The following is a 56,565-nucleotide window of genomic DNA, read 5'->3' on the forward strand; positions in this document are numbered from 1 at the left end:
GTTCGGGGCACAGCAGCTGCCGGCCGCCATCGCGCCCAAATCCTACGGCTTCTACTCCAAGGGCTGCTTTGCCGGCGGCGTCGGCATGGCGGCGGACGGGCCCAACTGGCAAGGCATGCGGCTTTCGCGCAACCGGCACTGGGGGCATCCCGAGCTTGTGCGCACTGTGGAACAGCTTTCGCGCGATGCGGCCCGAGACGGCTGGCGCGGGCTGCTGCTCGGCGACATGTCGCAGCCGCGCGGCGGACCGATGCTCACCGGCCATGCATCGCACCAGATCGGGCTCGACGCCGACATCTGGTTCATGCCGATGCCGGACCGGCGGCTGAGCTACGACGAGCGCGAGCAGATCAGCGCCGTTTCGCTGCTCAGGCGCAATTCGCTTTATGTGGACGACCGCAAATGGACGCCCGCGCATGAAGCTGTGTTGCGGCGCGCCGCAAGCTACGGCAATGTCGAGCGCATTCTTGTCCATCCCGGCATCAAGAAGAAGCTTTGCGATACGGTTCGCGGTGACCGCGGCTGGCTTTCCAAGGTGCGGCCGTTCTGGGGCCACGATTCGCATTTTCACATGCGTATCGGCTGCCCGGCGGGCTCGCCCGGATGCAAGGGGCAATCGGCGCCGCCGCGCGGCGACGGTTGCGACGACTCGCTTGCCTGGTGGTTTACCGAGGAACCCTGGCGACCAGCGACCGGACCGGCCAAACCCAAGGCCCGCGACGTGATGACCCTGGCGAACCTGCCCGCCGAATGCAGGGCCGTCCTTGAAGCTCCGGCGCCGGTATCGGCCGATGCAGTCACGGTGGACAGCAGCGGTGCCATTCCCATCACCACGCCCCCAGTCAGCGCACGCGCATTCGCGCCGCTTCCGGCAGTTGATATCCCGCTACCCAGCGCACGGCCGGGAAACTGACCGACAAACCCCGGCCGGAACAATATCTCCGGCGCTGATGCACCTTGCGAGAGTCTGTGATATGGCGTTCGCGCCCGATGCCGACGCGGACAATCGGGCCCGACGAAAAACGCCTGGCAGCCAGACCCGCCGTCAGCATCATGGGACGATTGCAAGCTGCATATGTTGAGACGCGACGACGAGCTTACCGGACTGGATTTTCCGGTCCTGATCGGCGACATCGGCGGCACCAATGCGCGCTTTGCCATTCTGGTCGACGCGCAGGCCGAGCCGAAGGAATTTTCTAACGTCGAGACCGCCAGCTACGGCAATATCGACGAAGCAATCCAATCTGCAATTCTCGACAAGACTGCGATCCAGCCGCGCTCTGCCGTGCTTGCAGTGGCCGGTCCGGTCAGCGGGGACGAGATCGACCTCACCAACTGCAACTGGGTGGTGCGGCCAAAGGTAATGCTCGAAAAGCTCGGGCTGTCGGATGTGGTCGTTCTCAATGATTTCGAGGCCCAGGCACTGGCCACGGTCGCTCTCGGCGAAGACAGCATGGAGCGCATCGTCGACGGCGCGGGCGATGCCTTTGGCAGCCGCGTGATCCTTGGGCCAGGCACCGGCCTCGGCGTTGCGGGCATGGTGCATGCCCGGCACATCTGGATTCCGGTGCCCGGTGAAGGCGGGCACATGGACATGGGCCCGCGCACGGTGCGCGACGCCGAGATCTGGCCGCATCTTGAGCCGATCGAGGGCCGGATTTCTGCCGAGCAGCTTTTGTGCGGCCGCGGACTCGTCAATATCTACCGCGCGGTTGCATCGGCGAATGGCGCCAAGCCAGCGTTTTCGACACCGGCGGAAATCACCAGCTCGGCGCTGGACGAAACAGACGCGAACGCCGTGGAGGCACTCGACCTCTTCGTCACATGTCTGGGCAGGATCGCCGGCGATCTGGCGCTGGTTTTCATGAGCCATGGCGGCGTGTTTCTGACCGGCGGGATCGCACAGAAGATCGTGCCGGCCCTCAAGCGCGGAAACTTTCAAGCCGCGTTCGAGGACAAAGCACCGCACACCGAGCTGCTCAAGGCGATGCCGGTCTTTGTGATTACGCATCCGCGCGGCGCGCTGGCCGGACTGACTGCGTTTGCGCGCACGCCGGTCAGCTTCGGTGTGGAAACCGAAGGCCGCCGCTGGCGGCGCGACTGACCCAACGGACGGAACCGGGGAGCGAAGCAATGTCTGATATGGCACTCGCCGTTGTCGGCGCCAGCGGGCGTATGGGGCAAACGCTGATCCGCGTGATCACGGAGACAGAGGGCGTACGGCTTTCCGGTGCCGTGGAACGCCAGGGCGCGGCGGAGCTTGGCCGCGATGCGGGCGAACTGGCAGGAGTAGGCGCGCTTGGCGTCACCATTTCCGACGATCCGCTGCCGATCTTCGCGCAGGCCGAGGGTGTGCTCGATTTCACCATTCCGGCCGCCAGCGTGACCTATGCCGGATACGCCGCGCAGGCCCGTATCGCGCATATCTGCGGCACCACCGGCATGAGCGCCGAGGACGAAGCAGCTCTGGCCGCGGCCGCGCGCCACACGCCAATCGTGAAATCCGGCAATATGAGCCTTGGCGTCAATCTGCTCGCAGTGCTCGTGGAACAGGCGGCACGGGCACTGCCCGACGACTTCGACATCGAAGTTCTGGAGATGCACCACCGTCACAAGGTGGACGCACCGTCCGGCACCGCGCTTCTGCTTGGCGAGGCTGCCGCTCATGGCCGCGCGGTCGAACTCGATAACAGCTCCGTTCGGGTGCGTGACGGCCATACCGGGCCTCGGCCCAGCGGAGCGATCGGCTTTGCCACGCTGCGCGGCGGCTCGGTTGTCGGCGACCATTCCGTCATACTGGCCGGTCCCGGCGAACGCGTGACCCTTTCTCACAACGCCGAGGACCGCGGCATCTTCGCCCGCGGCGCGGTGCGGGCAGCGCTGTGGGCGCGCGGCGGCAAACCCGGTCTTTATTCCATGCGCGACGTGCTCGGCCTCGCGCAATCCTGATCCAGATCCCAATCGCGAAAGGCAAAACGCATGTCCGGAACCCTCATTCTCGTTCGTCACGGTCAGAGCGAATGGAACCTGAAAAACCTGTTCACCGGTTGGCGCGACCCGGGACTGACCGAAAAGGGCCATGAAGAGGCGAAAGCCGCCGGCCGCAAGCTGCGGGCAAAAGGGCTGAAATTCGATATCGCCTTCACCTCGGTGCTTTCCCGCGCCCAGGTGACGCTCGATCACATTCTGGAAGAGACCGGCCAGACCGGACTTGAGACGATCCGCGACCAGGCGCTGAACGAACGCGACTATGGCGACCTGTCGGGTCTCAACAAGGACGATGCGCGCAAGAAGTGGGGCGAGGAGCAGGTGCATATCTGGCGCCGTTCCTACGACACGCCACCGCCCGGCGGCGAAAGCCTGCGCGACACGGGCGCGCGGGTGTGGCCGTATTACATGGCAGAGATACTGCCACGCGTGCTGCGCGGCGAGACCGTGCTCGTCGCCGCGCATGGCAATTCGCTGCGCTCGCTGGTGATGGCGCTGGACAGGCTTTCCGGCGACGAGATCGTGAAGGTGGAGATCGGCACCGGCGTTCCGATCGTTTACCGGCTCAATGCCGATTCCACCGTGGCATCGAAGGAAATTCTCGAAGGCTGACCCGTTCGGGGCCGCGGTACCATGCCGGCCTCGATGACCGTGCGCGGTGGCGGACGCTATGATTCGCCCGCAAGTCGGCGCAATCCGGCAGATTGGCGTTGACAGGGGGGTGCGGCCCGCTTACATCGGCGGCGCACCTAGCCCAGGTGGCGGAATTGGTAGACGCGCACGGTTCAGGTCCGTGTGCCGCGAGGCGTGGAGGTTCGAGTCCTCTCCTGGGCACCATTCGATCTGCACTGCCAATCAGATCCGCCAGTTAAGCCTTTCCAGAGTGTTGCGCTCATTTCACCGCGCGACGCTCTACCGGCTGGCCCATCCCCTGTTACGCAAGGTACCCGAAATCCTCGGTGCGTGAAGCGCATCCCGTGCGACGCAGGTGCTTGACGCGCAGCAAGGCAGCACCGTGCGCAAAACGGGCAACGGCGCGGTGAAAAATCCGTTCTTGTTTGCTGCAGCACAAAGTCGCGTCCGCGCGGGCATGCTTCCCTTCCACGCTCGGAGGATGTCGTTGTCATGAAACTGCCCGCCATAGACCCGGACATAACCGTGGACGAGATGATGCGCCGCTGGCCGGCGACCATCCGTGTTTTCATTCGTTACAATATGCTGTGCGTCGGCTGCCCGATCGGTGATTTCCATACGCTGCCGGAAGCATGCGAAGCGCATGAACTCGACGAGGAGCTTGTGTCGCAAGCGCTGCTCGCGGCGATGTCGTCGGAGGCTGCCTGACGCCTGCCGGCTATCTTTTGCGGCGGTTTTCCGCGACCAGCATCAGGCCATGTGCATCCGTTACCGTAACCTTCTGGCGGCCCCCGCGCACGAGACCTTCGTCTTCCCACGCGCTGAGCAGGCGGCTGACGGTATGCAGTGTAGTGCCCGTCATCTCGGCAATGTCCTGGCGGGTGATCGGGAAATCGACCTCGATGCCGTCGCCGGTCTTTCTACCGGATTGGGTGACCAGCCTCAGAATCGCATGCGCGATGCGCTGTTCCACCTGCTCGCTCGACATGGCCATGACGCGCTCCTGCGTTTCGTGCAGGCGGGTGCCGATGGTCTGATACGCATTCGCGCCGAACCCCGGCACCCCCGACTGGAGATCGGCCCAGGCGCTATTTGGCCACGATAGCGCCACGCAGTCCACCGCGGCCACCGCCGAAGCCGGGTAGGTGCCGCGGCCCATCGCTACGGCGATGCCGAACAGCTCACCCCGGTTGATGTAACGCGCCACAACCTGATGACCTTCCGAAGAGGTCTGGACGACGCGGATATGGCCGTCGAGCAGCAGGAAAAAATGGCCGGCTTCCTCGCCCTGGGAAAAAATCTCGGCATCTTTTGCGTACCGCGCCGAGTGTGCGCCTGAAAGCACACGGTCGATTTCCTCGCCGGACAGCGAAGCGAATACCGGGATGGCCGCGATCAGCGACCTGTCGAGCGCCTGATGGGGCATGGCCTCATGCTTTCGTGCCGCCTGTTCGGCTCTTTCTATCCGCAGTTTGAGATAGCGCAAATAGCCGGGCGCCGGCGCGCGGTACTGCTCATTCAACGGTTCAGACGGGACCTATCCCGAAAACAGAAGGAAAATGAAGATGAAAACGCTGTTGGCCACCCTCGTGCTCGGCACCGCCGTCGCGTTTGCCGGCGCAGCCGGCGCCGAGGAGTTCGAAGTCAAGATGCTGAACAAGGGCGAGAAGGGCGTGATGGTCTTCGAGCCGGATCTGATCCTTGCCGCACCCGGCGACACCGTCCGCTTCGTGCCGACCGACAAGGGCCACAATGCCGAAACGATCAAAGGCATGCTTCCTGAAGGCGCCGAACACTTCAAAAGCAAGTTCAACGAGGAATTTGTGATGACCCTCGATGCGGAAGGCATCTACGGAATCAAGTGCACGCCGCACTATGCCATGGGAATGGTCGCCCTGATCCGTGTGGGCGAACCGGTCAACTTCGCCGAAGCTGAGGCCGTCAAGCATCCCGGCAAGGCGAAGAAGGTCTATGCGGAGCTGTTCGGCCAAGCCGTCGCCAGCAACTAACCGTAACAACTGCACAAGGCCCGGTTGTCAGACCGGGCCTTATTTGTTTGTGCGCTCAGCTTACCCGGCTGCGAAACAGGACCGGCGCAAAACGAGCTGCGAACAACAGGAATGCTCCGCTCCAGGCCGCTCCGCCGCATACGAGCATCGCCGCGTAGAGCTCACCCGAGAACAACGCTGCGACGCGCAGGGCCGCTCCGACCGTTACAAGCACATATATGGCGACAATCCACCGGTCGGCCACGATCGCTCGGCCGGTGTGTCCGAGGCTCGCCCGCGTCATGACGGCAAGCGTCATCGTGCCTATGGCGCCGGCGGTCAGCGCGTGGACCGCAGCCTGATCGGGTACGGCCCCGCCGGCCGCCGAAAGCCCCATCAGGACTAGCGACGCGGCAAGCCAACCATATCCGAGATGCAGAATGAACAGGATGGGTTCGCGCATCGTTGCCAGACCGCGCCAACGCCAGAGCCGCGCGGCGAGCAACGCTCCGGCGGCACACAACAACATGCCGACGGTCCGCTCACCTGGAAATACGACGGTCCCGCCCATTGCCAGCGCGGTTGTGAGCAACGCTGCGTTGTCGAGAGCGCCGAACGGCGCCGGGAGAGAAGCCGCACCGCGTTTTGCCAGCCAGTTGCGGGTAAAACTCGGAACGATCCGGCCGCCGATCAGGGATATCAGCACCGCCGCGACGGCCAGTGCGAGATCCTGACCAAGATTGCCAGCCAGAACGCCGGCATTCGCGAGATGGTCGAGCGCATTCGCGAGCCCGAACAGCGAGATCATCAGCGCCACGGGCGCGTTTTTCCAGTTCCGACCGGCCGCCACCTCGCGCCATATGGCAAGGCTGAGAAGAACGGGAAAGGCGAGATCGATCATCAGGGTCAGCCAGGGGTTCGGCACGAAAAGGCATGCGACCCTGCCTGCGAGCCAGATCAATACCAGCACCAGCAGCGGGGCGCCGCTCAGCGGTAGCCGGCCCGTCCAGTTCGGCACGGCGGTCAGGGCGAAGCCGGCGATCACAGCAGCCAGGTATCCGAACAGCATCTCATGCGCATGCCAGCGCAAGCCTCCGAACGGGCCGCCGATTTCCCACCCGGAAAAATAGACCCATAACCAGGCCGGTATCGCCAGACCGGCGTGCAGCGCGGCAAGGAAGAAGAACGGTCGAAAACCGTAATGAAGGACAGGCGGGGTCGCCCTGATACGGCCGCGCCAGTCACGGGAGAGATCGCCCGACCTGATTGCCGCGCGGGGAACGGAACGCTCACCCTGCGCCACCCTGGGGCGATGCTGCGTCATGCGTTCGGCCGCCCGGCGGCCTGCATAGCCAGTACGGCGCCACGGGATGCGAAATCGGCGATGTCCTGAAACAGGGCCGATACCTCCGCAAAGGCAGTGCGGTCGGGTTCGTCCGGGGTCAGTTCATCGAGTTCGCCCAGAAGGGCAAGAATGACGACGATCGCATCCCGCATCCCGCGAGCTTCAGCAAGGCTTTTGACCCGCCGCGCCTGTTCATCCTCCGTGCCGACGCGGTCCAGCAGATCGTTTGCAGTCTGCCGGCAGCCACAGTCGAGATTGGCTTCGGCAAGTCCGCGCCGCAAGCGGCCAATGACCGTCTCGCCAGGTACCTCGGCGACCGAGCCGACTTGTGAGCGCCTGTTTCGCACGACGTCATCCTTTGCCGGTACCGGAGAACATTGAGGTCAATCCGCGTTGCAGCGCGGACTTCACTTTCGCAATGAAGGCCGGTTCCTCGCGCACCAGGCGAAAACCGAGATGGTCGGGTGGAGTGCCGACCGCGCAGCCGCCGCTCTTTCCGTCGCGCACGAAGCTCGACATATAGGTTCTATGCTGGCCTTCCATGACGTAGACGCCGCAGTTCTCGATCGCGCCTCGCACGCTTCCGTCAACCGGGTCGAGCGTCACGCGCTCGTAGCACGTCGATGTCCATTCCCAGACATTGCCGCCGAAATCATCCATGCCGAGCGAATTCGATCCAAAGTGACCGCGCCGCTTCGGTTCGGGGTCGGGAGCCCGGTTTGCGGCAACTTCCTCGCGATATTGGCGCAGCCAGCGGATAGCGGGGTTCGAGGGATCGTCGGCAATGGCGGAGTATGAGTCGCCGACAAACCGCTCCGCCGACGCGACGGCGAGCTCAAGCGCCGTCGGAAGCCGCCAGCTTTGGCCGGTCGCCGCGGAATACCAGCGCGCATAGGCATGTGCGTCCAGCCAGTTGACGCCGGTGACGGGAACATCCACCTGCCCAGGCCTCGCGGCGGCTGGCTGACATGCGCCATCGTCAACGCATTCGCCATAGTCGGCAAGACTCACCTGCTGCTTCATGATGCGGAATGCATCGACCGCCCTCACCTCGCTTGGCGCGGCAGCCGGACGCCCGTCAGCCAGAAACTCGCCGGGAAGCTGGTAGTCGATGGCCGCAGCCGGGATCTCGACGGTGACTGCGGCATCTCGCCCGGAGGCCGGCTCGCCGGCGAGGCCGATCAACGCCACCGGTACGGCCAGCGCCGCGGCGGCACCGAGCACCGCCTCCATTACGTGATGATGCATGACCGTTTCTCCGTCGCGGGACCCGGCCCAAGGGCCGGGTCCTCGTAATCGCGACTCAGTTGATGGGGATCGGGCCGGGTGCTTCGACCTGCTTCATCAGATCGTCGTTCCAGTCGCCCTCGACCAGGAAGTGCGCGGTGGCGCCAAGTTCGACAGCCTCGATGAGGTTGTGGTTGACGTAGGCATACACACCCGGCTGCAGGAAGGTGTAGAGCGCAGCGCCGGCCGAACCGCCACGGATGAACCAGGTTTCCAGGTCCTTTGCCGGCGGATTGGCGAACTTGCCTTCTTCCCAAACATAGTCGCCATGACCGCCAATGAGGTGCGGACGGGTGTCCCGGTTGGCCTGGCTGTGAACGATCAGGACCGTTTCACCCACCTTTGCCTTCATGGCGTTCTCGCCGGTCAATGCGCCCTTGGCACCGTTGAAGACAACGTGACTGGGGACCAGGCCCTTCATGACCTCAAGCGTGTCGGCATAGCTTTCGCCGTGGCTATCATAAGACTTGAAGTCACCGTTCTCGTCGCGCGGGATGTAGAAGTCGTTTTCGCCGATGTAGAACACCTTGTCATAGGCGATCGGCTCACCCTTGTCGTTCTTCAGCCCGTCGCGCGGCAACACCATGATGGTGCCGCTCATGCCCGAAACAACATGCCACGGGATCATCGGGCCTTCCGGCGCACAGTGATAGACGAATGTGCCGGTGCGGGTAGCCTTGAACCGCAACTTGACCTGTTCACCCGGGTTGATGAGCGTCAGTGCTCCGCCACCGAGCGCGCCCGTAGCCGCATGGAAGTCGATGTTATGCGGCATCGAGTTGCTGTCGGGGTTGATGAGGGTCAGTTCGACATAGTCCCCTTCATGCACCACCATCATGGGGCCCGGGATCGATCCATCGAAGGTCATTCCCTGCAGGGTTGTGCCTTCATCGTCGATTACAACGGGCTTCTCCACGATCGGCATAATAAATTCGACCACCTTGGGACCGGTGGTCGCCACCTGCTCATGCGCATGAACGAAAGGCGGTGCGACGAGCGTAACCTTTTCGCGCGGCAGTGCCGCGATTTCAGTCTCATTGGCAGCAGCGGACAGAGCCGGCATCGCGGCCAACATGGCGGCAGCCGCCACTCCCATCAGTGCCTGACGACGCGTGAACATCTCGGTTCTCCTTGTGGTCCGTCATTGTTGATGGACCGAACCTAGACCTTTGCCCGCGGACGCTCTTTGCGATGGAACAAATACAACTCATTTGCGTTGCGCATGCGATGCCGCCTGCACCAGGCGCTCACCCAACATTACAGACCGATTCCATCGGTGTTCGCTGTAGGCGTTGTCTGGCCACTTTCCCGCCCCATTGCGGCGACACTCGACAGAACAACCGAATCCCCAAGGCACCTCAAATCATGAATTCACGCTTTCCGCTCGCAGCGGCGACGCTCGCTCTCGTTTTGTCCGCGCCTGTCGCCGCGCACGCTCTGCCGCAATGCGGCTCCGCATCCTGGTACGCACTGCACTCACGGACCGCGTCGGGAGAAATGATGAACCCCGCCGCCATGACAGCCGCGCACCGGACGCTGCCCTTCGGCACCAAGGTTCAGGTCACCAATTCCGGCAACGGCCGTTCTGTCACAGTGCGTATCAACGACCGGGGTCCATTCATCAAAGGGCGCATCATCGACCTGTCGAAGGCCGCGGCCCGTGAACTCGGTTTCCTGCGCGCCGGCCACACCAGGATCTGCCTCGAGCACGGCTGAAGGCGAAGCACTACAGCGCTGCGCGCGGCTCGGCCTTGCCGCGCACTGGAATGCCGGCGAGGAATGTCATGCCGCCATTCGGATCTGCCAGGCGTTCGTCCTCGGTCTGGTTTTCCCGCGCCGACGTGACCACAAGCCGGTCCAGCGCCGGCCCCACGAAGGCGGGACACGAGACCTGCTTCGCCGGCATGTCATATTGAGCGATCCGTTTGCCGGCCGGGTTGTAGACATCCAGACGGGCGCAGCCCCAGCGCGCGTTCCAGATATTGCCGTCGGTATCGCAGACGGATCCGTCGATGCCGCCGCCTTTGCCACGTTCGTCGACCAGCAACGCCGGCTCCGAAGTAGGCAGGCCGGTCGCCGGATCGCATTCGACGCGAAACAGAATGTTCTTCCCGGAATCGGCGTAATAGGCGACGTCGCCTGCGGGTGAGAAACAGATCGAATTGGGAATGCTGACATCCGGGAAAAGACGGCGCGTTTCGCCGGCGCGGTACCAGTAGATCGAGCCAGCGTGCTTTTCGGCTTTCTTGCCCATGGTGCCAACCCACAACGCGCCTGACGGATGCACTCTGGAATCGTTGGAGCGCGTTCCAGGGCTGTCTGCTTCGATCGGCGCGACAAGCTCCAACCGGCCACTTGCGCAGTCGCGGACATGCAGCCCGGTTTCGGTCGCCAGCAACTGGCGCCGCTCGTCCACGATCGCTATCGCCGATGCGAGCAGCGGCAGGTCGTGGGCGACTTCGGAGCGGTCCGCTAAACGATATTCGATGAGTTTGCGGCCGAGAATGTCGAGCCACCACAGTGTGTCTGTCGTGGGATCGTAGCTCGGGCCTTCGCCGAGCTCACATTGCGTGTGAGACAGTACTTCTACTTGTGCGTCCGACATTTTCTCCTCCGCATCAGCGGAGACTAGCGGCAAACGCGGCTCACATCACCCCGCCATCGACGATCAGCGTCTGTGCCGTTACCGCGCCCGATGCCGCCGAGGCCAGGAACAGGCACGGGCCAACCATGTCGGCCGGCGAGAGACGCCTTTTGAGGCATTGGCGGCCCTGAACATGAGCCTCGATATCATCTTCGGTGAGCCACAGAGCCATCTGCCGGTCGGTGACCACCATCCCCGGCGCGATGGCGTTGACACGTATTCCGAAGGGGCCAAGCGCGCCGGCCATGCTCTTGGTCAGGCCGATGACACCGGCTTTCGCGGCGGCGTAGGCGGGGTATTCGCCGCCATTCAGCATGAAGGCGATCGACGAGAAATTGACCACGGTGCCGCGGCCAGCTGCCTTCATGTCCGGCAGCGCTGCCTGGATCGTGAAAAAATGCGGCCTGAGGTTTACCGCGTGGTTCATATCCCAGCGTTCGGGGGTCACATCGGCGATGATGTCGCGGTCGTCGCGGGCCGCGTTGTTGACCAGCACCGATATGGTGCCGTGCGCACGTTGCGCCTGTGCCACTGCTTCGCGCAAGGCGCCGATGTCGGTCAGGTCTGCGTGCAGGAAAAGCGGCCTGATGCCGGTTTTCCGTTCCAGCCTGCCGCACAGCTCCTCGCTTGCGTTACGGTCGATATCCACGAACGCCACACGCGCATTCTGACGGACGAAACCTTCCGTAAGCGCCGCTCCTATGCCCGATCCGCCGCCGGTGATCAGCACCGACGCATTCGCAAGGTCCTGGTGGAGAGGAAGTTCGTTCACGGGTTCGGGCAGCGCCGGCTACGATATATTGGCGGTCTGCGGCGCACGCAGCGTGTTGCGCAGGTAACCCAGCGTCGCCTCGGCGTTGCTTGGCCTGCCGAACAGGAAGCCCTGCCCGCCGGCACAACCGAACTGTTCCAGCCTCGCCGCCTGGCCCTCATCCTCAATGCCTTCGGCGACAACATCCATGTTCAACCCTTCGCACATCGCAAGAATGGCTCGGATGATGTGTTCGGAGGGTTTGTCGTCGAGGATGGATGAGACAAAGGCGCGGTCGATCTTGAGCTTGTCGAAATTGAATTCGCGGAGCCGGCCGAGCGACGACTGGCCGGTGCCGAAATCATCCAGCGAGATGCGGGCGCCGATGCGACGTAGATCGTTGACGATCTTCTCGGCAGAGGCCGGATCGGTCATCAGACCTGTCTCGGTGATCTCCACTTCAAGGCGACGCGGGTCGAAGCCAGTGCGGTTGAGGATCGAAAGAATTTGCAGGCCGGTGTTCTGGTCGACAAGCTGCGACGGCGACAGATTGAACGACAGGAACAGATGTTCAGGCCATGCCCGGGCGGCCTCGGTCGCCTTGCGCAGCACCAGCTGCGACAGCGGCGCGATAATGCCGCGCTCTTCGGCGATGGGAATGAAGGTCGCCGGCGACACAAAACCCAAGTCGCGGTCGGTCCAGCGCGCCAATGTCTCGAACCCGATCGTCTTGCGCGAAACCAGGTCGACGATTGGCTGGAAATGCGGCTCGACTTCGCCGGCCGAGACCGCTCGGCGCAGCGCCTGCTCGATGCGCGTGACGCGCTTTGCCGCCTCTTCCATTTCGCGGGTGTAGACGACCACCCCGCCGCGGCCGGAGCGCTTGGCGTGATAAAGCGCGGTTTCGGCCTTGTTGAGCAAGTGCGCGGTGGTTTCGTCGCCGGAATAGAACAACGAACAGCCAACCGAAGCCGACAGACGCGCCGTGCGTTCACCGATGTCGTAAGGCGCCGACAATATCTCGATCAGCATGCGGGTCTTTTGCGATATGGCATCCTCGGAAAAGACCATGGGATAAAGAAAGGCGAACTCGTCGGCACCGACACGCGCAACGGTTGCGCTGTCGTCCATCGCCGCGTTGAGGCGCAAAGCCACCTGCTGCAGGATAAAATCGCCCGCGGCGCGGCCGAACAGATCGTTGATCGGCTTAAAACCGTCGAGGTCCAGCAGGCCGACGGCAAACGGCGCCGGATCGTCCGCGCGCTCACTGATCAGCCGGTCGATCTTGTCCTGGAGGCGGCGGTGATTGCCCAAACCGGTCAGCGGATCGGTAAACTCCAGATCCGCAGGGTTCGAGGCCATCGCCCTGTTTTGTATTCTATTACTCATCAGACACACAGCCAGACTTCGCAATACAAACTGGTATGATGGATAACCACTTAAGATTTCGTATCAATTTGACGTGTTGTCTGCCTCGGCATTGCTAGCGGCCGCGAACGACGCGAAATAATTCCAGCCCGGATGCTTGATCTCTTCGGATGGGTTCGAGCCAGTCCGGTATCTGCCGGTCGGACAGGGCGGCAAGCAATCCGGCAGGAAACGCCTCTGAAAGCGTCCGTGTTTCGTCGTTGCCGCGGCAATGTGCGACAAAGCCGATCTTGAATTCCCCGATCATGGAACGCGCTGCAGCCGGGTCCGAGGTGAGGGCGCGCAGCGCTGCGAGATTGCCTTCGACGTTGCGGTGATACGGCCCTGCCAGAGCCCGATGGCCGGTATTGGCCAGCACAGCCGCGCCGAGATTGGAGATGACCAGAACGGTCGCCGGCGGGAGCGCGGCAAGAGATGCGTAGTCCGCCGCGGCATTACAGTCGCCGCCGGGCGCGGCAGCTGCAGCCGGCTCGTGCGGCCCGGCGATGCGCGCGACAGCCATGTTCCAGACGATGTTGAATGATGCCAGCCAGGCAAGCGCCAGCAGCAGCGTGTAGACCGGGCCGCCACGAATGGCAGCGACGGCGCGGGCGCGGGCAATCAGCAGGGAAAGCGGAATGGCAGCCAGTGCCACGGAGAAAATGGCGCCACGCACCTGCCACAAAGACACTGCGGCCGCGCAGGCGATCATCGCCCCGAGAATGAGTGCGCTGCGCCGCGAGCCCGGATCCAACATCGCACGCCATGCCAGAAAGGCGAGCGCGAGCACCGGCGTTGCAAAATAGCCCGCAGCCTCGCCGGGTTTGGCGGCAGAAAGACCGAGAACACCCTGCGCCTCAGAAACCCAGTCGAGCCAAAAGCGCTTCAACAGCGGGTCGAGCGAGGCATATGGATCGGCCAGGCACGCCGGAAAGGCCAGGAGCGCGACACCGAGCGTGACCGCGCCAAGGCACGCCAGGGCAAGTGCACGCCGCTGCACAGTCACGCCGAGCGCTGTTACGAGCGCGCAGACCGCAAGGCCGAGGCCAGTGAGTATTGCGGTGCCGGCCTGGGCGCCCGACCAGGCATCGCACGCAACCGAGGCCCATAGGCGCGGCGGAAGGGTGACCACCGTGACGAGCGCGGCGGTGGCTGCAAATCCAATACCGAAACCGGCAGCTGTCTCACGCTCGGAAGCGCCATAGACCAGATAACAAAGCGCAAGTGCGGCTGCCCCCGCCGCAACCAGCGGCGCGGTTTCCATACCCACCGCCAGCGACAGGGCCGCCAGCGTGCCCGCAGCGGCGCCACCGCTCGATCCTGGCCGGGCAAGGAGCGCGGCGACCATGCCAAGCACCAATGCCAGCTGCACGTTGTGATGGTCGAAGGAGCCCGGCGCGAAGATGCCCATGAAATGCAGCGCCGCCAACGCCAGCACCACGGCGGGAAAGGCCGCCTGCGAGCCACCGATACTGCGCGCCGCCCGGGCCGTAAAATAGAGGCAGAGCGCGAGCAGCAGGCCCGGCCAGAGATAGGCTGCGATCGCCTCCGAAACAGGCCCGTTGCCCGTGACCTCCCGCATGGCGGCGATCAATATGGCGATCGGCGCATCGACAAGCCGCGACCAGTGCATTTCGAAGCCCGGTTCCGGCCCCATACGATACTGAACAAGGTCGAACCAGCCCTGCCCCGCGAGAAGGTCGCGCACCTGCACCAGCCGCATGAGACTGTCGGAATCGCCGCCGGACCGGACAAGCTTGCTGGCGTCCTGCAGCCAACTCGCCAACAGCGAACCCGCCGCTCCCGCAAGTGCCATTGCGGCATCGGCACCGCGTGCAGCCGTCCGCGGCTCGTCTCCGCCTGTTCCGCTCGTCGATATCGCCTGCAAAAACCGGCCCCCCGCAGGGTTAAACGTAGCTTTAACCGCTTCAACAAATAGTAAAGCGCGAAGCGCGCCGGCGGCGGCGCAACCGGAGACCGTCATGAGCCTTGCCATCCTGCCCGATGCCCGCATTGCGGTGCTCATCCCCTGCTACAACGAAGAGCACACGATCGGCGAAGTGGTGAGCCGGTTTCGCGAGGCGCTGCCGGGTGCGGCCATCCATGTCTACGACAACAATTCGTCAGACCTGACGGCGCTGAAGGCACGGGCGGCGGGCGCACTTGTCGTGCGCGAGCCGCGCCAGGGCAAAGGCCATGTGGTGCGGCGCATGTTTGCCGATATCGAGGCCGACATCTACGTCATGGCCGACGGCGACGGCACCTATGCGCCGGAAGACGCACCGCAACTCATCAATGCCCTTCTGACGGAGGGGGCGGATATGGCGGTGGGTACGCGCCGCGGCGTCGGCGACGATGCCGGACGCACCGGCCACGCCTTCGGAAACCGGTTTTTCAACGCCGTCTACCGACAGCTTTTCGGCCGCGAATTCACCGACATTCTCTCCGGGTACCGCGCCTTCACACGCCGCTATGTGAAAAGCTTCCCGGCCGTTTCCGGGGGCTTCGAGATCGAAACCGAAATGTCGGTTCACGCATCGATGCTGAAGCTGCCCGTGTGCGAAATCGCACTCGACTACGGCCGCCGGCCGCCCGGTTCGGCCTCGAAGCTTTCGACCTTCGGGGACGGCTTCAAGATATTGTGGATGTTCGCGATGCTGATGAAGGAAACGCAGCCGCTGCGGTTCTTCGGCGCGATTTCGTGCCTTCTGCTGGCGACGAGCGTGGCGTTCATGACGCCCGTGCTGCTTGAGTATTTCACAACCGGGCTGGTGACGCGCCAGCCGACATGGGTGCTGTCGATCGGGCTGCTGCTGCTTGCCACCGTTGCATTCGCTGCCGGGCTGATCCTGGATTCAGTGGCGCGGGGCCGCGCCGAACAGAAACGGATATTCTATCTCAGCCTGGCTAGCGCCCGCGGCGACCGCGAGCGGCAGACGGAACCACGCAAGGCGGCCTGACGGCAAACGGAAAATCATTCCTCGACGCATCCTCCCCAAGGCGCTATCTCGGCTGAAGACTGGCCAGGACGGCCGCTCTCGCCACGCTTTTCCGGGGACCCTGAATGCCGTTGAAAATCGCCGTGCAGATGGATCATGTCGGCACCGTTTCGATTGCCGGCGACACGTCGTTCGCGCTTTCGCTTGAGGCGCAGCGGCGCGGACACGAGCTGTTTCACTACACGCCCGACCGGCTGACCATGGAGAACGGCCAGGTTTTTGCGCGGGTCGAGGAAATGTCGGTACGCGACGAGGCCGGCAATCACTACACGCTTGGCGAACCGGTGCGCACCGATCTGGCGGAAATGGACGTCATCCTGCTTCGGCAGGACCCGCCATTCGACATGAACTACATCACGACGACGCATATTCTGGAGCGCATTCACCCCAAGACCCTGGTGGTGAACGACCCGGCCTGGGTGCGCAACAGTCCGGAAAAGATCTTCGTCACCGAATTTCCGGATTTGATGCCGGAAACGCTGATAACCCGAGACGCGGCCGAGGTGGCGGCGTTCCGCAAGGCTCATGGCGACATTATCGTGAAGCCGCTCTACGGCAATGGCGGCGCCGGCATCTTCCATCTGCGGGAAGACGACCGGAACCTGTCATCGCTGCTCGAAATGTTCACGCAGATGTTCCGCGAGCCTTTCATCGTGCAGCGTTATCTCAAAGACGTTCGCAAAGGCGACAAGCGCATCATCCTTATCGACGGCGAGCCGGTGGGCGCGATCAACCGCGTGCCGGCCGAGCACGATTCGCGCTCCAACATGCATGTCGGCGGGCGCGCGGAAGCGACCGGGCTGACAGAACGAGAGCGCGAAATCTGCGCGCGCATCGGCCCTTCGCTCAGGGAGCGCGGCTTCATTCTAGTCGGTATCGACGTGATCGGCGACTACATGACCGAGATCAACGTCACCTCGCCCACGGGCGTGCGCGAGGTCAAACGCTTCGGCGGCGCAGATATCGCAGCTTTGTTCTGGGATGCCGTGGAAAAGCGGCGCAGCTGACCCGCTGAACCGGAACATCTGTTCCCGCTTTACAATCGGTTGCAACCGTATTGCACCTTAACCGCTAGTTTGTTCTTGTATTGTTCTTGATGCTGTGCTTCTGTGCGTTACAGGGGCTCGCGAAGAACACATCCGTGCACGTGAAAACAGGCACGGTTCGGGAGCTGCCATGGTTTCTCATGTCCGTACCGTCGCGTTTCAGGGCGTCGAGGCCGTTCCGGTCGACGTGCAGGTGATGGTCGCGCCGGGCAAGGTCGGCATGCAGATCGTCGGCTTGCCCGACAAGGCGGTGGCGGAAAGCCGCGAGCGGGTGCAGGCGGCACTGCATGCATCCGGCCTTTCGATGCCGGCGAAGCGGGTGACAGTGAACCTCGCGCCTGCGGATCTACCAAAGGAAGGCAGTCACTACGATCTGCCCATCGCGCTGGGACTGATGGCTGCGCTTGGTGCAATTCCGGGCGATTCGCTCGCCGGCTTTGTGGTTCTTGGCGAACTTTCGCTGGATGGAACGATTGCGCCGGTGGCGGGCGCGCTGCCGGCCGCAATAGGGGCCAATGCGGACGGCCGGGGTCTGATCTGCCCGCATGGATGCGGGTCGGAAGCTGCATGGGCCGGGGCGGATATCGACATTATCGCGCCGCGCAGCCTGATCGCGGTGGCAAATCATTTCCGCGGCACACAGGTATTGTCCCGGCCGGAAGCGGCGATCCGCGAACTGGCGCGCAACCTGCCGGACCTTGCCGATATCAAAGGGCAGGAGAGCGCTCGGCGGGCGCTTGAGGTTGCAGCCGCCGGCGGCCACAACCTTCTCATGGTAGGGCCGCCCGGTTCGGGCAAATCCATGCTGGCGCAACGGCTGCCGTCCATCCTCCCGCCGCTGGGCGCCCCCGAGCTTCTGGAGGTTTCGATGATCGCCTCGATTGCCGGCACACTTGCCGACGGCAAGCTTTCGGACCGGCGGCCGTTTCGTGCGCCGCACCACTCGGCCTCGATGGCGGCCATGGTGGGCGGCGGCCTGCGGGTGAAGCCCGGCGAGGTGTCGCTCGCGCATTGCGGCGTGCTTTTCCTCGACGAGTTTCCCGAGTTCACGCCGCAGGTGCTCGATTCGCTCCGGCAACCGCTGGAAAGCGGCGAATGCATGATTGCGCGCGCCAACCACCGCGTGACCTATCCGGCCCGCTTTCAGCTGGTGGCGGCAATGAACCCCTGCAGGTGCGGCATGGCGGGCGAACCCGGACACCGTTGCGCGCGCGGCGCGCGTTGCCAGGCAGACTATCAGGCGCGCATTTCAGGGCCGCTGATGGACCGCATCGACCTCAGGATCGAGGTGCCTGCGGTTTCGGCAACCGACCTCATTCGCCCGGGGCCGTCCGAAGGCAGCGCAGCCGTGGCCGAGCGCGTGGCAAGGGCACGGCACATCCAGTGCGAGCGGGCTGTCGAACTCGGCCAGGCGGCCGCCGTCACAAACGCCTCGCTATCGAATACGATGGTTGAGAAACTCGCTGCCCCGGATGCCGGTGGCGCCAGCCTGCTTGCGGATGCCAGCGAGAAATTCGGCTTTTCGGCCCGCGCCTATCACCGCATTCTCAAGGTGGCGCGGACGCTGGCCGATCTCGACGGCACAGACACCGTCGGCCGCGTTCATTTGGCGGAGGCGATTTCGTATCGAATGGCGGGAGAGAAACTTGCCCGGCAGGCCGCCTGACATCGAGCGAACGAACCGGCCCGTCAGTCGACAGAGCCGACCAGTGTTTCGTTTTCGTCGTGCAGCGAGACCCAGCGGCCGGTGTGATAGCTCGCCTGGCGTTTCAGGAAACGATAGCCGGTTTCGCGCCAGCCGCGAACATCGTCGCGCAAATTGTCCAGGATGAGGTCGCCGCGGTGCGTGCGCACCGTCAACACGGCGTGGCCTTCGCCATCGGGCTTGCGCACCACCGTGATCAGCAGGTTGGAAAGCGAGATGCCGGCCCGGTTGAGCTCGCGCCGCTTCAAAAGCGCATAGTCTTCGCAATCGCCGGCGCCGATGTCGGGGTAAGCCCAGACCTCGTCACGGCCGTAAATGTCGATATCGTTGAGCGGGCGGACACTGCGGTTGATCTCGACATTGACCGCGGCAATGCGGTCCATGATCGCCTGCGTCAGCCGCAGCGGTCCGCGGTCGCGCGGCCGCACCGCGCACTCGGCCGGGTTGGCCTTACAGAATTCGTAATGGCCGATCGGCTGGGAGGTCTGGCGGCCCGCAACCATCGAACTGAGATCGCCCGCACCTGCCTGGCCGCAACCAAACAAGGCCAATGAAACAAGGCCGACTGCCCGCAACGCCGCGGCGCGATACCCAATACCCATGACCTCGAAACCCCGAGCCACACTCCCCGTTAACAAAAAATTAAGGGTGAGGACCGGCCGGAGTCAATTCGAGAGCCAAGCAAGTTGTGGGAATGGTTACTTCCGCAGCGGCATCAGGCGCGCTTGGTGGCGGGCCGCTTCTTTTGCGCCGGCTGTGTCGACTTCGCATTGGAACGGATGAAGTCCAGTATCCGCGGCGCAATATCGGCCCGGAAGCGCGACCCGTTGAACACGCCATAGTGCCCGACCTTGGGCTGCATATGGTGGGCGCGCATGCGGTCGGGGATGTTCACGCACAGATCGTGGGCCGCCTTTGTCTGGCCGAGGCCGGAAATGTCGTCATTCTCGCCCTCGACAGTCAACAGAGCGACATTGCGCACGGCGGACGGATCGACCAGCTCGCCGCGATGGGTCATCTCGCCCTTAGGCAGTGCGTGGCGCACGAACACCGTCTCCACCGTCTGAAGGTAAAACTCTGCGGTCAGGTCCATTACCGCCAGATATTCGTCGTAGAACTCGCGGTGTTTCTCGGCTGAATCGCCATCGTCCTTCACGAGATGCATGAAGAAATCCTTATGGGCGATCAGATGGCGGTCGAGATTCATGCTCATGAAGCCGGAGAGCTGCAGGAAGCCGGGGTAGACAGGCCGGCCGAAGCCCGGATGCGGCCAGGGAACGGTGGTGATGACACTGTCACGAAACCAGTCCGTGCCCTTTTCTTCCGCCAGCAGGTTCACGGCGGTCGGGTTGCGCCTGGTGTCGATCGGGCCACCCATCAGGGTCATCGTGGCAGGTGCGGCTTCGTCGCCCCGCGCCTCCATGACCGAAACCGCGGAAAGCACCGGCACGGAAGGCTGGCACACGGCAATGACATGCGTGTCCGGCCCCAGCCAGCGCAGCATGTCGATGACGTAGTCGACATAGTCATCGAGATCGAAAGGGCCATCCGCAAGCGGCACCATACGCGCGTCGGTCCAGTCGGTGATGAACACCTCGGCGCTCGGCAGAAACGTCTCCACCGTTCCGCGCAGAAGTGTGGCGTAGTGGCCCGACATCGGAGCAACGATCAGTATTTTGGGATCGGGGCGGCGGTCGGCGGGCAAATTGCGTTCGAAATGGATCAAGTTGCAGAACGGCTTCGACCAGACGGTCTTTTCCTTTACGGGCACACGAACGAAATCGACCCTGGTTTCCGTGATACCGAACTCAGGCTTTGCGTAGCGGCGGGTGGTACGCTCGAAAAGTTCGGCGGCGCCTGCAACCGAGCGTCCGAAACTGGTTTGCGAAGCCGGGTTGAGCGGGTGGCTGTAGAAAAGCTTCACCGCGTCGGCCAGCGCCCGATAGGGTTGCAGCGCGGCATGGTTGAGCTCGTACATCTGGTAGAACATTGCGCTTCTTAACCCCAGTCGCCGTCCGGCATATGCCAAAAATGCGCGGATTCAGCCCGGCATTTGTTATGTGGCAAAGCTATGCGCAGATTTGCTGCGGCGCAACAAGAAACGGCGGAATGGGCAATATCGGGATCAAAACGGCACTTAATCGAACGAAAACTGCATGATAAGCCGCTCATCCGGCTCAATTCCGTGTGGAATTTCCGCCCAAAACGCCTCTGCTAGACAAGGCGGCGCATCGGCCACCGGCAATTCGCGGAATCCCTGCGATTCGTAGAACGGCTGGTTAAACGGCACCGTTCTGAAGGTTGTCAGGCTGACGCCGCGAACGCCGGCTTTCATGCCGTGGGCAAGTACCGCCTGCACGAGCGCACCTCCCAGTCCTTTGCGGCCATGGGCGGGATCGACCGCCAGTTCACGCAGATGAAGGTAGTCCGCCAGTGGTCGCGCCAAGGCGAATCCGACGGGGGACCCGTCCGTATCCGCGGCCACGTAGACGCTGCCGCCATCCAGGACAGCACGCAGCTGCTCCACATTATCGAAACCGTCCTCGGCGATCCGCGGATAGCCGTGGGTTGCGAAAAGCCGCCCGGCTGCATTTTCGACCTCGACGAGGCGCGGATGATCAGCCGGCGTTCCGGCACGAATGAGATATCCCGGTGGGCAATCAAAGCGGCCTCTGGCCGGCAGCGGCGTGGCGCCGCCGCCCGGTGTCACCCTTCGAAACCCTCGACCACCACCATTTCAGCGTCCGCAACTTCCTGCCGGATGGCCTTCGCGGCCTGATACTCAGCCGAGTTGTAGCAGTCGACCGCGGCCTGATGGGACGGGAACTCGATCACGACATTGCGGGCGCGCACTGCTCCTTCCAGAGCGGTGTATTCGCCGCCGCGCGCCAGAAACCGCGCGCCGAAGCGTTCGAAGGCCGGTTTCGCGGTCGACACATAGTCCTTGTAGCGCTCCGGGTCGCGCACATCGACACGTGCAATCCAGTAACCTTTGGGCATGTCTTTCCCCTGCATTCGCGCCGCGCTACGCGGCGGCCATCTCTTCCAGAATTGCGGCAGCGGCAGCCTTGTGATCGGCCGCGGCAACCACCGGCCGCGCGACCACAAGGTGACTTGCGCCGGCGCGCAGCGCATCTGCCGGCGTGGCGATGCGCTTCTGGTCGCCGGCGTCGGCGCCCGTCGGCCTGATGCCGGGCGTTACCACCGCCATTTGCGGACCGACGATAGCGCGCAGCCGTGCGGCTTCGGGCGCGGCACATACGATGCCGCCCATCCCGGCCTCACGGGCCTGCCCGGCGCGGCGCGCGGTCAGCGTCGCTGCGGCTTCGGCATAGCCAGCCTCGGCGAGATCGGAATCGTCCATGGAGGTCAGAACTGTAACGCCAAGCAGGCACAGGCCCGACCCGCTTGCTGCGGCCACAGCGGCGCGCATCGCCTTCGGGTAGGCATGGATGGTGAGCATGTTGACGCCCAGTCGCGCGACGCTTTCGACGCCCTTGGCCACCGTATTGTCGATGTCGAGCAGCTTGAGGTCGAGAAACACCTTCTTGCCGTCCTCGACGAGATCGCGCGCCAGCTCAAAGCCGCCGGCATATGCAAGCTGGTAGCCGATCTTGTAGAAACCGGCCGTTTCGCCGAGCGTTTCGATAACCTGCTCGGCTTCGGCAATGCTTGGCACGTCGAGCCCGACAATCAGCCGGTCGCGCATTTCGTTCTGTATCACCATCATATTTCCACCCTCGTGCTCAGGAGTCGCGCATGTTCAATCAGCGAGCGGCACAGCCGCTGCATGCCCTTGCTCAGCCGCTCGGCAACGAAATTGCCGTCTTCGTCAAATGCTTCGGCCCCGTTAGGCACCGAAACCTGCGGCGCAATCACTTCCATCTGGATATGCGCCAGAACCGCGCGCAGATGGTTGGCGCTGCGGATGCCTGCGAAATGTCCGTCCGAGGACGAGCAAATGCCAACAGCCCGCCCCGAATAGGGCTTCAGCGGCTTGCCGCCATCCTGGCTGATGCGGCTGACCCAATCGATGGTGTTCTTCAGGAGAGGCGGCATCGAGCCGTTATATTCCGGCGTACAGATGAGAACCGCATCATGGGCTGCGAAAAGCCGCGCCAGCTTGTAGGCGTTTTCGGGAATGCCCTTCTCCGCCTCCAGATCCTCGTCCATGATCGGCAAAGGGTAATCCGCAAGCGAAATGCGGGTTACGTCGGCGCCCTGCTTCGCCAGTTCATGCTGTGCGATATCTGCGGTCTTGCCGGAATAGGCGCCGGATCGGATCGACCCTGCGAAAACGAGAATCTTCGGTATCATGTGCAGATATTCACCCTCGCGTGCTTGCGGGCGCAAACCCGGTGAGATCAGTGGCGCGCCGTCGGCAGCACCGGCTCGCCCCTCGAATACAGCCAAAGCGTCGTCGGCGGAATGTTCCGCAAGATGAAGTCGAACCGCGTAACCCGGTAGTTGCCCTTGCCGGGCGGCACCGGAGAAAGCGGGCCATAGGTGAGCTGAACGATGGGCCGGCCGGGGTTCAGGCGATCAAGCAGATGTTCGACGTAGCGAACCCGCTGTTCGACCGGAAAATTCAGCAGGGGCACGCCGGAAACAATCGAATCGAACGTCTGGTTTGCCCTTTCGCCCAAGGTCTTCTCAAGATCGAAGGCGTCGCCCTGGATCACATCGACCTCGGGAAAATGCGTTCTGAGATGCGCCACGAAATCGGGCGAATATTCAATCGCGGTCAGCCGCTCCGGGGCTATGCCGTGTTCCAGAATCGCGCGGGTGATCACGCCTGTGCCGGGCCCGAGTTCAAGCACCGGCAAATCTGAATTCGGGTCGGTCACGCTTGCCATGCGCCGTGCGGTCACGCCACTTGTCGGCACAATTGCGCCAACGGCCTTCGGTCCACCCACCCAACCGCGGAAGAAGCGCAGTTCCTCATCGAAGCGCGCCGCAAACTTCCGCAAACCTGGGTGAAGGGTCATGAACGCTCTCCTCGTGCCGCCGCTGACCGGATTGACATGTACATATGCGCTGCCGCTGGGGAAGCAAGCGATTCCGCCGCTATTCCCCGAACGATTCCAGGAAATCCTTCATCCGCGAGAAGAAGCCGGCCGACTGCGGGCTGTTTTCCTTGGATGAGAGCTGTTCGAATTCCTCGAGCAGCTCACGCTGACGCTTCGACAGATTCTGCGGCGTTTCGACAGATACCTGGATGTAGAGATCGCCAACCTGCGGCTGGCGCAGAATGGGCATGCCCTTGCCCTTGAGGCGGAACTGGCGGCCGTTCTGGGATCCCTCGGGCACTTTCACGCGCGTCTGCGTGCCATCGAGCGTGGTGACTTCGAATGCACCGCCGAGAGCGGCTGTGGTCATCGAGATCGGCACTTTGCAATAAAGATCGGAGCCGTCGCGCTGGAAGAATTCATGCGGTTTGACCGACAGGAAGATATAGAGATCGCCGCTTGGCGCGCCACGCAGGCCGGCTTCCCCCTCGCCTGCGAGGCGAATACGCGTGCCATCCTCGATGCCAGCAGGAATATTGACCGAAAGCGACCGGTCCTCGGTCACCCGGCCCTGGCCGGAACATTTCGGACAGGGGTCGGTGATCGTCTGGCCGCGCCCCTGACATTGCGGGCAGGCGCGTTCGATCGAAAAGAACCCCTGAGCCGCGCGCACGCGGCCGTGGCCCTGACACATGGCGCATGTGGTCGGCGACGTGCCCGGCTTGGCACCCGAGCCGGAACAATCGGTGCACTGGATGGAGCTCGGCACGTGAATTTGCGCCGTCTTGCCGGTGAAGGCCTCTTCGAGCGAGATCTCCATATTGTAGCGAAGGTCGGCGCCACGCTCGCGTCCGCCTGAGGAACGACGACGCCCGCCGCCCATCATGTCGCCGAATATATCCTCGAAAATATCGGCAAATCCGCCGGCACCGCCAAAGCCATGGCCGCCACCGCCGCCCATGCCGCCATTTTCAAACGCGGCATGGCCGAAGCGATCGTAGGCGGCGCGCTTTTGGGGGTCTTTCAGAACCTCATAAGCCTCGCCGACTTCCTTGAACTTGCGCTCGGCCTCGGCATCGTCGGGATTGCGGTCAGGGTGAAAGCGCATCGCCTGCTTGCGGAACGCTGCCTTCAGCTCCTTTTCATCCGCGCCTTTCGCGACGCCCAATGTCTCGTAGAAATCTGCCTTCATCACATCCCAGAACGGTAAGTGCGGCCGATCAGTCTCGCGCCGTGGCGCCGAGCACCCAATCAAGCCAAGGATTTAGTGATCCCGGCGCGCGTATGCCATAGATTGAGCACCAAAGTGTAGGTTTTTTTGTACTGCCCGCGGTTCAGGACGCGCCCGAGACCGCATTGCCGACGGCGGGTTCGCTGTTGGCCGGACGCCGCTGGCCCGAAGCAGGGCTGAAAATGCGGTTTACCCAGCGGGACGCCGGCGTTTCGAACCAATGGAACGAGACCAGCGATACAGCGAAGACCGCAATCACCGCCAGCGGCAGATACAGGTAAAAATTCATCACTCCAGCGGGTTCCACAATCAGGCGCCACACGCCGCCGAAAGCCAGCGCGCCGACCACCGGGTGGATCAGATAGATCGAGAACGACACCCGGCCGAGCGGGTCGAACACTCCGAGGAACCGTGCCCCTTCGGGCGCGTCGCTTTCGGCAACGGCGGCCTGGTAGATCGCCAGGGCCAGCAACAGCAGCACGAGATAGGACGCACCGACGATGCACATAGCCGCCAGCGAACAGCCAAAGGTCAGCCAGGCGCAGCGGTGGCTGGCGGAGACCAAGACGCGCCGCCGCGCCGCCATCGCAACTGCGGCACCGACCGCGAAGTCGGCAAATGCACGAAATGCGCCCCATGTGTCGGCATAGAACCAGCGCTCGAACGGCATCAGGCCAGAGGCGGTGGCGATTTCAAGCAAAAGGCACGAAACGGCGACGAGCCCAAGCAGGCCAGTTATGCCGCCCCAGCGGTAGGCGATGACAATAACCGGCAGCGCGAGGTAGCAGAACCATTCGGCCGACAGCGTCCAGCCGACATAGTTGAATGTCAGGGTTTCGGTGAACCCCCAGCCCTGGATCAGGATCAGATTCGCCGGGAGCGCGGAGAAGGCGTAGCGCTCCGGCGAACGCGTTTCATAAACGCCGAAATGGACTGCCAGCGCCAGAACAACGAAAAAGCCGAGCGTTGCCAGGTAGAGCGGATAGAAACGCGCGACCCGGCGAATGAGAAAGCGGCCATAGCTGCCGCGCTCGGTCAAAAGCCGGTCGGCATATCGCTCCATGATCAGGAAACCCGAGATCATGAAGAACATGTCCATGAGCGGAAGCAGGCTGAGCAGCAGCTCCGTCGCGTGGACGGCGCTTGGCGGACCGTAGTTCAGGAAATGGAACACCATAACCAGAACCGCCGCCGCGATACGCCAGAACTCAAGTATCCGGTATCTGTCCGCCATCCCCGCCCTCGTCTGCAGCGGCCTCCGCGAACCGCTACCCACTACTAACGTTTCCGGCAGGGCATGTGTGGATTGACTTGAGCTGCAGTTAACGCGGCCGCGCGCAGATACAAAAAAGCCCGGCTGAGCCGGGCTTTCTTGTTTGTTCTCAGGTTGTCAGGCCGACTTCTTCTTGTCGTCGTCCTCGTCGATTTCCTCGAAATCGGCGTCGACCACATCGTCCGCCTTTGCGTCGGCGGCGGCATCGCCTTCGGCGGCCTCGGCCTGCGAAGCTTCATACATGGCCTGGCCAAGCTTCATGGAAGCTTCGGCGAGGGTCTGCGTCTTCGCCTTGATATCCTCAAGGTCGTCACCTTCGGTGGCGGTCTTCAGCTCGGCGATGGCCTCTTCGATGGCCTTGCGGTCATCCTCGGAGATCTTCTCGCCATACTCACTCAGCGACTTCTCCGAAGAGTGAATCAGGGCCTCGGCCTGGTTGCGGGCCTCAACGCCCTCACGGCGCTTCTTGTCGGCCTCGGCATTCGCCTCGGCGTCCTTGACCATGTTGTCGATCTCGTCGTCGGAAAGGCCGCCGGATGCCTGGATGCGGATCTGCTGCTCCTTACCCGTGCCCTTGTCCTTGGCCGAGACGTTGACGATGCCGTTGGCGTCGATGTCGAAGGTAACCTCGATCTGCGGCACGCCGCGCGGTGCGGGCGGAATGCCTACCAGGTCGAACTGGCCGAGTATCTTGTTGTCGGCCGCCATTTCACGCTCGCCCTGGAAGACGCGGATCGTCACCGCCGACTGGCTGTCCTCGGCGGTCGAGAACACCTGGCCCTTCTTGGTCGGGATCGTGGTGTTGCGCTCGATCAGGCGGGTAAACACGCCGCCCAGCGTCTCGATGCCCAGCGACAGCGGGGTCACGTCGAGCAACAGCACGTCCTTCACGTCGCCCTGCAGAACGCCGGCCTGGATGGCCGCGCCGATGGCGACGACTTCGTCAGGATTGACGCCCTTGTGCGGCTCCTTGCCAAAGAACTGCTTCACGACTTCCTGAACCTTCGGCATACGGGTCATGCCGCCGACGAGAACGACCTCGTCGATCTCGCCCGCCTTCATGCCGGCGTCCTTGAGGGCCGCCTTGCACGGCGCGATGGTGCGCTGGACCAGGTCGTCGACAAGCTGCTCGAACTTGGCGCGGGTCAGCTTCATCGTCAGGTGCTTGGGACCGGACTGGTCGGCGGTGATGAAGGGCAGGTTGATTTCGGTCTGGGTCGAGGACGAGAGCTCGATCTTGGCCTTTTCCGCAGCTTCCTTGAGGCGCTGCAGGGCAAGCTTGTCATCCTTCAGGTCGATGCCCTGTTCCTTCTTGAACTCGTCAGCGAGATAGTTGACGAGATGCATGTCGAAGTCCTCGCCGCCGAGGAAGGTGTCGCCATTGGTCGACTTCACCTCGAACACGCCGTCGCCGATTTCGAGAACCGAGATATCGAAGGTGCCGCCGCCAAGGTCATAAACCGCGATGGTGCCGGTGGTTTTCTTGTCGAGACCATAGGCGAGCGCGGCCGCCGTCGGCTCGTTGATGATGCGCAGCACTTCAAGGCCGGCGATCTTGCCTGCGTCCTTGGTGGCCTGGCGCTGGGCGTCGTTAAAATAGGCCGGAACGGTGATGACGGCCTTCTCGACCTTCTCGCCGAGATAGCTTTCGGCGGTCTCTTTCATCTTCTGCAGCGTCATCGCGGAAATCTGCGACGGCGAATAGGACTTGCCGTGGGCCTCGACCCAGGCATCGCCATTCTTGCCCTTCACGATCTTGTAGGGGACGAGCTTCTTGTCCTTCTCGGTGACGGGATCGTCGTAACGGCGGCCGATCAGGCGCTTGATCGCGAACAGCGTATTTTCGGGGTTTGTGACAGCCTGCCGCTTGGCCGGCTGGCCGACGAGGCGTTCGTCGCCATCCGAAAATGCGACGATGGAAGGGGTTGTGCGCGCGCCTTCCGAGTTTTCAATCACCTTCGCGTCCTTGCCGTCCATGACGGCGACGCATGAGTTTGTGGTACCAAGGTCGATACCGATAACTTTAGCCATGGCTCATATCTCCGCTAGGCAGGCTTTCAGGACCCCATCAGGCGTTCCAGGCGAAAGCCCCGTTCACACGAAATACCGCTTCAGCGGCCGATTTGCCGGCTGCGCGGTGTTGCGGCGTATATAAGTAGGAGGGTTTTGCCATGCAAGGCGGCAATGGGCTGCTTTGACGCCCGAAAAGAACCCAAAAACGCGGCCAGGCGGGCCATGTACTTCAGGGGCGGCGCGAAGCCACCCCTGAAACCAATCCGATCACCGGCATTGCCGGGCCAAGGTAGAGCGAATCAGCCGATCACGCCGCCGCCCGACTTGGTAACCACCACGACCGAGGGACGCACGGGCATGGCCGCGTCGAAATCGGGCCAGCGGGTCGCCGGGTTTTCATAGGTGGCAAGGCCCTCGTCGCCCGGGTGCTGAACGGCGAGGAACAGCGTGTCGCCCGAGGGGTTGAACAGCGGGCCGCACATTTCGGCACCCACCGGCACACGGTAAAAGAGCCGCGAGGTGCCCCGCGCCGCGCCTTCTGTATCGACTGCCCACAGGCCGTCTGTGCGTCCGGTCTTGGAACCGCTGTTGCCGTCGGTCGAAACCCAGAGGCGGCCGGCGGTGTCGATGGCACAGTTGTCGGGCATGCCGAACCAGCCGTTTTCGGTGGTGGCGGATGAGAAGGTTGCGCCCACCTCGGCGATCGAAGGATCACCACATTTGAGAAGGATATCCCAGGTCGAGCGCGTGGCCGCGAAGTCACCGCCGCTTTCGGCAATTTCGATGATATGGCCGAAAGCGTTGTCGGCGCGCGGATTGGCCGGGTTCTCGTCGCCCTCCTTGCGGCGGGTGTTGTTGGTCAGCATGACATAGACCTTGCCGGTGCGCTGATTTGGCTGCACGTCTTCCGGGCGGTCCATCTTGGTCGCGCCAAGAAGATCAGCGGCGCGGCGGGTTTCGATCACCACATCGGCCTGGCTGTTGAAGCCGTTTGCCGCCGTCAGCGGCCCTTCGCCATGCACCAGCGGCAGCCAGTCGAGCGAGCCATCGGCATTGAACCGCGCGACATAAAGCGTGCCCTCGTCGAGCAGGTCCATATTGGCGGCGCGATCCGACGCGTCGTAGCGGCCCGCAGTGACGAATTTGTAGACATAGTCAAAACGCTCGTCGTCGCCCGAATAGACCACGACACGGCCGTCGCCGTTTACGATGGTTTCGCAGCCCTCGTGCTTCACCCGGCCGATCGCCGTGCGCTTTTTCGGAACCGAATTCGGGTCCTCGACATCCACTTCGACGATCCAGCCGAAACGGTTGGCCTCGTTCGGCTCCTTGGCGATGTCGAAACGGTCGTGAAAATTGCCCCAGTTGTACCAGCCGCCGGGAACGCCGATGCGCTCGTAGTTGGCGGCTTCGGGATGATCGGCCGGCAACTCGCCCTTGAAGTAACCGTGGAAGTTTTCCTCGGCCATCAGATAGGTGCCCCACGGCGTGACGCCGCCGGCGCAGTTGTTGAGCGTTCCAAACACCTTGCGACCACTCGGGTCGGCGTTGGTCTTCAGCCGGTCATGGCCGGCTGCAGGGCCGGTAAGCTCCATCTCGGTGTCCGGCGTGATACGGCGGTTTTTGGTGCCGTCGAACACCGGCGCCCATTTGCCGTCGGTGCGGCGGATTTCGATGATGGTGCCGCCATGGGCCGCCATTTCGATGTCCACGATTTCCTTCGTGAACTCGCCCATCACGACCTTGTCCTTGCCTTCGCTGTCCTTCTCGACCTTGGCCCAGCCGGGGAACATCAGCTCGGCGTTTGTGTATTCGTGATTGACAAGAAGGAGGCCGTGATCGGAGTTGCCGTCGATCGGCACGAAGCCGATATAGTCATTATTGTAGCCGAACTGCCGGGCCTGCTTCTCAGCGGTCTGGGCCGTCGGGTCGAAATCGGGCGAATCGGCGAACACCTTGTCGCCCCAGCGCAGCAATATCTCGGCATCATAACCTTCGGCGACGTGGTGGTTTTCGTCGACGCCGGCCGTCACTTCCGGGAAATCGAAGACCGAGCCGGCCGCGGCATGCGCTTCGCGCGCGCTCAGCAGCGCAAGCGGGCTGACAGTCGCGCCGATCGCGGCGACAGCGAGCGACCCGCCCAGAAAGCCGCGGCGCGAATAGCGCGTGTTGATGACATCGCCCATTGTCGGGTTGCGGGAGGTGTTGCGGCCGACATCCTCCGATTCCTCGCGGATTTCGGTCGGCGTTTTGAAGTCGGGTGAAACGTGCTTGTTCATCGGTTGCATCCTTGGTTGCGTTGCGCCTGGGATGCCCGCTATCAAGCGCAGCCACATTTCAAACCGATGACAAAACCATGACGGCAGGCTGCAATTTTCGCTGCCGTCAGACCTGTTGCCAGCCGCCGCTCCCGGCTGCGCGGTAAATCGCGTCGATGGCTTTCTGGTTCAGGACAGAGTCCTCCAGCGTGAAATAATCGGCTTCCTCGCCAGCCGCGCGGCGTGCAAACGCTTCGACCTGCAGCCGGTACTGTTTCGCAGCTGGAAAGCGGAACTGCTGCGTGGAGGCATGGCCGGCATCGTGCAATTCGACACGGTGATGGTCATAGCTGCCGGCGTTGAACGGCGCGACAACTTCGATGAACCCTTTGTCCCCGTGAAAGACCATGTGCTGGCGCAGGGCCATCTGGGTGGAGCAGTAGAAGGTGAGTTCGAACGCGCCGAAATCGGCCTTCACGCTCGCATAGACGTCGGTGCCGAATTTGGGGTCTCGGTCCACCCTTGCCTGAATGCGGGCCGGCTCGGCCCCGGTGACGAAGCGCGTGGTCACGGTCGGGTAAACCCCGATGTCGGGCAGCGCGCCGCCACCGAGTTCGGGCTGATTGCGCATATTGGCCGGATCGACGTTGAAGTAGCTGAACGCTCCCTGCACATGGCGCAGCCTGCCGATGGCGCCGCCCTGCACCAGTTCGCGGACCTTGAGCCATTGCGGGTGATAGGTGACCATGAAGGCTTCCGACACGACCACATTGTTGCGGTCGCGCGCCGCGATCACCTGAGAGATGTCTTCGGCGTTCAGTGCCAGCGGCTTCTCGACCAGCACATGCTTGCCGGCATCGGCCGCCTTCACTGCCCATTTGACATGCTGCGAGGTGGGAAGCGGAATATAGACGCCGTCGATCGTGTCCGACGCCAGCATCGCCTCGTAGGACCCGAATGCGTGCGGTGCCCCGGCACACTCGGCCAGCGCCCGCGCCTTCGCCTCGTCACGGCTGGCAATCGCCGACAGCACGCCGTTTTCGGCGTCCTGGATCGCCGGAATGAGCTGCTCACGCGCGATCTTGGCGGTGGAGAGAATGCCCCATCGAAACATATTGCGGCCCCGACCCAATTCGCGGCGAACCTAGCGCGGGGTTCTGGAGAAGGCCAGCGGTGGTCGCGCGTCGTCTGCTGCGCGTGTGGTCGAAATCGCCGTCGTTTTGTAGCGGACATCGGCCAGACGCTTGGGACATGCCCAAGGGTCACGGCGGAGCGGTCGTTCGCTACGCGGTGAGCGCCGTCAGCAAGCCAGCGGCAGCACAGCTCCAGATGATGCTGCGCGAGAGCGCGTTGCTAAACTCGTTGCGCGGGTGGCGCTCATAGAGCCAATGCAGGAAGCCGTGCAGCACGCAGAAGCCGCCGAACAGCAGGCTGAAGAGATTGCTCCCGGCATAGGCGCTCGCCACGCCCCAGATCAGCAGGCCGAACAGCGGCATATGAAGCCAGAAGAACCAGAGCATCGCTGTCCGTTCCTCGACTTTTTCGAGGATCGGGAAGATGCGCTATTCGTGGCAGCGCACCGCATCCATTTCGTGGAGAAAAAACAATGCCGCCGCGACAAGCAGCGCCACGAAATGGAATTCGAGGCTCATCCCCTCAGCACACCGCCGGTCTGCTTGGTGACATTGTCGACGATCTTCGCGGCCAGCGCCTCGAAATCCTCGTCGGTCAGCGTCTTTTCGACTGGCTGGATGGCAACCTCGATGGCGAGCGACTTCTTGCCCTCGCCGAGCGATGCGCCCTCAAACAGGTCGAACACGCGCACGCCGGTGATCAGCTTCTTATCGGCACCGGCGGCGGCACGGACGAGCTTCGCAGCCTCCACGCCGGCATCGACGACGAAAGCGAAGTCGCGCTTCACCGCCTGCAGCGGCGAGATGTCGAGCCGCGGCTTGGTGCGGGTCGCCTTGGCCTTCGGCTCGGGGATCGCATCGACATAAACCTCGAAGCCGCAAAGCGGGCCTTCGACATCGAGCGCCTCAAGCGTGCGCGGATGCAGTTCGCCGAACGTGCCGAGCACGTTTTTCGGGCCCAACTTGATCACGCCGGAGCGGCCGGGGTGATACCAGGCGGGACCGCCGGGCTCGATCTGCAGATTGGCGACGGGGGCGCCGCAGGCTTCGAGCGCCGCCAGCGCATCAGCTTTGGCGTCGAACACGCCGACCGGCTGCGCATTGCCTGCCCAGTGCCGGCCCTGCCCGTCCATCTGGGCGGTGCCGCGCCGCACACCGGCGGCTACACGGCGCTGACCTTCGGGCTCGTCACTTTCATAAGTGCCCGACACCTCGAACAGTGCGACATCGGAGAAGCCATGATTGGCATTGCGCTGCGCGGCGGAAATCAGCCCAGGCAGCAGCGAGGGCCGCATGTCCGACATGTCGGCGGCAATCGGGTTCGACAGGCGCAGCCCGTCCTGGCCGCCGCCGAACAGCTCGGCATGCGCATGCGGGATGAACGACCAGGTGACGGCCTCCATCATGCCGCGCGCGGCAAGCGCGCGTTTGGCGTTGCGGGTTCTGACCTGCAGCGTCGTCAGCGTGCGGCCGTTCACAGCGTCGTGGCTGACCATCGGCTGCGGGTCGATCTCGTTGACGCCGTGAATGCGCATCACCTCTTCGACCAGATCGGCCTTGCCTTCCACATCGGGACGCCATGACGGCACGACGAAGCGCACGGTGTCGCCGTCTTCGCTGCCCTTCGGCGTGAAGCCGAGCCGCTTGAGGATTGCGATGCTCTCGTCGCGGCCGATATCGAGGCCGGTCAGGCGCTTTGTCTCGGCCAGTGGGAAATCGACCTCGAGATAATGGTGGCCGGTAGAGCCGACGGTTTCGCCCTCGATCGAGGTCGGGTTGCCGAGCACGATCTCAGCTTCGGTCGGCTCGCCGCCGCAAAGCTCCATGACGAGGCGCGTGCCGAGATCGACGCCCGGCACCATGAATTCAGGATCGACACCGCGCTCGAAGCGGTAGCGCGCATCGGTGATGATGCCGAGATCGCGCCCGGTGCGGGCCGTGGTCAGCGGATCCCAAAGCGCGGACTCCACCAGTACGTCTGTCGTGTTTTCGTCGCAGCCCGAGAGCTCGCCACCCATGATGCCGGCAATCGATTCGACGCCATTGTCGTCGGCGATCACGCATTGGCCTTCAGCCATTTCGTATTCGCGGCCATCGAGCGCCAGCACCTTTTCGCCGGCGCGCGCCGAACGCACGACGAGATTGCCCTTCACCTTCGCCGCGTCGAACACATGCAGCGGGCGGCCGCGATCGAAGGTGGCGTAGTTGGTGATGTCGACCAGCGCGGTGATGGGACGCAGGCCGATTGCGATCAGCCGCTGCTGCAGCCATTTCGGCGACGGCCCGTTCTTCACGCCGCGCACCATGCGCAGGGCGAAACCCGGACACATGTCCGGTTCCTCGATCGTCACCTTGACCGGGCATTCGCCTTTGCCGGTGACAGGCGCTACCGTCCCGTCCTTCAGCGTGCCTAGACCCGCGGCAGCGAGGTCCCGTGCAATGCCGTAGACGCCGGTGGCGTCAGGCCGGTTGGGGGTGAGGCCGATCTCGATTACCGGATCGTCGAGTTTGGCCCAGGCCGCGAAGGAGGTGCCGACCGGCGCGTCCTGATCAATGTCGATGATGCCGTCATGCTCGTCGGAGAGCATCAGCTCGCGCTCGGAACACATCATGCCATGGCTTTCGACACCGCGGATCTTGCCGACGGAAAGCGTGACGTCGATGCCGGGCACGTAAGTGCCGGGAGCAGCGAAGGCGCCAACAAGGCCCGCCCGCGCATTGGGCGCGCCGCAGACGACCTGGATCGGATCGCCGGTGCCGGTATCGACCGAGAGCACGCGCAGGCGGTCGGCGTCCGGATGCTGCTCGGCCGTGAGCACTTTGGCGATCACGAACGGCTTGAGTGCCGCCTTGTCGTCGACGGACTCGACTTCGAGGCCGATCATGGTCAGCTTCTCGACGATTTCGTCCAGCGTGGCGTCGGTCTCAAGGTGATCCTTGAGCCAGGAAAGGGTGAATTTCATCGATATGTTCCTTAGCTGCTCAGACCGCCGAAAAGGGTCGGCATGTCGAGCGGGCGGAAGCCGTAATGCGACAGCCAGCGCACATCGGCGTCGAAGAAGGCGCGCAAATCCGGCATGCCGTATTTCAGCATTGCGATGCGGTCGATGCCCATGCCCCAGGCGAAACCCTGATATTCGTCGGGATCGAGCCCGCCGAAGCGCAGCACGTTGGGGTGGACCATGCCGCAGCCCAGAATCTCCATCCAGTCGTTGCCCTGGCCGAACAGCACCTCGCCCGGCCGCGAGCGGTCGCACTGAATGTCGACTTCCAGCGACGGCTCGGTGAAGGGGAAGAAGCTCGGGCGGAAGCGCATATTGAGCGACGGCACTTCGAAGAACGCCTTGCAGAACTCGGTGAGCACCCACTTCATGTTGGCGACATTGGCCGTTTTGTCGATCACCAGCCCTTCGAGCTGATGGAACATCGGCGAGTGGGTTGCGTCGAAGTCGCAACGATAGGTCTTGCCCGGAATGACGATGCGGATCGGCGGCTCCTGCGCTTCCATGGTGCGGATCTGCACCGGCGAGGTATGCGTGCGCAGAAGGCGCGCCTCGTCGCGCTCGCCCTTCTCCAGGAAGAAGGTGTCATGCATTTCGCGCGCCGGGTGGCCTTCGGGGAAGTTGAGCGCAGTGAAGTTGTAATAGTCGGTTTCGATGTCCGGGCCTTCGGCGATGGCGAAGCCCAGATCGCCGAAGATGGCGGCGATTTCGTCCATCACCTGGGTGATTGGGTGAATGCGCCCGCGCTCGGCCGGCGTCTGGCGAACGGGCAGCGTGACGTCGAGCATCTCGCGCGCCAGCCTGGCGTCGATTGCAGCGTCGCGCAGGGTGGCACGGCGTTCGCTCAGCGCATCGCCGATGCGGTTCTTGAGGCCGTTGATCGCCGGGCCGAAGCTCTGCCGCTCTTCCGGCGTCATGGAACCGAGCGACTTCAGGCGCTCCGATACGGAGCCCTTCTTGCCGAGTGCGGCGACACGCACGGCCTCGATCGCCTGCTCGTCGCCCGCCGCCGCGATTTCGGCCAGCAGCGTCTCTTCGAGCGCTTTCAGATCAGTCATCAATTCGGTCACGGTCTCATTGCCTCGGCTTGGACCCTCATGCGAGGCCCGTTAACAAGCAAAAACCCGCGCCGGCCCAGCCAGCGCGGGTTTCCCAAATCAGATTTTCGAATGCTTGGGAAGGCGCTAGCTTAAGCTACAGCGCTTTCAAAAGCGTTCGGCGTCGTGTCTTTCAGATAGGCGAGCGCGGTTTTGGCCTGCGCAACGACCGCGGCGAATGCCTGCGGCTCGTGGATCGCCATGTCGGAAAGCACCTTGCGGTCGATCTCGATGCCGGCCTTGTTGAGGCCGTCGATCAGGCGGCCATAGGTGAGGCCGTGTTCGCGCGCCGCGGCGTTGATACGCTGGATCCACAGAGCGCGGAAATTGCGCTTGCGGGCCTTGCGGTCGCGGTAGGCGTACTGCATCGACTTTTCGACCGCCTGCTTGGCGGTGCGGATGGTGTTCTTGCGGCGGCCGTAGAAACCCTTGGCCTGACCGAGAACCTTTTTGTGCTTGGCGTGGGCGGTAACGCCTCTTTTTACGCGTGCCATGTCATGATCTCCTTAAAAGCTCGGTTCCGTTGCGGCTCAGAGGCCGCCGCCGTTGGGCAGATAGTTCTTGACGACCTTGCGGGCGTCCGGCTCAGCCAGAACCATCATGCCGCGCGCGTCGCGGATGAACTTGTTGGAACGCTTGATCATGCCGTGGCGCTTGCCCTGTGCAGCAACCTTGACCTTGCCGGTCCCGGTGATCTTGAAACGCTTCTTGGCAGAAGACTTGGTCTTCATCTTGGGCATTTTGCTGACTCCGTTTTAGGCGCTCACGCAAGTCCGCTGTGCGGGCGGCTCCGCGAGGGCGCCGGATCGCCGGCGGCGGCACTCCTAGAGGTCCCTGTCGTGCCTTCCGGCACTCCACGCCTCTTGCTGGCCGCTTCTCGCTTCGCTCGTGGCTTTTGTGAGCTTAAGCATTAAGAACCGCCACGGCATGCCCTGCCGGACGGTTCGGAACGCGGCCTTATATCGATGCGTTGCGAAAAGCGCAACAGGCCGTGACTGTGATTCTGAGCGGCGAAGGGGGCGCTATTTCGGCGCCAGCACCATCATCATCTGGCGGCCTTCGAGCTTCGGCTCGGCTTCCACCTTGGCGATCTCTCCGACTTCCTCGCGCACGCGGTTGAGCAACTGCATGCCGAGTTCCAGATGGGCCATCTCGCGGCCGCGGAAACGCAGCGTGAGCTTGACCTTGTCGCCCTCGTCAAAGAAACGGCGCACCGCCTTCATCTTCACCTCGTAATCATGGGTGTCGATGTTGGGACGCATCTTGATCTCTTTGATGTCGATGGTCTTTTGCTTTTTGCGGGCCTCGGCAGCCTTCTTCTGGCCCTGATATTTCAGCTTGCCCAGATCGGTGATCTTGCACACCGGCGGCTGCGCGTTGGGCGAAATCTCCACCAGGTCGAGCCCGGCGTCTTCGGCCATGTTGAGTGCTTCGTCGATGTCGACGACGCCCTTGTTGTTGCCCTCATCGTCGATGAGCTGAACCCGCGGGACGCGGATGTCGCGGTTGGCGCGCGGTCCTTCCTTGACCGGTGCGGCGGCTTTGAATGGTCTGCGAATGGTCGTTGTCTCCTTCTGCCGTTGACCCTGAATCGCTTGGGCGCCCGGACGATGCCGAACGCAAGGCGCGCAATGTGGTGGCAGCGCCCGGCAAGTCAATAGCATAGTTTGCGCGCGGAATCATTATTTCGGCCCGGGATGCGCCACAAACACGGCTCTTCACCGGCGCAGCCGAACATGCGATAGGCGCTGCCGGAGGCTTTCTGCATGAATCCCGAACAGAGCGAAACCATCGAGGTCGCCGGCAACGCCATCGCAGTCAGGCACCGGCCGGGCAAGGTGCCGGGTCTGGTGTGGCTTGGCGGCTACAAGTCCGACATGGCCGGCACCAAGGCAGATACGCTTGATCAATGGGCCGGCGAGAACGGCCTTGCCTTCACCCGGCATGACTATTCCGGTCACGGCGTGTCGGGCGGCCGCTTCGAGGACGGCACGATTTCGCGCTGGCTCAACGAAAGCCTTGCCGTGTTCGAACGCTTCACCACCGGTCCGCAAATTCTCGTCGGATCCTCGATGGGCGGCTGGATCGCACTGCGCATGGCGCAGGAGCTGGCCAAGGCGGGCAAGAGCGACCGGCTGGCCGGCATGCTGCTTATTGCGCCGGCGCCCGATTTCACGGTGGAGCTGATGGAGCCGGAACTGACCGGGGCGCTGCGGCATGAACTCGAAACGAAGGGCTATCTCGAAGAGGCGTCCGAATATTCCGACGAACCCAACGTCTACACAAAGGCGCTGTTCGAGGACGGGCGAAGGAACCGCGTTCTGACCGGGGTCATCGACACGCATTGCCCGGTGCACATCCTGCAGGGCAAAGCCGACCCCGACGTGCCTTACACGCATGCACAGAAGCTGGTGGAGCACCTTTCCGCCGACGACGTGACGCTGACGCTGGTGCGCGACGGCGACCACCGGCTGTCGCGGCCGCAGGATTTGGAACTTCTGACACGCACCGCTCAAGGCCTGGTTCGACAACTTCCATGACGACGCGGCTATCGATCCCGGCCGCGGCGCTGGTGGCGGCCATCGTCGGTTTCGGCGGCACACTGGCGCTCATCATCGCCGCCGCGGATACGCTTGGCGCCAGCCGCGAACAGACCGCGAGCTGGGTGACGGCGGTCTGTCTCGCGCTGGCAGTGGAGACCGCATATCTGTCATGGCGCACGAGAATGCCTGTGGTAACGGCATGGTCGACGCCCGGCCTGGCGTTGCTTGCGGCAGCCGGCGGCTTCACCATGAACGACGCAGTTGGCGCCTTCATCATGGTTGCTCTGCTTTTGATCGTGACCGGAACGATCCGGCCGCTTTCACGCCTTGTCGGGCGCATTCCGGGCTCGCTGTCATCGGGCATGCTGGCCGGCATTCTCGTTTCCTTCGCCATAGGAGCGGTCAAGGCTGCGGGTTCCGACCCGCTGCTGGTCTTGCCCCTGGCCGCCCTGTTTTTTGTCGTCAGGCTATTCAATCCCGCGCTCTCGGTGCTTTCCGTTCTGGTGGCGGGCGTCGTGCTCGCCTGGGCGCTCGGCCGGGTGGACGCCTTTCCCGAACCGGAGCTTTCGACGCTCGTCTTTACCGAGCCAAGCTTTTCGCTCGCCGGCTTCTTCGGCCTTGCGCTGCCGATCTATCTGGTAACGATGGCGTCGCAGAACCTTGCCGGCATCGCGGTACTCAGGGCGGCCGGCTACGAGCCGCCGTCCGGGCTGCTCGTCTGGTTTACCGGCGCCGTCTCGCTGCTTTCAGCGCCTTTCAATGCCGTGACAACGAACCTGGCAGCGATTTCCGCGGCGATCTGCACCGGACCGGACGCGCATCCCGACCCCGCGGAACGCTGGAAAACAGGACCGTACTATGCGCTTTGGTATCTGATATTCGCATTGTTCGGCGCTTCGCTTGTAGCGCTGTTCGACGCCTTGCCGCCGCAGCTGATCATTCTGGTTGCCGGACTGGGCTTGCTCGCGCCGCTTGCCAACGCACTGACAATGGCGCTCGGCATCGCCGGATTGCGCACCGCGGCGGTGGTCGCCTTTGCCGTCACCGCGTCTGGTGTCACCATTGCCGGAATCGGTTCCGCGTTCTGGGGTCTGATGGCCGGGCTTATTGTGGCGGCATTGGATACAGCCGGAAAACACTTTCTAAAACAATAGCTTGGCGGATTTGTTCGAATCCGTCATTGAAACAGACAGACCCCGTTCCCATCTCGAATTCATGCAGCCACGACCGGCTGCCCAGCACTGACAGGGAACGGGTAACGATGACCAATTCCGCATTGATACGTCCTGCCTGGACGCCAGCCACCATCGCGCTGATGGTGATCGGCTTCATGGTGTTTTGGCCGCTCGGCCTTGCCATGCTCGCCTACATTCTGTGGGGCGACCGCCTCGACGGTTTCAAGCGCGATGTAAACAAGGCCACCGACGGCATGTTCGCAAATTGCCGCCGCGGCCATCACCGCGGGTATCATGCCCGCACCGGCAATGTCGCTTTCGACGACTGGCGCGCGAAGGAACTCGAGCGGATCGAGGAAGAGCGCCGCAAGCTCGACGAGATGCGCGAACAGTTCGACGACTATCTGCGCGAGCTGCGCCGGGCCAAAGATCAGGACGAGTTCGACCGCTTCATGGCCGAGCGCTCCAAATCCACCCCCGCCACGACTTCGAAAAAGAAGAAGGGTGACAAGGGCGAAGGCCTGCTCGACGACTGAACGTCAAACCTCCAGTCAAGGTGAAAGACGGCGCCGCAGGGCGCCGTTTTTCGTTGAAGGCGATTCCCGGCGAATCGCCTAGATTGAACCCATGAGCTTTGCGTTTCTGCGCCAGAAGAAAGATGCGGCCATGCCGCTGACGCGCGACCACGAGGTCGGCGGACGCACTCTGCCGCTCCGGATCGTCGAAAACGACCGCGCCACCCGGCTGACGCTTCGCATCGCCTCGGGCGGAACCGGGCTTCGCGTGACCGTGCCGCCCGGTGTATCCACTCGCGAGGTCGACCGGTTTCTGGAACGCAATCGCGGCTGGCTGGAGCAGCGGCTTGCCAAGCTGCCGGACCAGCCACAGGTGCGGCCGGGCATCAAGATTCCGTTGCGTGGCGTGCCGCACCTTATCGTTCATGAACCCGGCAAGCGCGGCATGGCCGAAACAGGGCACACCGATGACGGGCCTGTGCTCATCGTGCATGGCGACCGCCGTTTCCTGCAACGCCGCGTCGCCGATTTCCTGAAACGCGAAGCCAAACGCGAGATCGAAGCGCTCGTTGCCAGACATACAGCCACCGTTGGCCGACGGGCGAAATCGGTGCGTTTCAAGGATACGAGCTCGCGCTGGGGGTCATGCACCTCCGACGGCGCACTCTCCTTTTCGTGGCGCATCGCGATGGCACCCGGCACGGTGATCGACTATCTGGTCGCGCATGAAGTGGCGCATCTGATCGAGATGAACCACGGACCTAAATTCTGGAAGCTGTGCCGCGAGCTTTGCCCGCGCACCGACGAGGCCAAGGCCTGGCTCAAACGCAACGGCCCGGCGCTTCAGGCAATCGGGTTCGGGTAGGAGCGCAAAAGTGCAGAACTTATTAGCACTTCCCTATGAACTGCAGATAGTGCTGGTCGCTGGCTATTTGGGATACAAGGTTTCTTCAGGTGGAAGGGATAAATCATATAGGGCAGAAGATGTTCTCCTGCAAATACTTACGTTTGGATTGATAGCGCGCTCGGCTTCTTTGATCATTGCTCCCGACCTAGAAAATATCGCCGCCGCCGCCGCAATTTCGATCGGTATCTCAGTTTCTACTGGAGCCTTTTGGCGAGGTGTCATTGCGCAATACGCCGTCAGGACGGTCCAGTTTCTTCGCATTTATCGTGACGACCATGAACCCACTGCCTGGGCATCACTGACCTCCGCGAGAGCGAAGTGGACGTTCATTCAGGTTCACGTGAGAGACGGCCGTGTACTCGAGAGTGTATTCGCAACAATACCTTCTCAAGGCCGCCCAAGTCGGGAAATTACGCTGAACGAGGACGGCGTTGTCCTGTATGTGACGGCAATCTATTCAGCTGCGGGTGAAAGGACGCCGCAGGTGATAAAAGGTAACGACAACGATTTCATCGTTACGTTCATCCCCCGATCAGAGATCCAGCAAATCGAAGTGGGTTGGAAGAAATAGTTCATTTCTTTGGTGGTGGTGGCGGTGCTCCTGAACCTGTTGTTGTAGGTTGAGCAGAACTTTGGCCATGACCACCTCCGGACGGAGAGCGCCCTGTGCTCGAACGGCCTGATCCTTGATTTCCAGTTCTTGGGGGCATCGTCTTTGTTTCCCGAATCGAAACTATGTTATTTTAGCATGTAATTTTCCGTAACGCAGACTTTCGTCGCTGAGTTTCTAGCCCAAGCACAACGGCCCGGCGCTTCAGGCAATCGGGTTCGGCTGACCCGTCAGCGGCCCGCCAAGCCGTTCATGCCCGGCAGGATGTTACGCGCGATCGCGAAGACAATCAGCAGTGCGGGAATGGCGATGAAGCCGCCGATTGGGCCCCACAGCCAGATCCAGAACGCCAGCGCTAAAAGCACCAAAAACGGATTGAGCGTCATGGTGCGGCCGATCACCATCGGCGTCACAAACTGCGCCTCGATCAGATTGACGCCGAGATAGGCGAGCGGCGGCAGGATGCTGTCGGTAATCGTGGAGCCGATCGACAGGCCGACTGCGAACATAATGACCGCCATCACGACCGGGCCAATATAGATGACGAAATTCAGCAGGCCGGCGAGAGCGCCCCAAAGCAGCGGCGAGGGAACCCCGATGAGCCAAAGCACCAGCGCAACGGCGGCCCCTAGCCCGACATTGATCGCAGTGATCGACAGCAGATAGCGCGAAACCAGCGTTTCCACGTCGCGGAAGATGTGGGCCACGCGCCAGCGCAGGCGGCGATTGACGCAGATGCGCAGCAGCGTGAGACGAATGTCGTTGCGGGTGGCAACGAAGAAATAGAGGCTCGCCATGAAAAGCAGCATCTGCGCGACCAGCGCCGGCGCCAGCACAGCGACATCCTCGACGCCCGCGCCTTCCTGCTCGACCTTCAGCGTGGAGGTGGAGCCGCCCATCAGCGAACCCATCTCTTCCTGAAGGTTTTTCAGCGCATTGATCGGCCCGCGCAACTCGGCGAGGTGGATTTGCAGGCGGTTCCAGATGCGCGGCAGCTCACCTGCCCAGAAGGAAAGCGGGCCCATCAGCGCAATCGCAAGCAGGCACACCACCACGACAAACAAAAGCACGACCGCGGCCGAGGACAGCCAGCTCGGCGTACCGCGCCGCTCAAGCCAGGTTGCGACCGGGCCCAGCATCAGGCCGACCGTTACCGCCAGCGCGACCGGCATCAGGATGAATGCTCCCGCATGAAGCGCGAAGATGGCGCCAATCACGCCGAGCAATATGACTGCAGCCGACGATGCGCGACCGAGCAGGACGTCGATGTCGACCCTGAGCGGCACACGAGCGATCGGCGGGAGTTTGGTCTCGGGCTTCTTCATCTGGCAGCTCGATTGAACGCGAATTGGGGCCGGATAACGACCCGCGCCCCAACTTCACATTGCGGACCGTGCCTGTATAAATACCCCGAATAAAGCGGAGGCGTCCCTTTTGAATAAGAAATTCATGTTCTTGACTGCGCTTGGCCTGCTTGTCGCAGCTTGTCAGGCGCCGCAAAGCGTACAGGATTTCTCCAACAAACAAATGGGCCGCTATGCCGTCGGCAAATCCTACGCGCAAGTCGCTTCCACGCCCGACTTCGAGGAAGATTCGCTTGGCCGCGTGAAACTTTACGGCGAGCCGATCGGCTCATTCGTGCTTGCCTCGGGCCAGATCGTGCACCGGCACATCAAGCGCTATGCTGCCGGCGGCGTCAGCACGGATTTCGGCTTTATCCGGCAGAGCGAAAAGCTGCGTTACCAATATCGCCTGGCCTATTTTCTGGTCGGACAGGATGGCGTTGTGAAGGACATGGCGCTCGGCACGGTGCCCGGGGAAACCAACAAATGCGTCGGCTATTTCTTCGGTATCGTCCAGAATTGCGAAGGTGGCGAAACGCCTGCGCAATCGCTGGCGATTTTCGATCAGGTGGTGCGTACGCAGAACGGCCAGCCGATCAGTGCCTGGGGACCGCCGGCGACGGCACCTGCCCCTCCTTCGGCCGCTGCAGCGGGCAGCGGCTGAATCTCGACACCGGCCCAAGGGCATTGTATTTGCTTGTCTCATGGCGCTCGACATCAAAATCTGCGGCCTGAAAACGCCCGAAACCATCGCCGCCGCGCTTGACGGCGGCGCCAGCCATATAGGTTTCATCTTTTTCGCCAAAAGCCCGCGCTATCTGGCTCCCGAACTCGCGGGCGACCTCAGGCTTGCCGCGCGGGGCCAGGCGGATGCGGTGGCCGTCACCGTGGATGCCGACAACGCGTTTCTCGACGAGATCGTGCTCGCCATGTCGCCCGACATGCTGCAGCTCCACGGCCGCGAAACGCCGGAACGGGTGGCAGCGATCCGCGCGCGCTACAGCCTCCCAGTGATGAAGGCGTTCTCCGTTTCGGAAGCCGGCGATCTCGACAGGATCGCCGCATATCGCGACGTGGCCGACCGGTTTCTGCTCGATGCCAAGCCGCCGAAAGGCTCCGAGCTTCCGGGCGGCAACGGTGTCACCTTCGACTGGCGCATACTCACCGCCCTTGACGCGGATATCGACTACATGCTTTCCGGAGGGCTCAACGCCGCCAATATCGGCGAGGCCCTGCAACTGGCGAACCCGCCCGGGATAGACATTTCCTCCGGCGTCGAAAGTGCGCCGGGCGTCAAGGATGTGGGGCTGATCAGAGATTTCTTCGGGGCCGTGCAGGAAGCGCAATCGACAAGCGCAGCCTGACTGGCCCGAACAGCCAGGAGGCCGGGCCATGAATAAGCCGGCATTGCCGAATTCCTTCCGCAACGGACCCGACGAACAGGGAATGTTCGGCATGTTCGGAGGCCGTTTCGTCGCCGAAACGCTGATGCCGCTGATCCTGGATCTCGAAAACCACTGGAACGAGGCCAAGAACGACCCCGCATTCAAGGCCGAGATCGAGCAGCTCAACAAACACTATACGGGCCGGCCCTCGCCGCTCTATTTCGCCGAAAGGCTGACGGAGCATCTCGGCGGCGCAAAGATCTATTTCAAGCGTGACGAGCTGAACCACACAGGCTCGCACAAGATCAACAATTGCCTCGGCCAGATCCTGCTCGCCAGGCGCATGGGCAAGAAGCGCATCATCGCCGAGACGGGTGCCGGGCAGCATGGCGTTGCCTCCGCCACGGTCGCAGCGCGCTTCGGTTATCCCTGCGTGGTCTATATGGGTGCCACCGACGTGGAACGTCAGGCGCCCAACGTGTTCCGCATGAAGCTGCTCGGTGCGGAGGTGCGCCCTGTGACGTCGGGCCACGGCACTCTCAAGGACGCGATGAACGAGGCGCTGCGCGACTGGGTGACCAATGTCGAGGACACCTATTATCTCATCGGCACCGCCGCCGGCCCGCACCCGTATCCGGAGCTCGTGCGCGAGTTCCAATCGGTGATCGGGCGCGAGGTGCGCGAGCAAATGAAGGAAGCCGAAGGACGACTGCCCGATATGCTGGTTGCGGCTGTCGGCGGCGGCTCCAACGCCATTGGTCTTTTCCATCCGTTCCTGGACGATGAGGACGTGCAGATCGTGGGCGTGGAAGCCGGCGGTAAGGGACTTTCGGGCGAGGAGCATTGCGCCTCGCTGACGGCCGGACGGCCGGGCGTGCTGCATGGCAACCGCACCTATCTGCTGCAGAATGAAGACGGCCAGATCAATGAGGGCCACTCGATTTCGGCCGGGCTCGACTATCCCGGCATCGGTCCTGAGCATTCCTGGCTGAAGGATAGCGGCCGGGTGGACTATGTGCCGATCATGGACGACGAGGCGCTGGAGGCGTTCCAGCTGCTCACCCGTCTCGAGGGCATCATCCCGGCGCTGGAGCCGGCCCATGCGCTGGCCGAGGTGGTCAAGCGGGCGCCGAAAATGGCGAAAGACCAGATCATCGTGATGAACCTCTGCGGCCGCGGCGACAAGGATGTGTTCACGGTCGGCAAGATTCTCGGACATGAGCTATAATACGGGCGTTGAGCAAGCAGCCGGGAGGCAAGCCAGCCATGTTCGAGATTTACCGTTCGAAGCAGAACCCGCAGCATTATGTGGCGATACGCGCGGACGATACGCGCGAAAATCCGAAAGGTATCCGCGAAAGCCGCAACCTTGCGCTGATGACGCGGATCGAGGACGACGACGCCAAACGCATCGCCTTCGACGGCGGCGAGGCCATGAGCCGGATCGCCCGCGACGGCTTCTATGCATTCGCCGTGACCATACAGGTGCGCGAGGGCGTGGAATGATCGAGCTTTTCGTGGTCTATGCCAGCCCCGAGGAAGCGCAGGATCAGTCGCGGCAGGTGATCGAGGCCGGTCTCGCCAACTCCGCGATCATGGTCGGTGCACGGGCGCAAAGTCACTGGAGCCACCTGGACGAAGCCGCGACTTTGGCGGTCTACAAGATCTATGACGACGAAACCGCACCGGCGGCAGCCGCCTTCATTGCCGAAATTCACCCGAGCGAGGAACCGGAAATCCTTCGCGGATCCTCGGGTAACGGTTCGGGACGCTAGAGCTCACGGGAAAACCGCATGACCACACGCATTGACCGCCGCTTTGCGGCACTGAAGGCCGAGGGCCGGCCGGGGCTCGTCACCTATTTCATGGGCGGCGATCCCGACTATGAGACCTCGCTGTCGATTATGAAGGCACTGCCCAAAGCGGGTGCCGACGTTATCGAGCTCGGTATGCCCTTTTCGGACCCGATGGCCGACGGACCGGCGATCCAGGCGGCGGGCCTGCGCGCACTCAAGGGCGGGCAGACACTGGCCAAGACGCTGGCGATGGCCGCGGACTTCCGCAAGCACGATGAAGACACGCCGATCGTGATGATGGGCTATTACAATCCGATCTATGTCTACGGCGTCGAGCGGTTCCTGACGGACGCCAAGGCTTCCGGCGTCGACGGGCTGATCGTGGTCGACCTGCCGCCGGAGATGGATGAGGAATTGTGCGTTCCCGCACTCAAGGCCGGGCTCAACTTCATTCGCCTGGCAACGCCGACAACCGACGAAAAGCGCATGCCGGCAGTTCTCAGCAACACATCCGGCTTCGTCTATTATGTGTCGATGACCGGCATCACTGGTTCTGCGCTGCCCGATACCACAAAGGTCGGCGCGGCGGTGGACCGCATCAAGGCCCACACCGACCTGCCGGTCTGCGTGGGCTTCGGCGTCAAGACGTCCGAGCAGGCACGCGCAATCGGGGCATCGGCGGACGGCGTGGTGGTGGGGACCGCCATCGTGAACGCGGTGGCAAACGTGCTCACCGCCGACGGCAGGAAAACGGCCGATCCCGCAGAGGCGGTGGCGACACTGGTCGGAGGCCTCGCACAGGGCGTGCGTCAGGCCCGCCTTGCCGCCGCCCAATAGTTTCTTCATGTATCGCCGCAGCGTATCCGCGAAGGGAGACCGCATATGAACTGGATCACCAACTTCGTCCGGCCGAAGATCAACTCGATCCTCGGGCGGCGGGACATGCCGGAAAATCTCTGGATCAAGGACCCCGAAACCGGGGAGATGGTGTTCCACAAGGACCTGGAGGAAAACCAATTCGTTATTCCTTCCTCCGGCCACCACATGCGCATTTCGGCCATGGAGCGGCTGGAGCATTTTTTCGACAATGGCGCTTTCGAGACGCTCGATATTCCGAAAGTGGTCGCGGACCCGCTGCGGTTCCGTGACGAAAAGCGTTATGTCGACCGCCTGAAAGAGGCGCGCAGCAAGACCGCTCTCGAAGACGCCGTGCTTGCCGCACAAGGTACGATCGAAGAGCTGCCGATTGTCGCGGTGGTTCAGGACTTTGCCTTTATGGGCGGCTCGCTCGGCATGGCAGCGGGCGAAACCATCATCAAGGCGTTCGAGACCGCTCTTGCGGAGAAGCGTCCGCTGGTTCTGTTCGCCGCGTCGGGTGGCGCGCGCATGCAGGAAGGCATCCTTTCGCTCATGCAGCTTCCGCGCACGACCGTTGCCCTCGACCGCCTGAAAGAGGCCGGGCTGCCCTATATTGTCGTTCTGACCAACCCGACCACCGGCGGCGTGACGGCGTCCTACGCCATGCTGGGCGACATACACATCGCCGAACCCGGTGCACTGATCGGCTTTGCCGGCCCCCGTGTGATCGAGCAGACGATCCGGGAAAAGCTGCCGGAAGGCTTTCAGCGCGCGGAATATCTGATGGAACACGGCATGGTCGACATGGTCGTGTCGCGGCTGGAAATGAAGGCAACTGTCGCGCGGCTGCTGCGGATGCTCCTGAAGTCGCCCCTGCCCGAGACGGCAGATGCCGAACCGCAGGAGCCGGAAGCGCCCGCACTGCCGGCGCCCCAAGCCGCGAGCGAGCAACCGGCGGCCCAGTGACCGCGACAATTGCTAATCCAACCCGCCTGCCATCGAGCGAGTATTATTTATGACGACGCTCACCGCCGAGCAGGAAATCGATCGGCTGATGTCGCTGCATCAGAAGGGCATCGACCTTTCGCTCGACCGCATCAGGCGGCTGCTTGAACAACTCGGCCATCCCGAGCGGCGACTGCCTCCGGTAATCCACATCGCCGGCACCAACGGCAAAGGCTCGGCGGTAGCGTTCTCGCGCGCACTTCTGGAGGCAGCCGGCTACACGGTGCATGCGCACACCTCGCCGCATCTCGTGCGCTGGCACGAGCGCTACAGGATCGCGGAAAAGGGCGGCGGACGGCTTGTCTCCGACGCCGTGCTGGCTGACGCCATCCACCGTGCCGCGGACGCCAATGGCGACAACCCGGCCACAGTGTTTGAAATCCTGACCGCCGTCGCTTTTCTGCTGTTTTCCGAACATGAAGCCGATGCCACGATCATGGAGGTCGGACTTGGCGGGCGTTTCGACGCCACCAATGTCATCGACAATCCCGCCGTGTCGGTAATCATGCCCATTTCGCTCGATCACGAGGCTTATCTCGGCGACCGGGTCGAGCTCATTGCCGCGGAGAAGGCGGGCATCATCAAACCCGGTGTTCCCGTGGTGATCGGCGCGCAGCAAAGCGAGACCGCACGGGACGTATTGATCGAGACTGCGGCGCGGGTGGGTGCGCCGGCCATCGTCTACGGCACCGACTTTCTCGCCCATGAAGAAAACGGGCGGCTGATCTATCAGGATGAACACGGGCTGATGGACATCGTACTGCCGCGTCTGCAGGGACGGCATCAGATTGCCAATGCGGCGGCTGCCATCGCGGCGGTTCGGACCGCCGGTTTTGCCATCGATGCCGAAGTCGCCGACCGGGCCATGAGCAGCGTGAGCTGGCCGGGACGGCTGCAGAAGCTGCCTGAGGGGCGGCTTTGGGACAATGCGCCCGAAGGAGCGGAAATCTGGATCGATGGCGGACACAATCCCGGCGCCGGGCTCGTGATCGCCGAGGCACTGGCCGGCGAGGAAGAACGGTTTTCGCGGCCGCTGTTCCTGATTGCCGGCATGTTGAACACCAAGGACCAGAGCGGGTTTTTCCGGGCGTTCGAAGACATGGCGCGCCATGTCTATACCGTGCCGGTCGAATCCAGCGACGCCGGCGTGCAACCGTCGGAGCTCGCCGTTCAGGCCATGGAGGCGGGGCTGTCGGCCGAGCCGGTTGCGTCGGTCGAAAATGCACTGAAGCTGTTGCGCGATACCTGGGACGAGGAAGAAGCTCCGCCGCGCGTCCTGATCTGCGGGTCGCTTTATCTCATCGGCGCGGTGCTGGAAGCCAACGGCACGCTGCCCGCATAAACGGAAAACGCGGCGGGAATTCTCCCGCCGCGCCGGTATTCAGCAAATTTGAAGTCGATCAGCCGACCGCGCCGCCAATCCAGGCCGAGAGAGCCGTCTTGGGAGCGGCGCCGACTTTCATGTCAGCGACTTCACCGCCCTTGAAGAGCATGAGCGTCGGGATGGAGCGCACGCCATACTGCGCTGCGAGCTCGGGATTTTCGTCAATATTGAGCTTGGCGACCTTGATCTTGCCGTTCATCTCGGTGGCGATCTCATCCAGCGAGGGGGCGATCATCTTGCACGGGCCGCACCAATCGGCCCAGAAATCCACGACGACCGGCTCGGCGGCGTCCAACACTTCGCTCTTGAAGCTGTTGTTGTCGACTTTTACGGTGGCCATTGACGGCACTCCTTGCATGTTCCGAAGTTGATCCAGATGTGGGCTTTCAGGCGCGCTCCGTCAAGCGGCAGCAAGTCACGGGGTGGTGAGCGCCGCAAGCGCCGCGTCAAGCGCCTGCGGTTCGAGCGGGATAAAGATCGGGCCCTCCGTAAAAAGGAGCGCGGCGCGCACCGTGCGCCCGGGATAAACCGGCTCGAGCAGGGCGCGGTAGACCGCAAGCTGCCGCACGTGGTTTTCCGGCACTTCCGCCGCATTGCGCGGCACCACGCGCCCGGTCTTGTAGTCGACGATCAACACCTCATTCTCCGAAACCGCGAGCCGGTCGACCTTGCCCGACACCGACCAGCTGCGTCCGCCAACCTCGATCTCGCCCATCAGCGAAACTTCCGCGCGGGAGCCGGGCGCAAACACATCAGCGAAGGCGGGATCCGACAAAATCGCGCCGACCGATTCGGCCAGACGGTCGCGCTCGGCCTGCGGCCAGGCCGACGCAACACTGCTCAGATAGCGGGCAAGCGCAGCCGGCCGTTCCTTCTCCGGCACGGACGGCAGAAGCTGCAAGAGCCGGTGGATCGCGATTCCGCGGGCCTGCGCGAGCGAAGGCTCGCGTACCGGATCGAGCACCGGGGACGCGCCCGTTCCGGCAGGCTCCGCATTCCCGTCTTCGACCATCAGGCCGGTGCCGGAGGGGCGGAGCGGCGGCGGAAGCTTCGGGGCCGCCGGCAAAGGACCGAGGGGATCGGGGGCGGCAGCCACGGCCGGCGGCTCGACGACCGGAATGTTGCCCACCGTGGCATCTGTGCCATCAAAGGGTGTGTACCGGAAGCGCAGAACGGGCGCGTCCGAGCCCTGCCTTTCGCGTGTTTCGGTGTAGTCGGAACCCTTGAGCGCAGCTTCCACCATGCCATGCCAGGAAAGCGCGGGGCGGCCGCGAACGCCGTGATATCCGCATACGATCAGCCGATCCTCGGCGCGCGTCATGCCGACGTAAAGCAGGCGCCGGTATTCTTCTTCGGCGGCGTCACGGATCGCCGTGCCCCGGCCTTTCGCAAAGGGATTTGCGGCACCCGGGCCGGCGCGCCACAGGTAGCCCTCGCCCTTCCAGCGGCCGTTTCGGGAGCGAAACGGCATAAGCACCGGAAGGTGTTGCGTATGAAACGCCTCGCTGCCCGGGTCGACCAGAAAAACGATCGGGGCCTCCAGCCCCTTGGAGGCGTGGACTGTCATGATCCGCACTTCGTCGCGGCTCTGATCCATCTCGCGCTTGATCTCCGGCGCTGATTCGTCGAGTGCGGCCAGCAATGCTTCCAACCCGTCGCCGCCGGTCTGTTCGATCGCCAGGCAGAAGCTCAGAAATTCGTCGATGACGTCGCCTGCCTCGGCGCCGAGGCGCGCCACAAGCTTCGCGCGTACAGCCGGCGTTCCGGGTGCACCGGCCAGCAGACCGGCATAGAATTCGAACACCGGCAGAAAAGCGGCGCTGTCGCGCCAGGTCTCCAACGTCCCGGCAACATTTGCGAGGAGCAAATCGGCCTCTGCGTGGTGGCGCAAAGACGAATAGAGCGACCGGTTGCCCCGATCGTGCGCGAGCGCAAACAGCTCACTGTCGCTTAGGCCGAAGATCGGACTGCGCAGCAGTGCGGCCAGCGATAGATCGTCCTCCGGCTGCTGCACGAAGCGCGCAATCGCCAGCAGATCCTTCACCGCGATATGATCGGTCAGCACCAGCCGGTCGGCCCCAGCCACCGGTACGGCTCGGCTGGCATCCTTCAAGGCGCGGGTCAGCGCATGAACGAAACTTCCGCGCTTGCGCACCAGAACCAGAATATCTCCCGGCGCGACACGGCGCTTCTGGCCTTCCAGAATCTCACCTTCGCGCAGCCAGCCGCTGATGGTGTCTGCAATCGACTCCGCCAGCCGCACCGAAGGTGCCGATGCGTGGTCGACCGGCTGCGTCCAGTCGTCCGGTTCCTCCACGGTTTCCGGGCCAAGCGAAGGCCACGCCTCGACATAGCCGGGCTCGCCCGTGCGGATGCCGTCATGCGCGATCAGGCCGGGGTCGCGCGTCAGCCCCTTGCGCCTGATCTCGTCGGCAAACACCAGATCGACCGCCTGCAGCACATCGTCGGTGGAACGGAACGAACGGGTGAGCCGTACCTGCTCAAAACGGGCTTCCGCCTCCGCCACGCTGCTCGCAAATTGATGGCCGCTTTCGGCAAAGGCGGCCGGTTCCGCGCCCTGGAAGGAGTAAATCGACTGCTTTTCGTCACCGACGGCGAAGATCGTGCGGCGGACGTGGTCGCGCGCACCGCGCCCGGCGAAGAACTCGGCGGCAAGGCTCTTCACTACACGCCACTGTTCGGGGCTGGTGTCTTGCGCCTCGTCGATCAGAATGTGGTCGATGCCCTGATCGAGCTTGTATTGCACCCATGCGCCGGCATCGGCACGGGCAAGAAGCGCCGATGTACGACCGATCAGATCGTTGAAATCGAGAAAACCGCGGGCGCTTTTGATGCGCTCGTACCGTGCGATCAGCCAATCGGCGATGGTAAGCGCCGACCCTGTGGCTTCGACCATGCGGAAAAGCGCCAGCCGGTCGCGTGCCGCGATGATGTGCCTGGCCGTTTCCATATAACGATCGGAAAGGTCGGGCATTTCGATCCGGAGCGCCTTCTTGAACCTTGACGCTGCGTAGGGCTGGCCGTCGGTCGCCTTGAGGAAGCCTTTCACCAGATGGTCGAGCCGCCTTTCAGCCGAGCTTTCGGCGAATGCCGCGGACATTTCAGGCAGCATGTCGTTGACCACAGCGGCGGCACCCGAAAGCTGTGCTTCTTCCGCGAAACGCCGCAAATATGCCGAATCGAACTGCGGCAGCGGCCAGACGGCAGCCGCCACGCTTTCGGCCGTATCGTCCAACGCGAAACCGAACTCGGTGCGCAGAACCGAAAAACCACCGTCTTCGTCGCGCACCTCCGCGATGAAGCGGCGTAATCCGTCGCGATGCCTGACGATTTCACCCATAAGCGCATCCAGGCCGAACTCGCCGGCGGTCGCCAGAATGTCGGGGAAGGCGCGGGCAAGCGCGGGATCATGCCCGGTATCGGCCCCGGCGATCATATCGCGGCGCGCCTCGGCGAGCAGTATATCCTCCTGACGCGAATCCAGCATCTCGAAATGCCCGGCAATGTTGGCCTCGAGCGGAAACTGCTGCAGCACCGCCTCGCAGAAGGCGTGAATGGTCTGGATCTTGAGGCCGCCCGGCGTTTCAAGTGCGCGCGCGAAAAGGCGGCGCGCGGCGGCGAGCTGTTTGGGGCCAGGCGCGTTACCCGTCAGATTGCCGACCACCTGTGCAAGCGGCGCGTCCTCCATCAGCGCCCAGGCGGCGAGATCGCCGAAAACCCGGTTCGCCATGTTCGCGGCCGCCGCGCGCGTATAGGTGAGGCACAGCACCTTCGAAGGCTCGCAGCCGTCGAGAAGCAGGCGAACCACGCGCTGCGAGAGCACATGCGTCTTGCCGGAACCGGCATGCGCCGACACCCAGGCGGAGACGTCGGGCCGCGCGGCGAGCTGCTGCGCGCGAACGGTATCTGCCGGTATGGAGAGTTTTCCGCTCATTCGGGCGGCTCGCCTCCGCCGGAGGCCGACCATTCGAGAACGCGGGCGAGATGATCGTAGTCGCCGTCCGTGTCGCCCTCGCGGAAAGGCAAAGCGCGAGAGATGTAGCCGTTCGATTCGGAACCGTAATGAGCGACAAGCCGTTCCAGCCGTGCCCATGCATCGGCGCAAAGCGTTGCCGCTTTGACCTGTTTCTTCTTGAATTCGAGCACGGTCTCCTCAAACACGCCGCCATTCGCTTTGAGCCGCACATAGGCCAGTTCGTGCGGTTTTCGCTTGCCTGCTTCTTCAAATGCACCCCGGGCCAGCAGCGCGCCTTCCAGAGCCAGCTGCGGCGAAAGCAGCGTGTGCGCCTGGCCTTTCGAGGGGTAGGAGCCGGTCTTGTAGTCGAGAATGTCGGCCTCACCGCCCGCCAGCAGGTCGATGCGGTCGGCGCGGCCATGCAAGGTCGCGCCAGTGCGGCCGATCTTCGTTGCCGTTGCATCTACTTCGGTGAGGCGTTTATCAATGTCCGGCGGGCGGTCCCTGCGTTCCCAATCCACCACCGAACCGGCAAGTGCGATGAAACGCGGCCACCACACGGCGTGAACGTCGGGCGGCAGCTGAGCCATCGCAAAGTGCTTGCGGCCGGCTTCGAGCAGCCGCGCTTCCGCGCCAACATCACGCGGGTCCTCGCCGGTCTTGATGAAGGCATGCAGGATGTCGTGGAACAGCGTTCCGCGATCGGCCGCGCCTGGATCGCGAATGAAGGGATCGAGCGGGCGCAGCTCCAGAACACGCTTTGCGTAGACCGCATAGGGGTCGCGGCGCAGCGTCTCGATCTCGGTCACCGAAAAGCGCTTGGGGCGCGCGGCGATTGGCGGCGTCGGGGCCGGGCGCGCAATCGGGCTCATAGCAGGCAGGGCGTCAAGCCGCCGCGCACGGGCGACGAGGGCCGTGCCTCTGCTGCGCAGCTGCGCGGCCGCCGGCGCACCAACATAGGTCAGAAGCCGCTGCATCCAGCGCGAGGCAACCGCCGGCGCGTCGCCGGCGCGCACCGAGCGCGTCAACACCACTTCCGGCATCGCCGCCGCCATCCAGAAATCATGCGCAGCCTGGCCGATGCGGCGTTCGGGCGGTTCGAGTTCCAAGCCGGACTTCATGAGCCGCGACATGAAGCGGTCGGCATTTGCGCGATGCGGCCAGCTGCCTTCGTTGAGACCGCCCAGCACCAACATGTCGACATGCTGCAACCGGGCTTCCAGCGTACCCCAGATCGCGACGCGGCTGTCGGCGCCCTGCGGCGGCTTGACCGCAATGCCGGTGATGAGTGCAACCAGCATGTCCGGCCATTCGGACGCGGCAAACGCCAGCGGTGTGCTGGTGCCGGTGAGCTCGCGCAGGAACTTGACCAGCGCTTCGCCGCCTTCGCCACCATAGAGACGGGCGAGGCCGCCATCGTCAGCTCGGCCGAGGGCCTCGAGCGCCTCGACAGAAAAACGCGCGACATCGCGGAGAGAAACATTGGCATTGCCACGCAATGCGATGAGCGGCGCAAGCGCGTCAGCGGCCGCCTGCATTAGCGCACGCGCATCGGCGATTTCGGCGTCCGCAATGCGCGACAACCAGAACGGCCTGCGCGCCCCCTCACGCGCGAGCGCCGCCCAGCGGGTTTCAAAAAGTACGCTCAGCTCGGCCATGTCGGGTCGGCCGGTGCCGCCACGGAACGCAACCAGCTCGACGATTTCGGCGGCACGCCTGGCCGCAGGACGCGGCATGGAGCAGCACATGAGCGGGTTCTTCAAGAGCGACAGCATCGCGACGGGGTCGCCCGGCGACAGCGCCGCCTCCACCGCGCGCAGCAGAAGTGCCGCTACAGGATAATGCCGCAGCTGCCGGCCGCCGGAATCGTCCGGCTGCAAACCGAAGCGGCGAAGCTCCGCAGCCACCCGCCGTGCCAGCGCCCGGTCCGGCGTCACGAGCGCCGTTTTGCGGCCCTCGCCGGCCGCCCGGCGCAATGCGACAGCGATCGCCAGCGCTTCTTCGTGTTCGTTGGCGGCTTCGACGACCGTGACGTCCTCGAGCGACTTATGCTGCAGCAATGTCCCGGCGACGGTGCGGGACAGCGCCCATTCGCTGGTGGTCTCGGCAGGGCGAAGCGCTTCGCTGAAAAGGCGCGTCCGTGCCGCGAGCGCAGACACGGGTTCGCCGATCGTCGCGACTTCGGTGCGATCGACGCCCAGCGCCCTGGCGAGTTTTGCCAGACCGAATTGCGGGTGGCCAAAGGTGGAAGGCAGGCGCAGCTCCTCGCCGAGCAGCGACCAGGAGCCTTCGTCCATCGCCAGGTCGACGCCCGGCAAAACCACCGCGCCATTGGGCAGGCCGGCAATTGCGGCCAGAAGCCTTGCCGTGGCGGGGATCGAACCTGTGGAACCCGCCGCGATTACCGGGCCGTCAGGCGGGTTGCGTTTCAGCCGCGCGGTTTCGGCATCTATCATCGCGGTCAGATGGGCGCCGGGGCTGGCAAGCCGCCGGGCCTCCAGCTCGGCCGGAAAATACTCGGTCACGATTGCCAGGAAATCGAGCGTGACTTGCCACCAGCCCGCCAGATCGTCGGGCACGAGGCTGCTCAACCGCGACCATTCCGCGCCCTCGATTTCGACCTCGTCCATCAGCGCCGACAGATCACGTGCGAGCCAGATCGCATCTGCGGTTGAAGCCGGCACCACGACATCCTCGCCGAAGCGAGCGCGGATGTGAGCAGGCAGCCTGCCTTTCCAGGCCTGCACCAAAGGCGCCAGCGTCAGCACACGATCGAGCGCACCGATGGGCGGCGCGAGATCGAGTGTATCGGCGGAGACCGGCTCGAACGCGCCGAGGTCCTCTTCGAATTCACCCAGCGGCCTGATCTGCGGCAGGATCGCGGCACGGCCGCCAAGCTTGTCGAGAAAAGCCGCACGAAGCTCGCGCGCGGCACGGCGAGTCGGAACGAAGATCGTGGTTGCGGCCAGCGCCAGCGGATCGTCCGCCGGAGCGCCCGCCACCAGCCGGTTGTGCAAAACGGCATCGGCCAGCGTCGGCAGAAACGCTACTCCGGCCGGAATGGAAAAGACTGTCGGCCCCGCCCGGCCGGTCATGTGCCTGCTGAGCGGTGCAGCACGGCTGCTTCGGCGGCGGCGATTGCATCCGGGGTGCCGACCGTGATCCAGTGGCCCTTCATGACATGGCCGAAGAGGCGACCAGCGGCAATTGCCCGGTCGAAATAGAGATTGAGCGAATGCGGTTCGGCGCGGGCACCGGC

The 56,565-nt window shown here is 63.3% G+C and carries 55 protein-coding genes and 1 tRNA gene (2 of these 56 cut by a window edge); 24 read left to right on the forward strand and 32 right to left on the reverse strand.

Annotated elements, in window-relative coordinates; all coding sequences use genetic code 11:
* From mepA to EP165_RS06070, 6 genes are all read left to right on the forward strand, one after another.
* Positions 1-913 carry the 3' portion of a penicillin-insensitive murein endopeptidase gene (gene mepA / locus EP165_RS06045; RefSeq protein ID WP_127520846.1) on the forward strand. It extends 68 nt beyond the left edge of the window, so 913 of the gene's 981 nt are visible here — the last part of the coding sequence; its start codon lies off the left edge, out of view; its stop codon occupies positions 911-913.
* Positions 914-1,075: 162 nt separating this feature from the next.
* Positions 1,076-2,104, forward strand: a complete 1,029-nt coding sequence (locus tag EP165_RS06050) for a glucokinase (protein WP_127520573.1) — start codon at positions 1,076-1,078, stop codon at positions 2,102-2,104.
* A gap of 29 nt (positions 2,105-2,133) precedes the next feature.
* Positions 2,134-2,949 carry a 4-hydroxy-tetrahydrodipicolinate reductase gene (gene dapB, locus EP165_RS06055; protein ID WP_127520574.1) on the forward strand — a complete coding sequence of 272 codons (816 nt, stop codon included), beginning with the start codon at positions 2,134-2,136 and terminating at the stop codon, positions 2,947-2,949.
* A gap of 30 nt (positions 2,950-2,979) precedes the next feature.
* Positions 2,980-3,600 carry a 2,3-bisphosphoglycerate-dependent phosphoglycerate mutase gene (locus EP165_RS06060; protein WP_127520575.1) on the forward strand — a complete coding sequence of 207 codons (621 nt, stop codon included), beginning with the start codon at positions 2,980-2,982 and terminating at the stop codon, positions 3,598-3,600.
* Between the two features lie 140 nt (positions 3,601-3,740).
* Positions 3,741-3,825 (forward strand) — tRNA-Leu (locus EP165_RS06065).
* A 288-nt stretch (positions 3,826-4,113) separates the two neighbouring features.
* A complete protein-coding gene (locus EP165_RS06070; RefSeq protein WP_127520576.1) occupies positions 4,114-4,329 on the forward strand; it encodes a DUF1858 domain-containing protein in 216 nt (71 codons plus the stop codon).
* 10 nt (positions 4,330-4,339) lie between these two features.
* Here EP165_RS06070 and EP165_RS06075 read toward each other — a convergent pair whose 3' ends face one another.
* Positions 4,340-5,047: a Crp/Fnr family transcriptional regulator gene (locus tag EP165_RS06075; RefSeq protein WP_127520577.1), complete on the reverse strand. Its 708-nt coding sequence runs from the start codon at positions 5,045-5,047 to the stop codon at positions 4,340-4,342.
* A gap of 133 nt (positions 5,048-5,180) precedes the next feature.
* Here EP165_RS06075 and EP165_RS06080 point away from each other — a divergent pair, with 133 nt between their 5' ends.
* Positions 5,181-5,630 (forward strand): pseudoazurin, encoded by a 450-nt coding sequence (locus tag EP165_RS06080; RefSeq protein ID WP_127520578.1) that lies wholly within the window; start codon positions 5,181-5,183, stop codon positions 5,628-5,630.
* Between the two features lie 55 nt (positions 5,631-5,685).
* Here the strand turns inward: EP165_RS06080 and EP165_RS06085 are convergent, their stop codons facing one another.
* The 4 genes from EP165_RS06085 to nirK are packed head-to-tail and all read right to left on the reverse strand — an operon-like array spanning position 5,686 to position 9,361.
* Positions 5,686-6,933, reverse strand: coding sequence for an NnrS family protein (locus EP165_RS06085; protein WP_127520579.1), 1,248 nt, complete (start codon positions 6,931-6,933; stop codon positions 5,686-5,688).
* On the reverse strand, positions 6,930-7,301 hold the full coding sequence (locus tag EP165_RS06090; protein WP_127520580.1) for a P-loop NTPase family protein: 372 nt from the start codon (positions 7,299-7,301) through the stop codon (positions 6,930-6,932). The genes EP165_RS06085 and EP165_RS06090 overlap by 4 nt, the downstream gene beginning before the upstream one ends.
* A 4-nt stretch (positions 7,302-7,305) precedes the next feature.
* The gene (locus EP165_RS06095; RefSeq protein ID WP_127520581.1) at positions 7,306-8,202 is read right to left on the reverse strand and encodes an SUMF1/EgtB/PvdO family nonheme iron enzyme; all 897 of its coding nucleotides are present in this window, start codon (positions 8,200-8,202) and stop codon (positions 7,306-7,308) included.
* 55 nt (positions 8,203-8,257) lie between these two features.
* Entirely contained in the window at positions 8,258-9,361 is a 1,104-nt protein-coding gene (gene nirK, locus EP165_RS06100; protein WP_127520582.1) for a copper-containing nitrite reductase, read from the reverse strand.
* A gap of 245 nt (positions 9,362-9,606) precedes the next feature.
* On the opposite strand from nirK, the gene EP165_RS06105 reads away from it, so the two are divergent.
* Positions 9,607-9,957, forward strand: a complete 351-nt coding sequence (locus tag EP165_RS06105; protein WP_127520583.1) for a septal ring lytic transglycosylase RlpA family protein — start codon at positions 9,607-9,609, stop codon at positions 9,955-9,957.
* A 10-nt stretch (positions 9,958-9,967) separates the two neighbouring features.
* Here EP165_RS06105 and EP165_RS06110 read toward each other — a convergent pair whose 3' ends face one another.
* The 4 genes from EP165_RS06110 to EP165_RS06125 form a co-directional block, all read right to left on the reverse strand.
* Entirely contained in the window at positions 9,968-10,846 is an 879-nt protein-coding gene (locus tag EP165_RS06110; RefSeq protein ID WP_127520584.1) for an SMP-30/gluconolactonase/LRE family protein, read from the reverse strand.
* 40 nt (positions 10,847-10,886) lie between these two features.
* The gene (locus EP165_RS06115; RefSeq protein ID WP_127520585.1) at positions 10,887-11,657 is read right to left on the reverse strand and encodes an SDR family NAD(P)-dependent oxidoreductase; all 771 of its coding nucleotides are present in this window, start codon (positions 11,655-11,657) and stop codon (positions 10,887-10,889) included.
* Between the two features lie 18 nt (positions 11,658-11,675).
* Entirely contained in the window at positions 11,676-13,025 is a 1,350-nt protein-coding gene (locus tag EP165_RS06120) for a putative bifunctional diguanylate cyclase/phosphodiesterase (RefSeq protein ID WP_127520586.1), read from the reverse strand.
* A 94-nt stretch (positions 13,026-13,119) separates the two neighbouring features.
* A complete protein-coding gene (locus EP165_RS06125) occupies positions 13,120-14,859 on the reverse strand; it encodes a GtrA family protein (protein ID WP_127520587.1) in 1,740 nt (579 codons plus the stop codon).
* Between the two features lie 166 nt (positions 14,860-15,025).
* On the opposite strand from EP165_RS06125, the gene EP165_RS06130 reads away from it, so the two are divergent.
* The 3 genes from EP165_RS06130 to EP165_RS06140 all read left to right on the forward strand — a co-directional run bounded on the left by EP165_RS06130 (position 15,026) and on the right by EP165_RS06140 (position 18,754).
* Entirely contained in the window at positions 15,026-16,003 is a 978-nt protein-coding gene (locus EP165_RS06130) for a glycosyltransferase (RefSeq protein ID WP_127520588.1), read from the forward strand.
* Between the two features lie 104 nt (positions 16,004-16,107).
* Positions 16,108-17,049 (forward strand): glutathione synthase, encoded by a 942-nt coding sequence (gene gshB, locus EP165_RS06135; RefSeq protein ID WP_127520589.1) that lies wholly within the window; start codon positions 16,108-16,110, stop codon positions 17,047-17,049.
* 169 nt (positions 17,050-17,218) lie between these two features.
* Positions 17,219-18,754 carry a YifB family Mg chelatase-like AAA ATPase gene (locus EP165_RS06140; RefSeq protein ID WP_127520590.1) on the forward strand — a complete coding sequence of 512 codons (1,536 nt, stop codon included), beginning with the start codon at positions 17,219-17,221 and terminating at the stop codon, positions 18,752-18,754.
* Between the two features lie 23 nt (positions 18,755-18,777).
* Here EP165_RS06140 and EP165_RS06145 read toward each other — a convergent pair whose 3' ends face one another.
* From EP165_RS06145 to infC, 18 genes are all read right to left on the reverse strand, one after another.
* Complete coding sequence (locus EP165_RS06145) at positions 18,778-19,395, reverse strand: transglutaminase-like cysteine peptidase (RefSeq protein WP_127520591.1); 618 nt, start codon at positions 19,393-19,395, stop codon at positions 18,778-18,780.
* A 113-nt stretch (positions 19,396-19,508) separates the two neighbouring features.
* The gene (locus tag EP165_RS06150; protein ID WP_127520592.1) at positions 19,509-20,783 is read right to left on the reverse strand and encodes a polyhydroxyalkanoate depolymerase; all 1,275 of its coding nucleotides are present in this window, start codon (positions 20,781-20,783) and stop codon (positions 19,509-19,511) included.
* Positions 20,784-20,930: 147 nt separating this feature from the next.
* On the reverse strand, positions 20,931-21,503 hold the full coding sequence (locus tag EP165_RS06155; protein ID WP_245440037.1) for a GNAT family N-acetyltransferase: 573 nt from the start codon (positions 21,501-21,503) through the stop codon (positions 20,931-20,933).
* Positions 21,500-21,793: a DUF1330 domain-containing protein gene (locus tag EP165_RS06160; RefSeq protein ID WP_127520593.1), complete on the reverse strand. Its 294-nt coding sequence runs from the start codon at positions 21,791-21,793 to the stop codon at positions 21,500-21,502. Before EP165_RS06160 ends, EP165_RS06155 begins: the two co-directional genes overlap by 4 nt.
* Before the next feature lie 25 nt (positions 21,794-21,818).
* A complete protein-coding gene (gene pyrF, locus EP165_RS06165; protein WP_245440038.1) occupies positions 21,819-22,520 on the reverse strand; it encodes an orotidine-5'-phosphate decarboxylase in 702 nt (233 codons plus the stop codon).
* Positions 22,520-23,116: an NADPH-dependent FMN reductase gene (locus tag EP165_RS06170; RefSeq protein ID WP_127520852.1), complete on the reverse strand. Its 597-nt coding sequence runs from the start codon at positions 23,114-23,116 to the stop codon at positions 22,520-22,522. Before EP165_RS06170 ends, pyrF begins: the two co-directional genes overlap by 1 nt.
* A 41-nt stretch (positions 23,117-23,157) precedes the next feature.
* Positions 23,158-23,781 carry a phospholipid N-methyltransferase PmtA gene (gene pmtA / locus EP165_RS06175; protein ID WP_127520594.1) on the reverse strand — a complete coding sequence of 208 codons (624 nt, stop codon included), beginning with the start codon at positions 23,779-23,781 and terminating at the stop codon, positions 23,158-23,160.
* A 79-nt stretch (positions 23,782-23,860) separates the two neighbouring features.
* Entirely contained in the window at positions 23,861-24,994 is a 1,134-nt protein-coding gene (gene dnaJ / locus EP165_RS06180) for a molecular chaperone DnaJ (protein WP_127520595.1), read from the reverse strand.
* Positions 24,995-25,136: 142 nt separating this feature from the next.
* Positions 25,137-26,267 carry an acyltransferase family protein gene (locus EP165_RS06185; protein ID WP_127520596.1) on the reverse strand — a complete coding sequence of 377 codons (1,131 nt, stop codon included), beginning with the start codon at positions 26,265-26,267 and terminating at the stop codon, positions 25,137-25,139.
* 156 nt (positions 26,268-26,423) lie between these two features.
* Entirely contained in the window at positions 26,424-28,337 is a 1,914-nt protein-coding gene (gene dnaK, locus EP165_RS06190) for a molecular chaperone DnaK (RefSeq protein WP_127520597.1), read from the reverse strand.
* A gap of 281 nt (positions 28,338-28,618) precedes the next feature.
* Positions 28,619-30,598: a PhoX family protein gene (locus EP165_RS06195; RefSeq protein ID WP_127520598.1), complete on the reverse strand. Its 1,980-nt coding sequence runs from the start codon at positions 30,596-30,598 to the stop codon at positions 28,619-28,621.
* 106 nt (positions 30,599-30,704) lie between these two features.
* Positions 30,705-31,691, reverse strand: coding sequence for a Gfo/Idh/MocA family protein (locus tag EP165_RS06200; RefSeq protein ID WP_127520599.1), 987 nt, complete (start codon positions 31,689-31,691; stop codon positions 30,705-30,707).
* Between the two features lie 169 nt (positions 31,692-31,860).
* On the reverse strand, positions 31,861-32,097 hold the full coding sequence (locus EP165_RS06205; protein WP_127520600.1) for a DUF6713 family protein: 237 nt from the start codon (positions 32,095-32,097) through the stop codon (positions 31,861-31,863).
* Positions 32,098-32,225: 128 nt separating this feature from the next.
* Positions 32,226-34,673 carry a phenylalanine--tRNA ligase subunit beta gene (pheT, locus tag EP165_RS06210; protein ID WP_127520601.1) on the reverse strand — a complete coding sequence of 816 codons (2,448 nt, stop codon included), beginning with the start codon at positions 34,671-34,673 and terminating at the stop codon, positions 32,226-32,228.
* 11 nt (positions 34,674-34,684) lie between these two features.
* Positions 34,685-35,770, reverse strand: coding sequence for a phenylalanine--tRNA ligase subunit alpha (pheS, locus tag EP165_RS06215; protein WP_127520603.1), 1,086 nt, complete (start codon positions 35,768-35,770; stop codon positions 34,685-34,687).
* Positions 35,771-35,901: 131 nt separating this feature from the next.
* Positions 35,902-36,303: a 50S ribosomal protein L20 gene (gene rplT / locus EP165_RS06220; RefSeq protein ID WP_127520605.1), complete on the reverse strand. Its 402-nt coding sequence runs from the start codon at positions 36,301-36,303 to the stop codon at positions 35,902-35,904.
* Between the two features lie 36 nt (positions 36,304-36,339).
* Positions 36,340-36,549, reverse strand: a complete 210-nt coding sequence (rpmI, locus tag EP165_RS06225) for a 50S ribosomal protein L35 (RefSeq protein WP_127520606.1) — start codon at positions 36,547-36,549, stop codon at positions 36,340-36,342.
* A gap of 282 nt (positions 36,550-36,831) precedes the next feature.
* On the reverse strand, positions 36,832-37,368 hold the full coding sequence (gene infC / locus EP165_RS06230; RefSeq protein WP_127520854.1) for a translation initiation factor IF-3: 537 nt from the start codon (positions 37,366-37,368) through the stop codon (positions 36,832-36,834).
* Between the two features lie 207 nt (positions 37,369-37,575).
* On the opposite strand from infC, the gene EP165_RS06235 reads away from it, so the two are divergent.
* The 5 genes from EP165_RS06235 (at position 37,576) to EP165_RS06255 (ending at position 41,520) form a co-directional block, all read left to right on the forward strand.
* Entirely contained in the window at positions 37,576-38,349 is a 774-nt protein-coding gene (locus EP165_RS06235) for an alpha/beta hydrolase (RefSeq protein ID WP_127520607.1), read from the forward strand.
* On the forward strand, positions 38,346-39,506 hold the full coding sequence (locus EP165_RS06240) for a benzoate/H(+) symporter BenE family transporter (RefSeq protein ID WP_127520608.1): 1,161 nt from the start codon (positions 38,346-38,348) through the stop codon (positions 39,504-39,506). The genes EP165_RS06235 and EP165_RS06240 overlap by 4 nt, the downstream gene beginning before the upstream one ends.
* Positions 39,507-39,613: 107 nt before the next feature.
* Positions 39,614-40,063: a DUF2852 domain-containing protein gene (locus EP165_RS06245; RefSeq protein ID WP_127520609.1), complete on the forward strand. Its 450-nt coding sequence runs from the start codon at positions 39,614-39,616 to the stop codon at positions 40,061-40,063.
* Between the two features lie 91 nt (positions 40,064-40,154).
* Positions 40,155-40,907, forward strand: a complete 753-nt coding sequence (locus EP165_RS06250) for a M48 family metallopeptidase (protein WP_127520610.1) — start codon at positions 40,155-40,157, stop codon at positions 40,905-40,907.
* Between the two features lie 10 nt (positions 40,908-40,917).
* Positions 40,918-41,520, forward strand: coding sequence for a hypothetical protein (locus EP165_RS06255; protein ID WP_127520611.1), 603 nt, complete (start codon positions 40,918-40,920; stop codon positions 41,518-41,520).
* Positions 41,521-41,789: 269 nt separating this feature from the next.
* On the opposite strand, the gene EP165_RS06260 is transcribed toward EP165_RS06255, so the two are convergent.
* Positions 41,790-42,884, reverse strand: a complete 1,095-nt coding sequence (locus EP165_RS06260; RefSeq protein WP_127520612.1) for an AI-2E family transporter — start codon at positions 42,882-42,884, stop codon at positions 41,790-41,792.
* A gap of 109 nt (positions 42,885-42,993) precedes the next feature.
* On the opposite strand from EP165_RS06260, the gene EP165_RS06265 reads away from it, so the two are divergent.
* Genes EP165_RS06265 through EP165_RS06300 form a run of 8 tightly spaced genes read left to right on the forward strand, consistent with a single transcriptional unit; the run spans position 42,994 to position 49,288 of the window.
* The gene (locus tag EP165_RS06265) at positions 42,994-43,566 is read left to right on the forward strand and encodes a hypothetical protein (protein ID WP_127520613.1); all 573 of its coding nucleotides are present in this window, start codon (positions 42,994-42,996) and stop codon (positions 43,564-43,566) included.
* A gap of 40 nt (positions 43,567-43,606) precedes the next feature.
* Positions 43,607-44,266, forward strand: a complete 660-nt coding sequence (locus EP165_RS06270; protein WP_127520614.1) for a phosphoribosylanthranilate isomerase — start codon at positions 43,607-43,609, stop codon at positions 44,264-44,266.
* A gap of 28 nt (positions 44,267-44,294) precedes the next feature.
* On the forward strand, positions 44,295-45,515 hold the full coding sequence (gene trpB, locus EP165_RS06275) for a tryptophan synthase subunit beta (protein WP_127520615.1): 1,221 nt from the start codon (positions 44,295-44,297) through the stop codon (positions 45,513-45,515).
* 38 nt (positions 45,516-45,553) lie between these two features.
* Positions 45,554-45,793 carry a hypothetical protein gene (locus tag EP165_RS06280; RefSeq protein ID WP_127520616.1) on the forward strand — a complete coding sequence of 80 codons (240 nt, stop codon included), beginning with the start codon at positions 45,554-45,556 and terminating at the stop codon, positions 45,791-45,793.
* Entirely contained in the window at positions 45,790-46,062 is a 273-nt protein-coding gene (locus EP165_RS06285) for a hypothetical protein (RefSeq protein WP_127520617.1), read from the forward strand. Before EP165_RS06280 ends, EP165_RS06285 begins: the two co-directional genes overlap by 4 nt.
* An 18-nt stretch (positions 46,063-46,080) precedes the next feature.
* Entirely contained in the window at positions 46,081-46,920 is an 840-nt protein-coding gene (gene trpA / locus EP165_RS06290) for a tryptophan synthase subunit alpha (RefSeq protein WP_127520618.1), read from the forward strand.
* A gap of 45 nt (positions 46,921-46,965) precedes the next feature.
* The gene (gene accD / locus EP165_RS06295; protein ID WP_127520619.1) at positions 46,966-47,907 is read left to right on the forward strand and encodes an acetyl-CoA carboxylase, carboxyltransferase subunit beta; all 942 of its coding nucleotides are present in this window, start codon (positions 46,966-46,968) and stop codon (positions 47,905-47,907) included.
* A 49-nt stretch (positions 47,908-47,956) separates the two neighbouring features.
* Positions 47,957-49,288 carry a bifunctional folylpolyglutamate synthase/dihydrofolate synthase gene (locus EP165_RS06300; RefSeq protein ID WP_127520620.1) on the forward strand — a complete coding sequence of 444 codons (1,332 nt, stop codon included), beginning with the start codon at positions 47,957-47,959 and terminating at the stop codon, positions 49,286-49,288.
* A 58-nt stretch (positions 49,289-49,346) separates the two neighbouring features.
* On the opposite strand, the gene trxA is transcribed toward EP165_RS06300, so the two are convergent.
* The 4 genes from trxA to EP165_RS06320 all read right to left on the reverse strand — a co-directional run.
* A complete protein-coding gene (gene trxA, locus EP165_RS06305; RefSeq protein ID WP_127520621.1) occupies positions 49,347-49,670 on the reverse strand; it encodes a thioredoxin in 324 nt (107 codons plus the stop codon).
* A gap of 75 nt (positions 49,671-49,745) precedes the next feature.
* A complete protein-coding gene (addA, locus tag EP165_RS06310; RefSeq protein ID WP_127520622.1) occupies positions 49,746-53,285 on the reverse strand; it encodes a double-strand break repair helicase AddA in 3,540 nt (1,179 codons plus the stop codon).
* Positions 53,282-56,401: a double-strand break repair protein AddB gene (addB, locus tag EP165_RS06315; RefSeq protein WP_127520623.1), complete on the reverse strand. Its 3,120-nt coding sequence runs from the start codon at positions 56,399-56,401 to the stop codon at positions 53,282-53,284. Before addB ends, addA begins: the two co-directional genes overlap by 4 nt.
* Positions 56,398-56,565, reverse strand: partial view of a nucleotidyltransferase family protein gene (locus EP165_RS06320; RefSeq protein WP_127520624.1) — the final stretch only. The gene runs 558 nt beyond the window's last position; only the last 168 of its 726 coding nucleotides appear in the window; its start codon lies beyond the right edge, outside the window; the stop codon is at positions 56,398-56,400. The genes addB and EP165_RS06320 overlap by 4 nt, the downstream gene beginning before the upstream one ends.

It is taken from the genome of Mesorhizobium sp. Z1-4 (assembly GCF_004000235.1).
Classification (GTDB): Bacteria; Pseudomonadota; Alphaproteobacteria; order Rhizobiales; family Rhizobiaceae; genus RCIO01.

What these genes read in the sequence shown, in the direction of transcription:
- gshB (WP_127520589.1), top strand. Translation starts at nt 16,108, where the DNA reads ATGCCGTTGAAAATCGCCGTGCAGATGGATCATGTCGGCACCGTTTCG.
- EP165_RS06125 (WP_127520587.1), bottom strand. Translation starts at nt 14,859, where the DNA reads ATGGCACTTGCGGGAGCGGCGGGTTCGCTGTTGGCGAGTTGGCTGCAG.
- EP165_RS06075 (WP_127520577.1), bottom strand. Translation starts at nt 5,047, where the DNA reads ATGCCCCATCAGGCGCTCGACAGGTCGCTGATCGCGGCCATCCCGGTA.
- pheT (WP_127520601.1), bottom strand. Translation starts at nt 34,673, where the DNA reads ATGAAATTCACCCTTTCCTGGCTCAAGGATCACCTTGAGACCGACGCC.
- pyrF (WP_245440038.1), bottom strand. Translation starts at nt 22,520, where the DNA reads ATGGTGATACAGAACGAAATGCGCGACCGGCTGATTGTCGGGCTCGAC.
- EP165_RS06120 (WP_127520586.1), bottom strand. Translation starts at nt 13,025, where the DNA reads ATGAGTAATAGAATACAAAACAGGGCGATGGCCTCGAACCCTGCGGAT.
- dnaK (WP_127520597.1), bottom strand. Translation starts at nt 28,337, where the DNA reads ATGGCTAAAGTTATCGGTATCGACCTTGGTACCACAAACTCATGCGTC.
- EP165_RS06240 (WP_127520608.1), top strand. Translation starts at nt 38,346, where the DNA reads ATGACGACGCGGCTATCGATCCCGGCCGCGGCGCTGGTGGCGGCCATC.
- EP165_RS06185 (WP_127520596.1), bottom strand. Translation starts at nt 26,267, where the DNA reads ATGGCGGACAGATACCGGATACTTGAGTTCTGGCGTATCGCGGCGGCG.
- trxA (WP_127520621.1), bottom strand. Translation starts at nt 49,670, where the DNA reads ATGGCCACCGTAAAAGTCGACAACAACAGCTTCAAGAGCGAAGTGTTG.
- EP165_RS06260 (WP_127520612.1), bottom strand. Translation starts at nt 42,884, where the DNA reads ATGAAGAAGCCCGAGACCAAACTCCCGCCGATCGCTCGTGTGCCGCTC.
- EP165_RS06270 (WP_127520614.1), top strand. Translation starts at nt 43,607, where the DNA reads ATGGCGCTCGACATCAAAATCTGCGGCCTGAAAACGCCCGAAACCATC.
- dnaJ (WP_127520595.1), bottom strand. Translation starts at nt 24,994, where the DNA reads ATGAAGGCAGATTTCTACGAGACATTGGGCGTCGCGAAAGGCGCGGAT.
- trpA (WP_127520618.1), top strand. Translation starts at nt 46,081, where the DNA reads ATGACCACACGCATTGACCGCCGCTTTGCGGCACTGAAGGCCGAGGGC.
- EP165_RS06200 (WP_127520599.1), bottom strand. Translation starts at nt 31,691, where the DNA reads ATGTTTCGATGGGGCATTCTCTCCACCGCCAAGATCGCGCGTGAGCAG.
- EP165_RS06070 (WP_127520576.1), top strand. Translation starts at nt 4,114, where the DNA reads ATGAAACTGCCCGCCATAGACCCGGACATAACCGTGGACGAGATGATG.
- EP165_RS06060 (WP_127520575.1), top strand. Translation starts at nt 2,980, where the DNA reads ATGTCCGGAACCCTCATTCTCGTTCGTCACGGTCAGAGCGAATGGAAC.
- EP165_RS06105 (WP_127520583.1), top strand. Translation starts at nt 9,607, where the DNA reads ATGAATTCACGCTTTCCGCTCGCAGCGGCGACGCTCGCTCTCGTTTTG.
- EP165_RS06250 (WP_127520610.1), top strand. Translation starts at nt 40,155, where the DNA reads ATGAGCTTTGCGTTTCTGCGCCAGAAGAAAGATGCGGCCATGCCGCTG.
- EP165_RS06095 (WP_127520581.1), bottom strand. Translation starts at nt 8,202, where the DNA reads ATGCATCATCACGTAATGGAGGCGGTGCTCGGTGCCGCCGCGGCGCTG.
- addB (WP_127520623.1), bottom strand. Translation starts at nt 56,401, where the DNA reads ATGACCGGCCGGGCGGGGCCGACAGTCTTTTCCATTCCGGCCGGAGTA.
- EP165_RS06080 (WP_127520578.1), top strand. Translation starts at nt 5,181, where the DNA reads ATGAAGATGAAAACGCTGTTGGCCACCCTCGTGCTCGGCACCGCCGTC.
- EP165_RS06195 (WP_127520598.1), bottom strand. Translation starts at nt 30,598, where the DNA reads ATGAACAAGCACGTTTCACCCGACTTCAAAACGCCGACCGAAATCCGC.
- EP165_RS06235 (WP_127520607.1), top strand. Translation starts at nt 37,576, where the DNA reads ATGAATCCCGAACAGAGCGAAACCATCGAGGTCGCCGGCAACGCCATC.
- EP165_RS06050 (WP_127520573.1), top strand. Translation starts at nt 1,076, where the DNA reads ATGTTGAGACGCGACGACGAGCTTACCGGACTGGATTTTCCGGTCCTG.
- nirK (WP_127520582.1), bottom strand. Translation starts at nt 9,361, where the DNA reads ATGTTCACGCGTCGTCAGGCACTGATGGGAGTGGCGGCTGCCGCCATG.
- EP165_RS06285 (WP_127520617.1), top strand. Translation starts at nt 45,790, where the DNA reads ATGATCGAGCTTTTCGTGGTCTATGCCAGCCCCGAGGAAGCGCAGGAT.
- EP165_RS06245 (WP_127520609.1), top strand. Translation starts at nt 39,614, where the DNA reads ATGACCAATTCCGCATTGATACGTCCTGCCTGGACGCCAGCCACCATC.
- EP165_RS06145 (WP_127520591.1), bottom strand. Translation starts at nt 19,395, where the DNA reads ATGGGTATTGGGTATCGCGCCGCGGCGTTGCGGGCAGTCGGCCTTGTT.
- EP165_RS06300 (WP_127520620.1), top strand. Translation starts at nt 47,957, where the DNA reads ATGACGACGCTCACCGCCGAGCAGGAAATCGATCGGCTGATGTCGCTG.
- EP165_RS06205 (WP_127520600.1), bottom strand. Translation starts at nt 32,097, where the DNA reads ATGCTCTGGTTCTTCTGGCTTCATATGCCGCTGTTCGGCCTGCTGATC.
- pmtA (WP_127520594.1), bottom strand. Translation starts at nt 23,781, where the DNA reads ATGACCCTTCACCCAGGTTTGCGGAAGTTTGCGGCGCGCTTCGATGAG.
- EP165_RS06150 (WP_127520592.1), bottom strand. Translation starts at nt 20,783, where the DNA reads ATGTTCTACCAGATGTACGAGCTCAACCATGCCGCGCTGCAACCCTAT.
- dapB (WP_127520574.1), top strand. Translation starts at nt 2,134, where the DNA reads ATGTCTGATATGGCACTCGCCGTTGTCGGCGCCAGCGGGCGTATGGGG.
- EP165_RS06280 (WP_127520616.1), top strand. Translation starts at nt 45,554, where the DNA reads ATGTTCGAGATTTACCGTTCGAAGCAGAACCCGCAGCATTATGTGGCG.
- EP165_RS06085 (WP_127520579.1), bottom strand. Translation starts at nt 6,933, where the DNA reads ATGACGCAGCATCGCCCCAGGGTGGCGCAGGGTGAGCGTTCCGTTCCC.
- rpmI (WP_127520606.1), bottom strand. Translation starts at nt 36,549, where the DNA reads ATGCCCAAGATGAAGACCAAGTCTTCTGCCAAGAAGCGTTTCAAGATC.
- addA (WP_127520622.1), bottom strand. Translation starts at nt 53,285, where the DNA reads ATGAGCGGAAAACTCTCCATACCGGCAGATACCGTTCGCGCGCAGCAG.
- trpB (WP_127520615.1), top strand. Translation starts at nt 44,295, where the DNA reads ATGAATAAGCCGGCATTGCCGAATTCCTTCCGCAACGGACCCGACGAA.
- EP165_RS06130 (WP_127520588.1), top strand. Translation starts at nt 15,026, where the DNA reads ATGAGCCTTGCCATCCTGCCCGATGCCCGCATTGCGGTGCTCATCCCC.
- pheS (WP_127520603.1), bottom strand. Translation starts at nt 35,770, where the DNA reads ATGACTGATCTGAAAGCGCTCGAAGAGACGCTGCTGGCCGAAATCGCG.
- rplT (WP_127520605.1), bottom strand. Translation starts at nt 36,303, where the DNA reads ATGGCACGCGTAAAAAGAGGCGTTACCGCCCACGCCAAGCACAAAAAG.
- EP165_RS06140 (WP_127520590.1), top strand. Translation starts at nt 17,219, where the DNA reads ATGGTTTCTCATGTCCGTACCGTCGCGTTTCAGGGCGTCGAGGCCGTT.
- EP165_RS06160 (WP_127520593.1), bottom strand. Translation starts at nt 21,793, where the DNA reads ATGCCCAAAGGTTACTGGATTGCACGTGTCGATGTGCGCGACCCGGAG.
- EP165_RS06110 (WP_127520584.1), bottom strand. Translation starts at nt 10,846, where the DNA reads ATGTCGGACGCACAAGTAGAAGTACTGTCTCACACGCAATGTGAGCTC.
- accD (WP_127520619.1), top strand. Translation starts at nt 46,966, where the DNA reads ATGAACTGGATCACCAACTTCGTCCGGCCGAAGATCAACTCGATCCTC.